General features: G+C 58.9%; 44 protein-coding genes (2 of these 44 cut by a window edge). 17 read left to right on the plus strand and 27 right to left on the minus strand.

Annotation, left to right across the window (positions count from 1 at the left end):
• Positions 1-276, minus strand: partial view of an aldose epimerase family protein gene (locus VGU25_06330; GenBank protein ID HEV2576808.1) — the start only. 813 nt of this gene lie to the left of the window's left edge; the window shows 276 of its 1,089 coding nt (coding positions 1-276); the start codon lies at positions 274-276; its stop codon lies beyond the left edge, outside the window.
• Positions 277-500: 224 nt separating this feature from the next.
• Positions 501-2,381 (minus strand): CRTAC1 family protein, encoded by a 1,881-nt coding sequence (locus tag VGU25_06335; GenBank protein HEV2576809.1) that lies wholly within the window; start codon positions 2,379-2,381, stop codon positions 501-503.
• A gap of 104 nt (positions 2,382-2,485) precedes the next feature.
• Between VGU25_06335 and VGU25_06340 the strand changes: the two genes are divergently transcribed.
• A complete protein-coding gene (locus VGU25_06340) occupies positions 2,486-4,015 on the plus strand; it encodes a family 43 glycosylhydrolase (GenBank protein ID HEV2576810.1) in 1,530 nt (509 codons plus the stop codon).
• A gap of 1 nt (position 4,016) precedes the next feature.
• Here the strand turns inward: VGU25_06340 and VGU25_06345 are convergent, their stop codons facing one another.
• From VGU25_06345 to VGU25_06395, 11 genes are all read right to left on the minus strand, one after another.
• Positions 4,017-5,183, minus strand: a complete 1,167-nt coding sequence (locus tag VGU25_06345) for a tetratricopeptide repeat protein (protein ID HEV2576811.1) — start codon at positions 5,181-5,183, stop codon at positions 4,017-4,019.
• An 82-nt stretch (positions 5,184-5,265) separates the two neighbouring features.
• Positions 5,266-6,435 (minus strand): tetratricopeptide repeat protein, encoded by a 1,170-nt coding sequence (locus VGU25_06350; GenBank protein HEV2576812.1) that lies wholly within the window; start codon positions 6,433-6,435, stop codon positions 5,266-5,268.
• 106 nt (positions 6,436-6,541) lie between these two features.
• On the minus strand, positions 6,542-10,423 hold the full coding sequence (locus VGU25_06355) for a TonB-dependent receptor (protein HEV2576813.1): 3,882 nt from the start codon (positions 10,421-10,423) through the stop codon (positions 6,542-6,544).
• 190 nt (positions 10,424-10,613) lie between these two features.
• Positions 10,614-11,573: a tetratricopeptide repeat protein gene (locus VGU25_06360; GenBank protein ID HEV2576814.1), complete on the minus strand. Its 960-nt coding sequence runs from the start codon at positions 11,571-11,573 to the stop codon at positions 10,614-10,616.
• Entirely contained in the window at positions 11,570-13,270 is a 1,701-nt protein-coding gene (locus tag VGU25_06365) for a CRTAC1 family protein (protein HEV2576815.1), read from the minus strand. The genes VGU25_06360 and VGU25_06365 overlap by 4 nt, the downstream gene beginning before the upstream one ends.
• A 92-nt stretch (positions 13,271-13,362) precedes the next feature.
• A complete protein-coding gene (locus VGU25_06370) occupies positions 13,363-14,505 on the minus strand; it encodes a 1,4-beta-xylanase (GenBank protein ID HEV2576816.1) in 1,143 nt (380 codons plus the stop codon).
• Positions 14,506-14,609: 104 nt separating this feature from the next.
• Positions 14,610-15,644, minus strand: coding sequence for a LacI family DNA-binding transcriptional regulator (locus VGU25_06375; GenBank protein HEV2576817.1), 1,035 nt, complete (start codon positions 15,642-15,644; stop codon positions 14,610-14,612).
• Between the two features lie 51 nt (positions 15,645-15,695).
• A complete protein-coding gene (locus VGU25_06380) occupies positions 15,696-16,742 on the minus strand; it encodes an arabinan endo-1,5-alpha-L-arabinosidase (GenBank protein HEV2576818.1) in 1,047 nt (348 codons plus the stop codon).
• A gap of 53 nt (positions 16,743-16,795) precedes the next feature.
• Entirely contained in the window at positions 16,796-17,215 is a 420-nt protein-coding gene (locus VGU25_06385) for a cytochrome c (GenBank protein HEV2576819.1), read from the minus strand.
• Entirely contained in the window at positions 17,212-19,443 is a 2,232-nt protein-coding gene (locus VGU25_06390; GenBank protein HEV2576820.1) for a multiheme c-type cytochrome, read from the minus strand. Before VGU25_06390 ends, VGU25_06385 begins: the two co-directional genes overlap by 4 nt.
• A 34-nt stretch (positions 19,444-19,477) precedes the next feature.
• Positions 19,478-21,418 carry an alpha-L-arabinofuranosidase C-terminal domain-containing protein gene (locus tag VGU25_06395; protein ID HEV2576821.1) on the minus strand — a complete coding sequence of 647 codons (1,941 nt, stop codon included), beginning with the start codon at positions 21,416-21,418 and terminating at the stop codon, positions 19,478-19,480.
• Between the two features lie 224 nt (positions 21,419-21,642).
• Between VGU25_06395 and VGU25_06400 the strand changes: the two genes are divergently transcribed.
• Positions 21,643-23,178, plus strand: a complete 1,536-nt coding sequence (locus VGU25_06400) for a family 43 glycosylhydrolase (protein ID HEV2576822.1) — start codon at positions 21,643-21,645, stop codon at positions 23,176-23,178.
• Between the two features lie 76 nt (positions 23,179-23,254).
• On the opposite strand, the gene VGU25_06405 is transcribed toward VGU25_06400, so the two are convergent.
• Genes VGU25_06405 through VGU25_06415 form a run of 3 tightly spaced genes read right to left on the minus strand, consistent with a single transcriptional unit; the run spans position 23,255 to position 27,344 of the window.
• Positions 23,255-23,767: a hypothetical protein gene (locus VGU25_06405; GenBank protein HEV2576823.1), complete on the minus strand. Its 513-nt coding sequence runs from the start codon at positions 23,765-23,767 to the stop codon at positions 23,255-23,257.
• A gap of 11 nt (positions 23,768-23,778) precedes the next feature.
• On the minus strand, positions 23,779-24,417 hold the full coding sequence (locus VGU25_06410) for a response regulator transcription factor (GenBank protein HEV2576824.1): 639 nt from the start codon (positions 24,415-24,417) through the stop codon (positions 23,779-23,781).
• Positions 24,414-27,344, minus strand: a complete 2,931-nt coding sequence (locus VGU25_06415; GenBank protein ID HEV2576825.1) for a two-component regulator propeller domain-containing protein — start codon at positions 27,342-27,344, stop codon at positions 24,414-24,416. Before VGU25_06415 ends, VGU25_06410 begins: the two co-directional genes overlap by 4 nt.
• Before the next feature lie 218 nt (positions 27,345-27,562).
• Here VGU25_06415 and VGU25_06420 point away from each other — a divergent pair, with 218 nt between their 5' ends.
• Together VGU25_06420 and VGU25_06425 are read left to right on the plus strand one after the other, a co-directional pair.
• Positions 27,563-29,521, plus strand: a complete 1,959-nt coding sequence (locus VGU25_06420; GenBank protein ID HEV2576826.1) for an enterotoxin — start codon at positions 27,563-27,565, stop codon at positions 29,519-29,521.
• 14 nt (positions 29,522-29,535) lie between these two features.
• Positions 29,536-30,639, plus strand: a complete 1,104-nt coding sequence (locus VGU25_06425) for an amidohydrolase family protein (GenBank protein HEV2576827.1) — start codon at positions 29,536-29,538, stop codon at positions 30,637-30,639.
• 12 nt (positions 30,640-30,651) lie between these two features.
• On the opposite strand, the gene VGU25_06430 is transcribed toward VGU25_06425, so the two are convergent.
• The 3 genes from VGU25_06430 to VGU25_06440 all read right to left on the minus strand — a co-directional run bounded on the left by VGU25_06430 (position 30,652) and on the right by VGU25_06440 (position 34,961).
• Positions 30,652-31,224, minus strand: coding sequence for a hypothetical protein (locus tag VGU25_06430; protein HEV2576828.1), 573 nt, complete (start codon positions 31,222-31,224; stop codon positions 30,652-30,654).
• A gap of 136 nt (positions 31,225-31,360) precedes the next feature.
• Positions 31,361-33,727 (minus strand): TIM-barrel domain-containing protein, encoded by a 2,367-nt coding sequence (locus tag VGU25_06435; protein HEV2576829.1) that lies wholly within the window; start codon positions 33,725-33,727, stop codon positions 31,361-31,363.
• Between the two features lie 52 nt (positions 33,728-33,779).
• Positions 33,780-34,961: a VWA domain-containing protein gene (locus tag VGU25_06440; GenBank protein ID HEV2576830.1), complete on the minus strand. Its 1,182-nt coding sequence runs from the start codon at positions 34,959-34,961 to the stop codon at positions 33,780-33,782.
• Positions 34,962-35,588: 627 nt separating this feature from the next.
• Here VGU25_06440 and VGU25_06445 point away from each other — a divergent pair.
• Positions 35,589-36,596, plus strand: coding sequence for an NAD(P)-dependent alcohol dehydrogenase (locus tag VGU25_06445; GenBank protein HEV2576831.1), 1,008 nt, complete (start codon positions 35,589-35,591; stop codon positions 36,594-36,596).
• 70 nt (positions 36,597-36,666) lie between these two features.
• On the opposite strand, the gene VGU25_06450 is transcribed toward VGU25_06445, so the two are convergent.
• Positions 36,667-36,927 (minus strand): hypothetical protein, encoded by a 261-nt coding sequence (locus tag VGU25_06450; GenBank protein HEV2576832.1) that lies wholly within the window; start codon positions 36,925-36,927, stop codon positions 36,667-36,669.
• A 130-nt stretch (positions 36,928-37,057) separates the two neighbouring features.
• Complete coding sequence (locus VGU25_06455) at positions 37,058-37,885, minus strand: hypothetical protein (protein ID HEV2576833.1); 828 nt, start codon at positions 37,883-37,885, stop codon at positions 37,058-37,060.
• Between the two features lie 226 nt (positions 37,886-38,111).
• Between VGU25_06455 and VGU25_06460 the strand changes: the two genes are divergently transcribed.
• From VGU25_06460 to VGU25_06470, 3 genes are read left to right on the plus strand one after another with little or no spacing between them, the layout of a single operon-like run.
• A complete protein-coding gene (locus VGU25_06460; protein ID HEV2576834.1) occupies positions 38,112-39,350 on the plus strand; it encodes an ABC transporter permease in 1,239 nt (412 codons plus the stop codon).
• 28 nt (positions 39,351-39,378) lie between these two features.
• A complete protein-coding gene (locus VGU25_06465) occupies positions 39,379-39,873 on the plus strand; it encodes a carboxymuconolactone decarboxylase family protein (protein ID HEV2576835.1) in 495 nt (164 codons plus the stop codon).
• A gap of 4 nt (positions 39,874-39,877) precedes the next feature.
• Complete coding sequence (locus VGU25_06470; GenBank protein HEV2576836.1) at positions 39,878-40,576, plus strand: ABC transporter ATP-binding protein; 699 nt, start codon at positions 39,878-39,880, stop codon at positions 40,574-40,576.
• On the opposite strand, the gene VGU25_06475 is transcribed toward VGU25_06470, so the two are convergent.
• Positions 40,545-41,693 carry a hypothetical protein gene (locus VGU25_06475; GenBank protein HEV2576837.1) on the minus strand — a complete coding sequence of 383 codons (1,149 nt, stop codon included), beginning with the start codon at positions 41,691-41,693 and terminating at the stop codon, positions 40,545-40,547. The genes VGU25_06470 and VGU25_06475 overlap by 32 nt on opposite strands.
• 355 nt (positions 41,694-42,048) lie before the next feature.
• Here VGU25_06475 and VGU25_06480 point away from each other — a divergent pair, with 355 nt between their 5' ends.
• A complete protein-coding gene (locus VGU25_06480) occupies positions 42,049-44,520 on the plus strand; it encodes an ATP-dependent Clp protease ATP-binding subunit (protein HEV2576838.1) in 2,472 nt (823 codons plus the stop codon).
• Positions 44,521-44,612: 92 nt separating this feature from the next.
• Here the strand turns inward: VGU25_06480 and VGU25_06485 are convergent, their stop codons facing one another.
• The 4 genes from VGU25_06485 to VGU25_06500 all read right to left on the minus strand — a co-directional run bounded on the left by VGU25_06485 (position 44,613) and on the right by VGU25_06500 (position 47,680).
• Entirely contained in the window at positions 44,613-45,503 is an 891-nt protein-coding gene (locus tag VGU25_06485) for a hypothetical protein (protein HEV2576839.1), read from the minus strand.
• Between the two features lie 168 nt (positions 45,504-45,671).
• Positions 45,672-46,304 carry a hypothetical protein gene (locus VGU25_06490; GenBank protein ID HEV2576840.1) on the minus strand — a complete coding sequence of 211 codons (633 nt, stop codon included), beginning with the start codon at positions 46,302-46,304 and terminating at the stop codon, positions 45,672-45,674.
• A 263-nt stretch (positions 46,305-46,567) separates the two neighbouring features.
• A complete protein-coding gene (locus tag VGU25_06495) occupies positions 46,568-46,873 on the minus strand; it encodes a YtxH domain-containing protein (protein HEV2576841.1) in 306 nt (101 codons plus the stop codon).
• 66 nt (positions 46,874-46,939) lie between these two features.
• On the minus strand, positions 46,940-47,680 hold the full coding sequence (locus VGU25_06500; protein HEV2576842.1) for a uracil-DNA glycosylase: 741 nt from the start codon (positions 47,678-47,680) through the stop codon (positions 46,940-46,942).
• A 58-nt stretch (positions 47,681-47,738) separates the two neighbouring features.
• On the opposite strand from VGU25_06500, the gene VGU25_06505 reads away from it, so the two are divergent.
• The 6 genes from VGU25_06505 to lon all read left to right on the plus strand — a co-directional run bounded on the left by VGU25_06505 (position 47,739) and on the right by lon (position 56,346).
• Positions 47,739-49,070 (plus strand): hypothetical protein, encoded by a 1,332-nt coding sequence (locus VGU25_06505; protein ID HEV2576843.1) that lies wholly within the window; start codon positions 47,739-47,741, stop codon positions 49,068-49,070.
• Positions 49,071-49,223: 153 nt separating this feature from the next.
• Positions 49,224-50,660 (plus strand): trigger factor, encoded by a 1,437-nt coding sequence (tig, locus tag VGU25_06510; GenBank protein HEV2576844.1) that lies wholly within the window; start codon positions 49,224-49,226, stop codon positions 50,658-50,660.
• Positions 50,661-50,793: 133 nt separating this feature from the next.
• Entirely contained in the window at positions 50,794-51,384 is a 591-nt protein-coding gene (clpP, locus tag VGU25_06515; GenBank protein ID HEV2576845.1) for an ATP-dependent Clp endopeptidase proteolytic subunit ClpP, read from the plus strand.
• Between the two features lie 160 nt (positions 51,385-51,544).
• Positions 51,545-52,162 (plus strand): NAD(P)H-dependent oxidoreductase, encoded by a 618-nt coding sequence (locus VGU25_06520; GenBank protein HEV2576846.1) that lies wholly within the window; start codon positions 51,545-51,547, stop codon positions 52,160-52,162.
• A gap of 242 nt (positions 52,163-52,404) precedes the next feature.
• Positions 52,405-53,691 (plus strand): ATP-dependent Clp protease ATP-binding subunit ClpX, encoded by a 1,287-nt coding sequence (gene clpX, locus VGU25_06525; GenBank protein HEV2576847.1) that lies wholly within the window; start codon positions 52,405-52,407, stop codon positions 53,689-53,691.
• Positions 53,692-53,919: 228 nt separating this feature from the next.
• On the plus strand, positions 53,920-56,346 hold the full coding sequence (gene lon, locus VGU25_06530) for an endopeptidase La (GenBank protein ID HEV2576848.1): 2,427 nt from the start codon (positions 53,920-53,922) through the stop codon (positions 56,344-56,346).
• A gap of 67 nt (positions 56,347-56,413) precedes the next feature.
• On the opposite strand, the gene VGU25_06535 is transcribed toward lon, so the two are convergent.
• Positions 56,414-56,560 (minus strand): DUF5670 family protein, encoded by a 147-nt coding sequence (locus VGU25_06535; protein ID HEV2576849.1) that lies wholly within the window; start codon positions 56,558-56,560, stop codon positions 56,414-56,416.
• A 191-nt stretch (positions 56,561-56,751) separates the two neighbouring features.
• Here VGU25_06535 and VGU25_06540 point away from each other — a divergent pair, with 191 nt between their 5' ends.
• Together VGU25_06540 and VGU25_06545 are read left to right on the plus strand one after the other, a co-directional pair.
• Positions 56,752-56,901 carry a DUF3309 family protein gene (locus VGU25_06540; GenBank protein ID HEV2576850.1) on the plus strand — a complete coding sequence of 50 codons (150 nt, stop codon included), beginning with the start codon at positions 56,752-56,754 and terminating at the stop codon, positions 56,899-56,901.
• A 72-nt stretch (positions 56,902-56,973) separates the two neighbouring features.
• Positions 56,974-57,671: the 5' portion of an aminotransferase class I/II-fold pyridoxal phosphate-dependent enzyme gene (locus tag VGU25_06545; protein ID HEV2576851.1), read on the plus strand. Its footprint extends 502 nt past the window's final position; only the first 698 of its 1,200 coding nucleotides appear in the window; its start codon is at positions 56,974-56,976; its stop codon lies beyond the right edge, outside the window.

Consider the following 57,671-nt stretch of genomic DNA (forward strand, 5'->3'; position numbering starts at 1 on the left):
ATATCGCCCAACTATCGCGCCGAAATAGGTTCCCTTGTCCTTCTCGTAGCCCGCGAGGTCCTTGTACCCAAGCACCACATCTGCCTTCACACCGTTCCGATCCGGTGCATCGAGGCTCACAATTCTTGCTCCGAACGTAGTGATCTTCACCGTCAAATCGGAGTCGGTCAGCGTGTAGATTGAAACCGGACGCCCCTGCGCTGTAGCTCCCCAGGACGCTTCCTTAACCGCCGTCTGCGCCGAGGCGCAAGAAGGCACGGTCAATGCCCCCGCAATCACCACCAGTGCTGCCTTTGTCGACCAGTCTCGCGTCACGCTTTGCTCCTCGAAGATCACTAACTAACGGCGAAAGGGCCATGAAACCGCTTTCATGCCCTGCCCGAAGACTAGGGGTTCAACCTCACCCCAGTCAACCTTTTCCTTCCACCCAATGGATTCGTTTTTCGGCCCGTCACCACCGCCTCGAACAGCAGCCTCTCGCGTGACTGGACGAACTTCATTCAATACTTCATTGGGACGATGCCCTTACCTTCGGTAATTACGTAGAACCGATCCAGGTCCGGCGGCGGCGGAATCTGTTGCACCTTGCCGCTAGGCCAGTGCACCTCAATTTTGTCGATTTTGTTTGCGATACCCAATCCGAAGTGCGGGCGCTGATCCGAACTCGAGGCGAAACTGCCACCCGCAAGCACGTCCTGGCGCTGTGAGAAACCATCTGCAGTCACAAAGACAGAGGCACCGACCGCATCCCGCGGACTTCCACGCTTGCCCTGCTCGGTCGCCGGAGCCCCGATCAGTTTGAACGAGATCCAGTGGTTATCGTTTTTCACCACGTTGCGGAACAACGACGGCGGCCCGTCCAGATTGTTCACGACGACATCTATGTGCCCATCATTGAACAAATCCCCATAAGCCATCCCACGTGACGTCGCAAGTTTGGCAAGTCCAGTTCCCTCGACCGCCGGCACCAGCGTGAGCTTGCCTTTATCACTGTGGAAGAGCAATGGCCTTTGCTGCCAGGTTGTGCCCCAGTTCTGCGCATCCACTTGCGGATACACGTGCCCATTCACGAGGAAAAGGTCTAACCAGCCGTCGTTGTCGTAATCAAAGAACCCCGTTCCCCACCCGAGAAATGGAACCGTTGGCTCTGCGATGCCATCCTGATAGGCCGTATCCGTAAAGTTCCCGGAGCCGTCGTTTCTGTAGAGCGGGTTGTAATCATCCGAAAAGGTTGTGTTGTAAAGATCGACGGTTCCTCGATGCATGAGATCGCCTGCGGCAATTCCCATCGAGGCAGTCTCGCGGCCACTCTCATTGAGCGCGTAGCCGCTTGCAAAGCTGTCGTCCTCGAAGGTGCCGTCGCCTTTGTTGATGTAGAGATAGTTTGGCGTCGAATCGTCCGCCACTAGCAGATCCGGTTTGCCGTCACCGTTCACATCGACAAACAACGAAGCCAGTCCGTAGTAGCGGTTCGCGTCCGCAACTCCAGCGTGTTCGCTGACATCCGTAAAGGTTCCGTCGCCGTTATTGTGAAACAGATGATCGGGTTCGCCGTGCAGTCCCCTCGGTCCGCACATCACCTTGACGCCACGGAACTGACAAAAGCTGAACGACTTGGGCTGATTTTGCATGTCGTAGTGCACATATCCGGGCACGAAGAGATCCAGCAGCCCGTCGCCGTCATAGTCACCCCATGTGGCGCCGGTAGACCAGTTGCCCAGATCCACCCCGGCCTTCTCAGCTACGTCAGTAAATGTCCCGTCGTGGTTGTTATGGTAGAGCCGGTTCTTACCGAAGTTCGTGACATAGATATCCGGCCATCCATCGTTATCGAAATCGCCGACAACCGCGCCTATGCCCCACCGATCATTCGCGACGCCTGCTTTCTCAGTCACGTCAGTAAACGTGCCGTCGTGGTTGTTGTGGAAGAGCGCAGCGTGTGGTGGCGTTGCTTTGCCTGTCATCGCGTCATAGGTCGAGCCGTTCACCAGGTAGATATCAAGCCATCCATCGTTGTCATAATCAAGCAGCGCAACTCCCGAGCCCACGGTCTCGATGATGTAGTTCTTCTCCGGTGCTCCCATGCGATGGGTCCAGGTTGTCAGCCCTGCAGCCTTGGCAACATCCATAAAGATCACCGGGCCTGACTTGACGAAGCCTCCGGCCGTGATCGGCCGATGCTGAGCGTCCAGAACCACCGTATGCGCTCCGCCCGTTGATACTCCGCCGCTTGCCGCAGGCTGAGATCCTTCCACCGGCTTCTGCGCCTCGTGCTCGAGAGGAGTCGGGTTCTGCGCAATGCACAGCCCCTGAATTAGAAAGGAGAGCCCGCATGCCAATAAGACACGGTTAAACCGTTGCACAATTTCACGGCATTTCATTGGAAGCCATCATCATAGAAATCCCTTTTCCCTGTAAAGGGCGTGAACAATGGCGGGCTATCATTAACAGCCATGAGCGACCGCTTTCACGTCGAGCCGATATTGTGAAATATCTCTCCTCTGCCATCGCATCGTGCCTCCTTTTGATGGGCCTCTTCGGCATCCTGCCTGGCGTTGCCGCGCACGCTCAAACAACGTCAAGCAACCCGATCATCCCCGGTGATCACCCTGACCCAACAATCATTCGCGTTGGAAGTACCTACTGGACAGCCAGCACCTCGGGTGACTGGGCTCCCGAATTTCCGCTGTTTCACTCCAGCGATCTCCATCACTGGACGGCCTCCGGCGCGATCTTCCCTGAGCCACCCGCCTGGGCCGGCGGCAGCTTCTGGGCACCAGAGCTTGTAAACGACCGCGGTCACATCCTGGTTTACTACGTCGGCCGTAAACGCGGCGGCCCTCTTTGTGTAGGCGTGTCAACAGCTCCCCGTCCGGATGGGCCCTACACCGATCGTGGTCCGCTTGTCTGCCAATCGGACGGCTCTCTCGATCCGGCCATGACGCGGGACGAACAGGGTCGCCCCTTCCTTATCTGGAAGGAAGATGGAAATTCCATCGGAAAACCCACTCCCATCTGGGCCCAACCGCTCACGGATGACCTCATTCACCTCACCGGAATCCCAACGCAGCTTATCGTCAACGATCGCTCAACCTGGGAGGGGGGCGTTGTAGAAGCGCCCTACATCCTGCGGCGTGGGAAATACTTCTATCTCTTCTATGCCGGCAACGCTTGCTGCGGAACCGCATGCCGTTATGCTGAAGGCGTTGCGCGTGCCGAGCATCTGCTCGGGCCGTGGACGAAAGATCCTGCGAATCCGATTATTCGTCCCAACGCCAACTGGAAATGCCCGGGTCATGGAACGGCTGTTGAAACACCATCAGGCCAGGACTATTTCATTTATCACGCCTATCCTGCTGCAGGGACGGTGTATCTCGGGCGCGAATCGGTGCTTGACCGGATCGCATGGTCCAGCGATGGATGGCCCATCATCAACGGCGGCGCCGGGCCAAGCGGGGGAGGCGCTGACGCCAGCACGAAACAGCCAGCATTCACGGATAACTTCAGCAAGCCCCGTCTGGACGCAGGCTGGCAATGGCCGGTTCGCAGGATCCCGCAATGGCAGCTTAGTCACGGCTCGCTCACGCTTGAACCATCAGGTGACAGCACGCCGGTCTTCATCGCCCGTTCGCTTGTGGCTCCCATCTATACCGCCGTGGCCGGTGTCAGAGATGCGGGAGGTCTGGGAGTTATCGGCGGCTCACACAACCAGATCGTGTTGAATCGGCAAGGAGATCATCTCGAACTCTGGGAGCTGCGCGATCAAGGCCGCCAGGTGCTTTGGAAGTCCGAAATTCCGAGTTCAGCGGCAGTCTGGTTTCGCTCCGCTTCGGCCGGTCTATCGAATACGAGCTTTAGTTACAGCCTCGACCATAAGCACTGGATAGCGGCAGGTCCTGTGTTGAGCGTCACCGAACTGTTGCCGTGGGACCAGGGTTTGCGAGTCGGACTTGTGAACGCTGGGGCGTCGCCGGCTCACTTCACGGAGTTCTCGCTAACCGCCGGAACTCCGTAGGCTATCTCGGAGGTGCATCTTTCTTCCCGTTTTCTGAAACTCCATTCAGAGCGCCGGGCGCACCCTGCTGCTCACGGTCCATCGCAGCGGCGGTTTGCAGTTCACGCTGCGACTCATCCTTCTGTCCGAGCCGGGCCAACGCCAATCCGCGATAGTAGTGCGCCGGCTGGTAGTTTGGGGCGGCCTTCTCCGCGTGGGCAAGATATTGATCAGCCTGCGCGTAGTTCTTGCCGCGAAAAGCGATGATCCCCATCCCGGTCAATGCGCCTCCGTGGTCAGCATCGCGTGCGAGCACCTTCTCGAAGAGCGGCGCGGCCTGCGCATCATGCTGTACTTCGAGCTCAATCTGTCCCAGCTCGTAGTAAGACTCCGTCTGCGCCGGCTGGAGTTGAATCGAGCGCTCGAACTCCGCTTTTGCCTCCGCAGTTCGTTGGCCTGCCTCCATCACCTTTCCCAGACCGAAGTGCGCCGACGCATCCTCGGGACGCTTCGCGAGATAGGCACGAAGATCTGTCTCGGCAGCCTGCAGATGCTGCTCCTGCATCTCCAGGCGGCCGAGTGCATACACGATGTCCGGGTCACTCGGATCCAGCTTTCGGGCGGCTTGTAACGAGTCGGATGCCTCGGGCAGCAAGCCCATCTCTGTCGCCTGAATACCGAGATCAAGCAGCAGCTTTGGGTCGTCCGGGAGTTTGCTGCGTGCGTGTTCCAACACCTTCAGCGCAGCATCTTGATGGTTGTCCCGTCTTGCAGACATCGCGAGCTCTGTGGCCGCAGACAACTCACCCTGCCGCGCCTCTCTGTCTCTCAAATCGATGTCCAGCACTGTCTCGAACCGATCCATCGCCTCAGGATCGCGATGTTGTTCGAGCATCAGCTTGCCGAGCGTAATATTCGCAGCGGGAGAATTGGGACTCGCTGCCAGTGCTTTCGTCAGAAGCTCCTTCGCCGTCGAACGGTCTCCTTGCTCTACATGTATCTGCGCGAGCAGCGTCAAGGCATCGGCATCCTCCGCGTGCGTCGAAAGAAAGGAGTCCAAAACACGCGCCGCCTCTTCCGGCTGATGCTTTGCCACCAGCAGCCTGGCCTGACGAAGAACTCCGGAACTGTCTGTCTCGTAATCCTGAGCGACTCCATGCCATGCGGGCGCAGCTAGCGCGAAGGCCAATAGCAAGAAGCACAACCTTACGCCACGCTGTTCACTTCGAATCACGGAAGAACCAATCATATGACCTACGTGATCGTCGCCTTTATCGAGGCGAGGTCTCCTCACTCACTGTCTCATGCGCTCCGGTCATGTTTTCGGCGGCCTTCGCCTTGAGTTTCTTTAGTTGATCGAGCGCACGGTCTGCATCTGCCTTCCTGTTCAATTTTTGATAGACGCGAGCCAACTGATAGTAAGTGCTCTGTTCGATGAATGGGGATGGAGAGCTCTGCAAAGCAAGCTCCAGCCAATGAGCCGCCTCCTCATTCTGCCCGAGTTCGGCAAGCCCCAACCCCAGATAGAAGTCTGTGGGAGCGGGCATGGCATGCGCTTCCACAGCGCGGCGCAACAGTGGCACACCCGTCGCTGCTCGCCCGGTCTTAACCTGAATCATGCCGAGGTTGTACAAAGCGATGGCGCTGTTGGGATGCAGCTCGAGTTCCTGTTCGTACGCCTTTGTGGCGGGTTCCAGACGGCCGATCTTCTGATTCTCTTCTCCGAGCGATTCATAAAGATCGGGATCCTTCGGGTCCTTGCGAATCGCCGCCTCATATTCCTCGATAGCCTTCTCTGGCTGTTGCGCATCGGCAAAGGTCTCCGCCAGAGCACGATGCGCGAAGCTCGAATCAGGATCAAGTGCGTACAGCTTCTTATAATCAGCCTCGGCCACCAGACGATGCGCCCGCACAGAGTAGTACAAAGCCTCCGGGCTCTTGGGATCGAGCGCAACCGCTTGGTCGAGCGCCGAGACCGCCTCCTCCGGATGGCCCATGTTCAGTTGGATAATTCCCTGCCAGATTAGCGCTTCAAGATTGCTGGGCTCCAGCCCAAGCTCCGTCTGCAGGGATTGCAATGCCTCCTCCGGCTTGCCCAGTTGATACTCTGCGATTCCGAGAAAAAGATGGACTCCGGGAAGCTGCGGATTGAGTTTGCCCGCATGTTCCAGCGCACGGCTGGCATCCTCTGGTTTCCCCTCTCGTAACCGAGCCATGCCAAGTCCAAGATATCCGTCGGCAAGCGTAGGAGCCGCGGCAATGGCCTGCTGAAAGTCCGACTCCGCAGCAGCCACATCCCCCCTCTGCAGTGCCTCCGCACCTGCCTGGAGTTGGTGTTTTAGCGCATTTGGCTGTGCAGTCGTTTGCGCTTCACCCCTACTCGGCGCCATCGCGAGCACGGGCATCAGGAAGAACGTCAGAGCACAACAGGTGCAGTTCATAATGTGCTTGAGGTTACACCGCTGCCAAACCGAAAGAGGGAGCTCGAGGCTCCCTCTTCTTGGCTTTGCATTCAGTGATGGCACAGGAGGTCCCTGCTTGTTTGGGTCAGAAGGTAATCCTTCCGGTGACCTGCATATTGCGAGGTCCATAGTCGGTGCCCGTCGGAATACCGAAGCCGTTCACGTTGTTGGACGAGTCGGCCGGTTGAAGATCCGGCAAGCCCATGCGGTGACGATTGAATACGTCAAACGCCTCGCCCTTCAACTCGAACTGGACTCGCTCGGTGAGGTGGAAGTCCTTCAGCAAGCTGACGTCTTCCGCCTTGTACATTGGACCGGTGATTGCTTCGGTTACGCGCACGATGTTTCCGAATGAAAACGGAGCAAACGAGCACGGCTGAGCAGCAGTTCCGCAACCGGGAGATATTGCCCGAGGCCAATTCAGCCCTTCCCGGTTCTGATCCACAAACGCAGCCTGGGATATCGGAACGCCGGGATCACCTGCTCCGTTTGTGCCGGGAGCACGGTACGCAGGCTTGAACCATGTTTGATGGTTGAAGGTGCTTGGACCGTTCTTGTTGGCCTGGTAGGCCGCACTCGCAAAGCTCGTGGCGTTATAAGAAGCCGGCCCGGCTGTGTACGTAATACAGTTCTGGTAATACGGTATTCCACTCGCACAACCGAAATCTATCGGCTGACCGCTGGAGTATCGCTGGATCGCGCCCACCTGCCAACCGCCGATGAGCAAATCCAACCCGCGGCTGTTATTCAACCAATGCCGGCCTTTGCCGAATGGAAGCTGATAGAGATAGCTGAGAGAGAACTGATTGGTCAGGTCCTGAACGCTGACTGCTTTGTCCTGCTTCAGGTTGGTGGAGTTCGCCGCCTGTTCACGCTGATTGTTGCTTGTGTAGCTGAAGGGGATCGCCGAATCGGCGTCCGTGAGGGTCTTCGACCACGTGTAAGAAGCTTGCAGATTCAGCCCATTGCGGAATCGGCGCGCCAGCGAGACGAGCATCGCGTTATAGGACGAGTGCCCCAGGTTCTCAAGACAGCAGTCGTCAGCAATGTAGTCATATTGCGGGAATGGACGAAGTGCCTGTCCCAGCGCGCCCGTGAAGGTCGAGTAAGGCGCGTTTACCCCGGAGTTCGAACCTCCAAGCGGGATCAAGTAGGCCGCGTTATTCAGCTTGTCACCCAGACTGAAATACTTGGGATCGATATTGTTGAAGTTGGAGAGGAAGCCGGAACGAAGATTCTGTGCCACCTGGCCGATATAGCCCATGGTGAAAATCAAGTCCTTCGCGAGTTCGTCCTGAATCTGGAGACTCCAGTTGCTGGTCATCGAGGGGCGCCCGTCTCCGGGCAGGATCAGTTCTCCGCCAACCGCGTCGAAGCTACCCGGTCCATTCGGAGCCGTAAGTTGAGTCGGGTCGAGGTTCGGAGCGAAGCTCACATTTGGATAGCCAACCGTTGAGTTGGTTGGGTCAGCCGCCGAGCTGGAGTCCAGACGAAAAGCGGGGGTGAATGCGCCGCCGGTTGTCGCCGTCTGGCCAAGGAAGAAGTCGCGCGACTGGTTGTAACCCAGCGACATCGACCCGCCGAAATCGTTGTACTGCAGTGGGCCGTAGAGGATTGCCCCGCCGCCACGAAGGACTGCCTTGTTGTTTGTGCCGGGAAGGACGTAAGCAAACCCTAAACGAGGTGCGATGTCCTTATACCAGGTGTTGGCCCATGCCGTGTTGCAGTTGCAGGTGGTACCGAAGACGAGCGCACCGGGCAAGCCGCCCGCGGCTGCGTCCGGCGCCGTCAAGCTGAAGTCGGATGTCCGATTGAGCGCTTCATGACGAGGCGCATCGATGTCGTAGCGCAGCCCCACATTTACCGTCAGGTTGCTGCTGAACTTGATATCGTCCTCGACAAAGACGCCGATGTAATGAGAGTTCCAGCGAGGATTGTCGTTATAAACATTCTGACTGCCGTTCCCCACTTCTCCCAGCAGGAAGCTCGCGAACGGATTTCCCGATCCGCAGCAGGAGTTGCTCACGCCCGCCGTCTGGTCGCGATAGAAGTTCAGCGTGTCAACGTTGTACTGGATGACCGAGTACTGCTGGTAGCGGAAATCAACGCCAAACTTGAAGCTCTGCCGGCCCTTTTCCCAGCTCACGCTGTCTTCTACGCGCGATCCGTTGTCGATATTGTCCCCGTTCTGCTGTTGTCCAAGCGTTGAAGGAGCATCCGGGCTTGGAAAAATGAGCAGTGGATAGAAGACCGAGTGATCGTTTGCCACGCCCGCCGAGGTGGCAGTCAGGCTGGAGTTCAGGTTGTTACCAAGATTGACGCTGTTGGTCCGGTTGTAACCGAGATTGAGATGGTTCAACAGAGTCGGTGTAAAGGTGAAGTCCCAGCCCACCCGGGTGTAATGAGTCGTGAAAGTCTGGATATACCCCGAGTTATTGAACGGCTCAGGCATATCGGGAGCGGCCGTAAGCTTGAAGTTCTGCCGCGTGCTGTAGCTTCCAAAGATCTTGCTCTTGTCCCCCAAGTTCTGATCGATGCGGACCGTATACGTAGTATTTGTGTTCGGCGCGACCGCAGAATACGAGTAATTGTTGACGTAACCGAACTGATCCGTGCTCGTGGGTGCCTGGTTCGGCAGGGGAAGTCCCTGAATCAGTTTCTGTGCCGCGGCGCTGAACAATGAGGTCGGAATCTGATTACCCGAGAACGGCAGTCGGCAGAAGACTCCTGGGCTGATCTGCTGTGACGTGCGCGGATCGAAGATCTGGTTGTAGAGAACAGGCTGACCCGTGCACGGATTCAGCAGAACGTCATAGCTGATACCCGGGTACGGCGAATTGCCTGGTACAGGAGAAGACGCGGGGCCAAGGATATCGCTGAAATTGCCGTTCCGCTCTGCCGCGGTTGGCAAGGTGGATTGGATCACGCTGCCGAGGTGCAGCTGGTACTTCTCCCACGCAAAGAGAAAGAACGTGCGGTTCCTTCCGTTGTAGAGCTTAGGAATCCAGACAGGACCATCGAATATCCCGCCATAATCGAATTTGCTGTCCTGCGGCTTACTGTAATTGCACTGAATCTCGGACACGCCCACGCAGTTTTCTGCTTTATATCCGTTGTTGAACCAGTTGTTGGCATCGAAGACGCGGTTCTTCACGATCGCATACCCAATACCGTGAAAATCGTTCGTTCCGGACTTCGTCGAAAAGCTCTCGATACCTGAGGTCGTACGACCAAACTCCGCTGACGGAGTCGACGTTGTAACTTTGAACTCCTGCAGCGCCTCGATCGACGGCGAGGTCTCATCAAAGGACGAGCCGTTTTCACTGCGCTGAATGCTGGCGCCGTCCAGCAACACCTCGGCGCCATAGGCTTGGCCGCCGCTAAGCCTGGAGAAAAAGACACCGTTCCCCGTGTTTCCCGAAGTACCACTCCCGGGTCCGGTCGTACCGGGCAGCAGAAAGACGAACGTCTCTGGCGAACGCAGTCCGCCGACACCCGATGCAAGCGAAAGCGGAAGATCCTCAATCTGCCTATTCGATACGACCCCGCTTATATCCGAGCTTTCGGTCTGCAGCAGATTGCCGCTGGCGTCGACCGTAATCACGTCACTTACCGATCCCGAGGCGAGCGAGATGTTCAGAGGAGTTGTGCTGTTGACCTGGACCAGAACCCCGGTGCTGGTCTTCGTCGCAAAGCCTGGCGCCGTCGCCGTCACGGTGTATGTACCGATGGGCAGATCAGGAAAGTGAAAGACGCCTGCGCCCGTCGAATGGGTAATGTTCTTTCCGCCCGTCCCCTGGTTCGTAGCCGTAACCGTCGCATTCGGGATCAGGGCTCCGGTCGGGTCGGTTACGCTTCCGCTGATGGCGCCGCGCACGGACTGGGCAAGGGCCGGGACTGCGACGCAAATTGTCAGAAGGAAAAACCATACAGCGAAGAAGAGGCGCTTAGCGAATGGCGTTGACATGCAGGCTCTCCAAAAAGGAACTGTAGAACTATGGCCTGGTCGATTTTTCGGCTCTGTTGCAAGCGGTTACATGCGGCTTTGTAATCGGTTTCTTCCGTCCAAAACGCTAACTTCCCCAGTGGCTCGTGTCAACAGGAAAGTGACAAAAGGTTCAGTTTCATATCCACCTAATGGATGACATCAAACTCGCTCATTGGACGGAGGGATTGGCGAGTCGTGCCGAAAGAGTAAACTCCGCCTTGGCCTCCTCCAGCTTTCCCAGATGCCGATATGCCTGGCCGAGAAGAAAGTGCAGGCTGGAGTTCTTCGGATCAAGCTCGCAAGCTTGCTGCAGCTCATGTTCCGCCGCTGCATAGTCGGCCTTTTGCATGTAAAGCTGACCCAGATGTTCGCGGATTCGTGAATCTTTGGGTGCCAGAGCCGCAGCCTGCGTAAGAAGAGGCTGCGCTCCGGCGAGATCCCCCTTGTGCAGCAACACAATCCCCAGGTTCAGCAGCGGCTCTTCGCTTAGCTGTTCGCGCGGCCCTTGATCCTGCCACTCTATCGCCTGCCGATACGCCTCCACCGCCGCGTCCGTCTGGTTCAGAGCCTCGTATGTCAGGCCCAGGTTGTTCTCCGCCTTCACGCTCTTCGGTGCGAGCTTCAGTGCCCGCTGAAAGCAAGACAGTGCGTCGCTGAATCGCTGCTCGCTATACCGTATGCGCCCCAGGCTGTACCACGCATCGGCATTCGTGGGATCCATCTGTACCGCGCGTAGTGTCCACTTGTCCGCCTCCGGCCAATCGGCCAGCAACACGTAGTCCTGTCCCACACGCTCCAGCATCTGCGCCGAAGGTTTCTCAATCTCCGCGGCTCGTGTGTACTCCTTTAGAGAGTCCGCGGGCCTGTTCTCCCGCAGCAACGCGTAAGCCAGCATTGCGTGGCCGGCCGCAGAACGGTCGTTGTCTCTCAGGTAGACCCTTAGTGCTCCCTCGGCCTCGTGAAACTTACCCGCGTCGAGCAGCGCCTGCACCTGCGCCAGCGTCCCGGCATCCACGGATGCGGCCGGGGGCGGATCGGACAACACCGGTTGCTGAGCGCACAACAATGAATTCCCGAGAGTCAGGATCGCAATCGACGCCAACATCCCCGTCCATCGCAAAAGATTCACTTCGCTGCTGCCGCCTGTGAGGAATTCGGCTCGTCAATGCGGACAACACGATCGCCCGCCACATTCGTCAAGGTCTGGTGAATCCCGCTCGGCCATGCGATCTCGATGCTTCGTGCCATCGTATCCGCCCCCAGCCCAAAGTGCGCCCGCTTGTCGTTAGAGGAGAGATAGCTTCCTGTCGTCGATACCGTCCAGTACTGGTCGCCATGCGCAGTCGTTACCTTGACCACAGCTCCAATCGCATCCCGGTTGCTCTTGTGTCCCACCAGCAGTAGCGATAGCCAATGGTTCGACGTGGGGGTCTCATTGCGCAAAAGATACGCTGGCCCGCCGTTCGTCGTCACGACGGCATCGAGCAAGCCATCGTTATCAAAATCCCCGACAGCCATTCCCCTTCCCACCCAGCGCTGCTTGAACACATCGCCGGACTCCGCCGACACATCGACAAACGTCCCATTGCCCATGTTTCTGGCCAGCAACATCGGTTCTTTGTAGTGCACTTGCGGATAGTTCAGTTCAACCGTATCCAGGTCATGACCCTGCGTCACCAGCAGATCCTTGTAGCCGTCGTTGTCATAATCCAGAAAGAAAATTCCCCACCCGGAATGCAACAGGGTCATCGATGCGAGGCTTGTTGCATAGGTGTCGTAGGTGAACGACCCATCCCCGCTGTTGCGATACAACGCATACTTCTGGTTCGCGAGGTTCGTGATGGCAAGGTCAGGCCAGCCGTCGTTATTGAAGTCCTGAAAGGCAATGCCCATCCCTGCATAAGTTCTGCCTTCGCCATCTACGGCTATCTCCGCCGTAAACCCCGTCTCCTCGAAGGTGCCGTCGCCCTTGTTGTGAAACAGAAACTCGGGCATCGAGTCGTTCGCAACCGCGATGTCGATCTTCCCGTCCCGGTCATAGTCGGCAATCGCAATGCCTAATCCTTTTCCAGGAATCGCCATCCCAACCTTCGTCGTCACATCGGTAAAGGTGCCATCGCCGTTGTTGTGATAGACGACCGGCGCAATCGCCGGGAACAGGTCCGGGTGGCAGTACGCCCGATAGCCTTCCCGATGCTCGCCGCACCAAACGTCATCAAAGTCCCACTTCACATACCGCAGCACCACCAGATCGAGCAGCCCATCGTTGTCCAGATCCACCCACGCGGCGCTTGTATACCAAGCCTTTCCGGGCGTGTGATCGCCTCCAGTGCCCGACCGTTCTGTGACGTCCGTGAAGGTTCCGTCGCCATTGTTGTGATACAGATGATTCCCGCCGTACCCCGTGACATACAGATCCTCATTCCCATCGTTGTCGTAGTCACCCACGGCGACTCCCATGTCATACCCAGTGCCCTTCAGGCCTGCCTTCTCCGTAACGTCCTCGAATGTTCCGTCCTTGCGCTGGTGATACAGCCGGTTCCAATCCTTTGGTGATCGCTTCTGCGGAACCGCTCCTTTCTGCATGGGATCATCCAGAGGCGCTCCGTTCACGAAGAACAGATCCAGGCGGCCGTCGTTGTCGTAATCAAAGAGCGCGACTCCAGACCCCATCGTTTCGAGCAGATACTTGTGGCTCGTATGCGAAGCAACGGCAGTAAAGTTCACACCTTTCGCTGCGGTCACGTCCACAAACTTGCCCGGCGTCGCTGGCGGAGGTGCAGTCGAGGAAGAACTCTGTGCGTGACCGGCAATGGACCCAAACATCAACCCGGCTCCGACACAAGCCGACAGAAGAAGCTTGCGCCCTCCCGACCCTCGTTGCTGCTCCGGGCCTGTGCACGCCAAAGATTTGCCCTTCACTGCGCCGCCGCTGCCTCCTTCGGCTCCGGTGTTCCACGTCCGGTCAACTCTCGAATCAGATCGACCTCACGCTCTCTGTACGGCGTTCCATCCGGATGGAACACATCATGGAACCAGATCGGCGGCTGAACTGTCACGTACGGCCGCTGCCAGGAGTCCCAGGGAAGATACGTCTGCGTCTTTCCCGCAACCAGCCCCCAGTTAATCGCCGCGACGCGATAACGCTTAGCAACCGGAAGCACAGTGTCAAAGGTGCTGCCATTCCCGCGCGCCATGTATTCCGTGCAGATCAGCGGCCGATGATATCGCTCGAGCTCTTTTACCCTCGCCTCGAATATCTCTGGCCAGTCGTAGTTATGAAACGAGATCACATCCGACTCCGCCAGTTGAATCTTCGTCGTCTCGCTCTCCTTGTTCGGGTCGACCCAGTCCCCTCTCCACACTCCGCTCGTAAGCGGTTGCGAAGGACGCATGGCGCGCGCCCACGCGAACGCTTTAGGCAGCAGATCATCCACACGCTTCACCTTCGCTGCAACATCCTCTTCACTGTCAAGGCCGCGGTTGTCGGGCTCATTCCACACATCCCACCCGAGCACACGGTCATCGTTGGCAAACGCTCCGACCACACCTTCCACGTACGCCTTCAACTGCGGCTCAACCGCCGGATCCAGCAGCCGCTTCTTTCCAGGGCTCTGCACCCATCCCGAATTGTGCACCCCCGGTATCGGCGGATGCTGAGGCCCGAGATGCGGGTCGGTCTCCCAGCATGAATCAAACAGCACCAACAGCGGCCGGATGTGATGCTTTGCCGCGATCCCGAGGAACACATCCAGCCGATGCTTGAACCCCTCCGGATCCTGTTCCCATAACTGGTCCTGCAGAAACACTCGCATCGTGTTCATGCCGATTGACTCTGCCCATCCCAACTCGCGATCGTTCTGCGCAGGATCAAACGTCGCCGCCTGGAACATCTCCAGTTGATTGATCGCATCCGACGGCACGAAGTTCGCACCCACCAGCCACGGCTGTTTTGCATACCAGGCATTGGCCTTCGACTCCGGCCATCGCCCCGCTGCATCCTGAGCAATCCCCGCAGTCGACAGCGCGAGGGCCAACCCGACAATCCAAAGTCTCTTCACTTCAACTCCTTTTACCGTCGTCCAGCATGCCCGACTCCCGCATCCGCTTGCAATCGGTTACATGCAGCGATCGTCTTTTCGCTGGTTAACGCTCTTTCTCAGGCTCAGATCTGCGAGCCGCCTTTGCGATTCGCTGGTGCCGGTCCTGTCGATCCTCGCACCACCAGCTTCGTCGTGATCACATGCGTCCGCTGGCGGACGCGTTTTGCAGGAGACGCTTCGCGTCCGCGAAAGAGCGAACGAAACGCGGTCGATGCCATCTCGCGCCGCGGAACACGAAGCGTCGTCAGCGACGGCAGCGTATACGCACTCAGCTCGATGTCATCGAAGCCGATCACCGAGATGTCGCCTGGTATGTCCAATCCTCTCTCGTGAATCGCCCCCATCGCTCCGATCGCCGTTAGATCGTTTGACCCGAGCACCGCCGTCGGCAGGATCCCCGAATCCAGAATCCGCTTCATCGCATGATGGCCACCCTCCACGCGATGGTCCCCTTCCTGCATCCATTCCGGGCGCATTTTCACGCCGTGCTCTCGCAACGCCGCCTGAAAGGCCTCTGCCCGGGCGCGCGCCGACCCCAGGGCGAGCGGTCCGCTAATAAAAGCAATCTCCTTATGCCCCAGCTCAAACAGGTATCTCATGGCCTCCATGACTCCGCCGGTGTAGTCGACATTCACGGTACTCGCCCCACGACCTGTGGTCGTCGTATCCATGAAGATTGTCGGAATCTGCCGTTGGCCCAGAGTGCGGATCAGCCGGTCTTCCATCTCCGAGGTCATGATCGCGACGCCGTCCACCTTGCGTTGCAGCATGCGGACCACGCACATCTCCATCCGCTTCGGGTCATAGTCTGTGTTCGCGATCAGCACATCCTGCCCATGCTCTACCGCGATATCTTCAAAGGCCTTCACCAATTCAGGAAAGTACGGGTTCGTGATGTCGGAGATAATCAGACCATACAAGCCGCTCCGTCCCGAACCCAGCGCACGCGCGTTGACGTCCGGATAAAAATCCAGGGCCTCCACCGCATCGCGCACGCGCTCCGCCGTCTCCGGGCTCACGTTGGCGGTTCCATTCATCACGCGCGACACCGTCGCTGTGGAAACGCCAGCTCTCTTCGCCACTGCAGTGATGTTCATCTAAGCTGTCGTGCTCCTGAGTTTGCAGGCACGTACCTCAGTCGTTCGAGTCTATTCTGTGTCATCGCCCAACGCCGCTTCCGGCCATCCCTCATGCCAGACGATCGTGGAAATCTGCAGCGCCGGCCTTCCCGTCACCGCATCATACGCGTGAAAGACGATCAGATCGCTCCCATCCTCCTGGTGCAGAATCGACTCCCCGCCAGGCCCGAGCCACCGCCGGTTCGGCCCCAGCAGAAGCGAGCCACCACCTTTCAGCATCGGCGTTCCATCCTTGTCCAAGTACGGTCCCGTGATCTCCCGTGAGCGCCCCACCATCGTCCGGTAGGTGCTTCTCGTTCCCCGGCAGCACAGATCGAACGAGACGAAAAGATAGTAATAGCCTCCGTGCGGCACAATGAACGGCGCTTCGATCGCCTCCCAGTCCGGAGGGAGCGTCGGATGCTCGGGATCAAACTTCTGCGGCGCAGGATGTTCCGGTTTTACGCGGCTGGCCAGCGAATAAAGCTTCTTGTCCTTGTCAGAAGCCATCCCCGTGTCCGCATTCAAGGCGCGCATCTTGATTCCGGTCCAGAAGCTGCCGAACGACAGCCACGCGTGATGCTTCGTATCTTCAACATAGTTCGGATCGATCGCGTTGAAGTCGTCACTCTCCTTCGACTCCAGCACCAACCCTTTGTCCACCCATTTGTAGTCCGGGCTCTTAGGGTCCAGCGTCTTGTTCACAGCCAAAGCAATCCCCGAAAGGTTTCTCCCAAACAGCGAGTACGCATAATACAACCGGTATTCACCGTGCGTGTGCGAGATGTCCGGTGCCCACAGTTCCTTCGTCCCCGGGCTCCGCTGCTGAATCCACTGCGGAATCTCGTCGAACACATGCCCGCACATCCGCCAGTGCACCAGGTCCTCTGAGCAGCGCACCGGCAATTGCCCGCCTCCCGGCGCCTTTCCGGTGGCGAAGATATAGTACGTTCCGCCGTCCTTCGCGATCGAAGGATCGTGCGTAAACCAATAGTCTCCCTGGAGCGCATATGCATGCGGCTGTTGCGCAAACACCGTGGCTGCACTGAAAAGCAGAAGTGCACATAGTCCCACCACCACACGGTCTCCGCGACATCGTCTGAAATTCTGCCTCGCGTTGCTCTCGCGCATCAGCTCGTCCTCGGTGCTTCCTTAGCCGGCTTTTTCTTGTGCACAAGATAATCTACAAGCTCTTTCGTCTCCTCTGGGCTGAGCACATCACCGAACGCCGGCATTTGTTTACCGCCCGCCTTGATCTGCTGCTCAATCTGAGCCTTGGAAAGATGCTTTCCCACAGTACTCAGGCTCGGTGCGCGCTCTGTTCCCACACCGTCAACGCCGTGGCAATGCTCGCATCCCTTCTCCCGGAATAGAACCTCCGCTTTCGCACGGTCCTTGCGCGAGAAAGCGTGCACCGTCTGCACCGGTACCCATGCGCCCAGCACAGCCATCGCCAGCGACCCCGCCAACAAGGCGTGACCGGCCGGCACGCGCCACCATCCGGCGGTACCCACCTTGCCCGCCAGAATTTGGCCCCAGTCAAATCTCATCGTGAGTGCGCCGCACCCTCGGCCGGCAGCGGCTCTATGTCCAGCTCATGCGTATGCCACGGTACGCTCTCATTCGCTAGCTCTGTATGGTTCCTCAAGAACTCCAACGCATACGTATTCGCCGTCGGATCATCCTTCTGGTCCGCAAACGTAGCCGCCTCGCGTGCCGCCTTGTCCTTCATCCCCAGCCGTCGGTACAGAATCGCCAGATTGTAGTGCGCCGCCAAATCATCCGGGCTGTTTGCCTGCAGCGCCTCATACTCTTTGAGCGCCTGCGGATACTTGTGCTGCTGATAAAACGTGAAGCCCAACTCACGCATCGCATCGCGCGAATCTGGATAGTCGTGTACGACGCTCTCAAGGTCCGCCACCGTCATATTCAGCTTGCCCTCGTTCCGCTCCACCAGAGCCCTGTAATACAGTGCCCGCGCATTCCCAGGCGAAAGCTGCAATGCTTTTTCCAGATTGGGACGCGCGTCGTTATAACGCTCCCACTGGATATCAACGATGGCCATGTTCGTATAAGCATCCGCGTAATCAGGCCGCAGTTCCGCCACACGCTTGAACGCCGCATACGAGGCCGCATACTGCTGCGCATCCATCAGGCCGATCCCGTAATTATTCCATCGCATCCACTCCGGGTTTGCGGCCCTGTCCGGCTCACCGGTAGTGTTGTCTCCTACGCGAATCACCCGGCTTGTCGAAACCATATCGACCAACGGCTCTTCGTAATGCTGCTTGGCCATTCCGAAGTCCATGAAGTGCTGGTCAAAGCGGTGATACTTCACCGTCGCAGTCACCTTTACTGCATTGGTTTCACCCGAAGGCATCGTAAAGCTGTATCGCACCACCTGCGACCGTCCGGACTGGATTGTGTTGTTGTATGCCACCACGCGGGTATCCCACACCTGGTGCAGATCGTTCAAACCGCCCTTCGCGTTGATCAGCCGGTTCGTGAAGCTGTGCGCCTGTGGATCGAGATCCCCATTCGATTTCAAAAATCCACTCTCGCACAGCACCTTCCCATTCGCATCCGTTACCGTGAAATCCACCCACGACTCGTACATATCACGCTGTTCCGGAACATGGCTATGCGCAATTCCCTTGTTCTGAATCACCACATCCAGCGTCACTCGCTCGCCCGAAGCAACACGGAAATTCACGAGTCCCAGCGGAGCGGCAATTTTGTCAGGTACGCCGTTCGCATCTCCATGTTCCAGCGCAAACAGGTCCACATTGAGCACGTTGTTCTGCAAAAACTGCACCGTCTTCCGCTCCTGCTCGGCATAGCCGTAGTACTGCGGAATTAACGTGTTTGCTCCCAGCCATCTATGCGATGCCAGCTTGCCCTGCTTCGCTCCCTGGTCGCGCGTCTCCAACGGCTCTCTCGGCATGTGGCACGTCTGGCAGGTCGAGACCGAATCCTTTACGTAAAACGGCAACGGCGATTGCTTCGCAAACGAAGAGGCTTGCCACTCGTCATAGAGCGAGATTGCTCTCTGCCACTTGTAATCGTTCAGTTGTCGTGGCAGCGCCGCTTCATGGCACGCCGAGCAAAATTGCGACGTGCGATAGAAAGGCTTCATCACCGCCTGGCTGTGACGGTCCAGGTGCGCCAGTATCTCAGCATCGCTCACTGGGCGCGTAACCGGCTTGCCGTTCTCGTCCACCAGCGCGGCCGGAGTGCCCATCACATAGCTTCCCGTTCCGCGCGTCGTCACCTTCTGAATCGAGTGGCACACGCTGCACGTAACGCCCTCATCGTCATACCACTTGCGGCCCGGTCCTCCTTCGGTGAGCGCTCCGCTCAGCAGCGCGATCGGGTCATGACACCCTTCGCAGTGTCGCGAGTACTCAACACCCTTCTCAGAATCCATCAGCTGTACATTCCGCAGATACCACGGCGGACGGTTCGAGTTCGAATGCGCCGACTCGCGCCATTGCTCGTGCGCCTCCTCATGGCAATGCCCGCAGTACTTCGCACTCGGAAAGCTCTTCGGATCCATGAACTCTCCGTTATCGCTCTCCGCATTCGACGGCAAAAAATATTCCGTCGCTCCAAACCGTTTGTTATAGGTTGCCGCGACCTTCTTGCTATAGGTCTGCTGGGCCTCGGCCGCAGCATCAGCCTCGCTTCCGGCGCGAACCGCCTGCACGCTGAATCCAGCCGCCGCCGCAAGCAGAGCAATCACCAGCGCACCAGGGACCCATCGAGCTTTCGCGCGCATCTGCATCTTCCACCGGAACGGCACACCCAATTTATCAGTCCATCGGGATGTCGATCACCTCGATTGTGAGGCCTGGAATCGCGTGCTTCCACGTCTCCATCGAAAGTTTGAGTGTCGACTCCACCGGATGAATGAACTCCGGATCGGAGATAGTATTCGTTGCCTCGTAGCTCGCCGCATGCAGCGTGTATAGCCTCGCCGTGTGCCCACCCTTCACACCATCCAGCTTGATCGTCAGCGGCTGCTCCTCGTTCGAAGCGTTCACAAATTTCAAATGCAGCACATGATCCTTCGACCCCACGGAAGCCGAATAGTAGAACCGCTTCCCGCCTCCGCTAATCGTGGTCTTTGGCGTGCCACCGCCCAAATGTCCCGCGAACAACGCCTGCGCGTAGTAACTAGGCGATACGTAGGTGGTCACGCCGTTGAACCCGATCAGGTTTGTTCCCCATTGTCCGCCGTTCACGTTGACGAGCAGCGGAGCATACGCCGCCATGATGATCAAATCGCTATTTCGCTCCATCGCGGTCATCCAGGCCGCATCCGCCAGGGCGCCGCCAAAGTTCGGCGTTGGAGTCCCGGAAAGCGTCGCCCACTCACCTACAAATATCTTCGGCCCCGTGCGCGGCGCATCGTCATAGTGCTTCGTGAAGTCCAGCATCTCGCCCCACGGCTTGTAGTAGTGATCGTCCTGCACATCCGGCTGCTCGTCCGCATTCGACTCTTTCACCGGCGTCGTCGAAATCAGTTTGTACTCTGGGTACTTCTTGTGAAGCGCACGCGCAAACTGCGCAAACCGCGCATCGTAGCTCCCTGAGCGGTCAAAGAAGTCTTCATTGCCTATCTCGATGTAGTGCAGCGGAAATGGCGCCGGATGGCCATCCTTCGCGCGCTCCGCTCCCCACTTGGTGCTCGTGTCGCCGGTCACATATTCCACCTCATCCAGCGCAGCCTGCACGTACGGCTCCAGGTCCTTGCCCGGATTCACATGCTGCTGTCGCAGCGAATAGCCCGCGTACACCGCGAGCACGGGCTCAATCTTCAGGTCCTCGCACCACTCCAGAAACTCCAGCAGTCCTAGCCCGTCCGTCGACCAGTAGGTCCACGGTGCCTGGTGTCCAGGCCGATCCACCAGCGGCCCGATCGTCTCCTTCCAGTTGTACCAATCGCGCAGCGTGTCGCCTTCCAGATAGTTGCCTCCCGGCAGCCGCAGAAACGTTGGATGCAACCCTGCCATGCGTTCCATCAGGTCCGCACGATTCCCATTCGGACGGTCATGAAACGTCGGCTGCATCAATGACGCGAGCTGTAGTCGCAGCGTCCCCGGATGCGCCACCGTGAGCTCGAGGTGATTCTGCATCGAAACCGGAATCGCTCCAGTCGTCAACGTGTACGTGTACTGCGACCAGTCGCCGGCATGCACCGGCACGGTCGTCTCCGCCACCACTGTTCCCGTCTTGTCGCTGATCAGCCTGGCGTGCACCGGCCCTACCGAATCATCGTCCGCTTTCGCATAAAACGATCCGCGATATATCGCATGCGGCTTCAACGCGACGCCCCAATATCCGGAGTTCACCAGACCTGCCTGTTCACCCTCCGTCGCCGCACTCACGGTGAGCTTCATGCTGTATGGCAGTGCCTTGCGCGGACCGCTGCCCTTATCGATCTCTATCGCCGCCTGCGAGTCGCCATGCCGCACCAGGTCCCAGTGCTCCACGCCCTCCCAGCTCGCCCGAAACGTCCGGTTCTGCAGCAGCTCCGCATACAATCCGCCGTCATAGGAATGATTGATCTCCTCTGTCATCATCCCGTAAAGCATCGGGCTAACAGGTGTCACAATCGTTGCAGTGTCTACGGTCAACTGCGCCGGTGGCAGTTCCGCTGCGCGCGTCTGTGCCCCACACATAAGCGCCGGCAACAGCGGCGTCACTCCCAGGACCACCAACGAAATCGTTCTGCAAGCCACAAAGCGCATAAAGTAAAAACCTCCTCCGGAGCAGCGAATTGCGCACCCTACTTGAAATCGGTTACATTTTCGGACAAATGTGGCCCTTGCAGCCACGCAGATTGTAGACCACCCAGCAACACATTTGAAGTGAGCCACTGAGTCGGCACGGGAACTGCCCGTCAGCCTGGTTTTCTTTAGCCTCGCCAGTCCTCCAGTTCACCGATTCGACCTCTTCCCGAACAGAGGCCTGCATGCAGAAGTCATCTTCAAGCCTGGCGCTCCTCCTCGCAGTGCTCGCTGTCCTTGCCGCAGGCTGCTCGAGCAACAACTCCGGTGGCTCGACCACACCCCAAAACCCCACGACTCCCGACATGGGCACCATCAGCACCGTCGGTGACAGTACGCAGTTTCAGATCAAGAGCGCCTCGAACAGCGAGTTCCTTGGCATTGCCTCACAGAACCAGACCGCTGGTGCTAGCCTGACCCTCGCATCCACCGACAGCGCGAGCGATCAGCTTTGGCATTTCATGCCCATGGGCAACAGCGAATTCAATGTCGAGAATCTGCTAACCCACCAGGTCATAGGCATCGCCAACGCTTCCACTGCGGGCGGAGCGCAGGCGCTCCAATGGGCCGACAACGGAACCAATGATCACCTCTGGTCCTTCTACATCCTCACCGACGGCAACTATCTCATCAAAAACATCAACAGCGGACTCTATCTCCAGCTCGATACGTCGGCCTCACCCAGCATCATCGACCAGGGCGCCCGAGCCACCACCGGCACCGGCTGCAGGTGCCAGGAGTGGACACTCACCGACACATTCAACAACGTCTACCCTGCCCCGCTCGCCATCTCTGGCTCCGGCATTTACGTCCACGACCCCAACATGATCCAGGACGCCAGCGGCACCTTCTGGCTCTATGGCACGCACAACACGCTCGCCAGTTCCACCGACATGTCCACCTTCACCGCCGTCACCAGCGGCGACATCAACCCGGACTTCAGCTGGTGGGCCTCTGAAAACACCACCGGCACCAACGGCCGCACCGACATCTGGGCCCCTGACGTCCTCCATGCCAACGGCGTCTACTATCAGTACTACTCGATTCCCATCTACAACAACCCCGCCGTCGCCGGCACCAACAGCGGCCCCCAAGCCGTCATCGCCCTCGCCACCAGCACCAGCCCCAGCGGCCCGTGGACCGACGCCGGCAAGATCATCGCTTCATGCGGCACCACTACCGGATGCACCACCGGCTTCAATGCCATCGACCCCGCTCTCTTCATCGATAGCGCCGGCAACTGGTGGCTCTCCTTCGGCTCCTGGAACGACGGCATTCACATCCTCCAGCTCGACCCCGCCACCGGGCTCCGCCTGGCTTCCAACACCACCCTCGCCAACATCGCCGCTCGCACCAATGGCGAAGAGGGCTCCTTCATCTACCCCTACGTCTTCAACGGAACGCAGTACTTCTACTACTTCGCCTCGATCAACGTCTGCTGCAGCGGAACCTCCAGCACCTATCGCATCATCGTCGGCCGCTCCACCATCCCCACCGGCCCGTACGTCGATCGCGGTGGCATCGGTCTCTCTCAAGGCGGAGGCACCATCCTTCTCAGCTCTCACTCCAACATCTACGGCCCTGGCGGCCAGAGCGTCATGACTGTCAATAACAAACCGCTGCTCGTCTACCACTACTACGACGGCAACAACAACGGCACGCCTACCCTGGGCCTCAACTATCTCGTCTTCGACTCCTCAGGCTGGCCATCCGTTCAGTAACTCGCTCGCTAGAACGAAATGCGCGCACTTAACTGGATCTTCATGCGACGCCGCTTCTGTGCATGCCAAAACGTACTCAAGGGAGCGAATAAGGCAGAAAGAATCGGCCAATCTGGATATCTTTGTGCTCGCTGGGTGGCCAGATGTGGAAGCTTTCCACGCGGGTTCCAGGCTCAGGACGTGCGATCCCAACTCCGCGCTCCGTACCTGTCGCGCTATCAAAAAAGTGCACCTCGAGCCCCTCATCTGAGCGGCGCCAACCCACAACATACGAACCCGGCTTCAGCGTGAGACGCCCATCCAGCACCAGGGGCGACTGAACAAGGAGAAAGTGCGAGTATTTTCCATCGGCTTGATACCCGGCCGTAATCAACACCACCGCTGCGATCATCTGGTTGTGCGAGTTGATGATGCCGTTCGCAGTGCGCATCTCCGTCTCGATATGTTCCTTCTCCACCGCAGCACGGGCCGGCAGCGCGGCCTCAAGTTCGGCGGCCGTCGCCGCTCGCCATCGCTCGCTGCGGGTCGTCTGCGCGGTTGCAGCGAGGGCCAGCGCACCCAAAAGCAAAATCCAACATATGCGTCGCATAGCCGATTTCCTCATTGTGGCAGGTGTACGATCCCGCGTTGCAGCGCAAGAACAGCGGCCTGAGTCCTGTCGGACGCGCCGAGTTTGCTTAGAAGGCTGTTCACGTGAGACTTCACCGTCGCCTCAGAGATATGCAGATCCGTAGCGATCTCCTTATTCGCCCGTCCAGCCACAATGCGCTCAAGCACCTCCACCTCGCGCGAACTCAGTTCCTCGCTGCCCACTCGTTGCGCAAGCTTTTCGGCGATCACCGATGGAATTCGGCCGCGGCCGGCATGTACCGCTCGAATCGCTTCGACCAGTTCTTCCATATCCACGCCCTTAAGTAGATACGCCCTCGCTCCAGCCTGCATCGCACGATAGATATCTTCGTCTCCGTCAAATGTCGTGAGAACGATAAAGCGCGCTGTCGGCACCCCCCGCCGGATCTGCTGAATGGCCTCCACGCCTGGCATTCCCGGCATCTGGAGATCCATCAGCGTGACATCGGGCATAAGAGAGTCATAGCGGCTCACGGCCTCTCGACCATCTTTTGCAAATCCCACCACCTCAATCTCCGGCGCGGACGACAACAGCGCAATCAGCCCTTGCCGCACCACGGCATGATCTTCAACGACAAAAACGCGAATACGTTCGGTAGCGGCCATCATGCTCTCTCCGTCGGTAGAGGAACTATAAGTGTAACTGTCGCACCTTGCCCCACAGCGCTCTCAACTGTCAGATGTCCTTGGAGCAGAGCAGCACGTTCCTCCAGGCCCCTGAGACCAAAGTGATCTGCCATCTCGCGCGCAGATGTGTAATCAAAGCCGCATCCGTTGTCTCGAATCTGAAGTCGCAGACTTTCCGCACCATAGGCAAGGTCCACTCTTATCTCTGTGGCGCCTGAATGCCGTTCAGCATTTGAGATCGCCTCAGTCGCAATTCGCAGTATCTCCTTCTCTGTCGCCTCGGCTGCACTGCGGTACTCGCCGGAGATGCGAAGATGCGACGTTACATTCGTCTCGCGAAGAGCTTCCACTCGAGCCGACAACCGGGCCGGCAGACTTTCCTCCGATAGGTTGGCGCGCAAATTCCATATGCTCTGCCGAGCGGACTCGAGCGCCTGCCGCACGAGCAGCCGCGTTCGCGTCAATTGCTCCGTCACCTCCACTAGTCGTCCTGCCTTCGCGTGCTGCGCAGCTAGCTCCACCTGTAAAGACACGCTCACAAGGTCCTGCGCCAATGTGTCGTGCACTTCACGGGCTACACGCGTACGCTCCTGCAACACCAGGTCAAACCGACGCCTTTCGGCTCGCACCCTCAGCTGAACAAACGCGAAAACTGTAAGTGCTGCTAAGCAGAGCCCCAGCAAATAAGCCCACACACTCCGATACCACGGCATCAGGACGCGGAAGCGAAAGTTGGCTTCGTCCTTGCTCCAAACTCCATCGCTGTTGGCGCACAACACCTTGAAGGTGTACTGCCGCGCAGGCAGATTCGTGTAATACGCCGCTCGCCGAGTACCCGCGTCCACCCATCCGCGATCGAAGCCGTCGAGCATATACCGGCAATGCGTACCTGCCGGATTATTCAAGCTCAGCGCGTTGTACTCGAAACTGTATTGACGATGCCCTGGGCTTATTTCGGCGCTCGCACCGACGGGCAACTCCACTCCGTCCACATGCGCTTGCGTAATAACGACTCCGGGAGGCACACCATTCGTCAGCAGATGTTTAGCATCAGTGACAGCGATTCCGCGCCGCGTCGCAAACCATATTTCCCCGTTCGATCCTTTGGCTGCAGAGGGGATACCCTCACCGGCGAGCTCATCGCTTTGCATCCCGTCACTGCGCCCGTAAGCATCTACTTTCAGGCTGCTGCATGCCGATGGATTCAACACGCACGCTCGCAGGTCACTAATTTTGATGCGATGCAAACCGCGTGCTGAGCGAAGCCACAGATACCCAAGGTCGTCTGTAATCATTCCAACGATCTCTGTTGGAATGGCGGAGCTGGACACCGAAACGACACGATCCTCTTTCACCACACCTAAGCCGTGGCCATGCAAAGCCACCCACACATCACCCTCCCCATCGGCAGCGAGTGCGGTGATGATGCTGCCGTTCGCCTGATACGCCGAGGACAGGCATTCAAGCTTGCGCGTGGTCCACCGGCACAAACCGGCAGAGGTGCCTATCCAGAGCTCACTCACCCCGGCCTCGTCGGATCTCACCTCGAGCAGCGGTCCAATGGAGTTGCTCGACAAACCGTCTGCTGTCGTAAAGGTTTGCGCACCCTTGCCATCGATATGCACCAGGCCAAATCTTGTGCCCGCCCAAACAGTCTTATCCGCGGCAACCAGCACGCTGCGCACAAAGTTGTCAGGCAATCCCTCAGCGATCGTCCAGTGATGCACCTCTGTTCCGACGATGTGGTTCAGGCCATCAGGAGTGCCTGCCCAAACATCTCCCTCCGGCCCCGCTGCCAATGAGAGGATCACCGGGCTCGTCAGCTTCTTAGGGTCAACCGGTTCCGCAGCGCCGTCAGTTCGAAAGATCCCGTCGTCCCGCGTCCCGAAGTACATCACTCCTCGGCTGTCACGCACGACTGTTGTCACGGCCTCCGAAGTAGAGCCCGGGAGAATGGCGAACTTACGCGGCTGCAGGGCATGCAGACCCGATGCTTCCGTTCCCACCCACACGTCTCCTTCGCGATCGACACAAACGGAAAGAACCGACTCTCCTCGCACAACGTCAAAATCGCGGAGAGCGTAGCCCGCCGATGGCTCAATGGAGACGAGCCCACGATTGGTTCCTATCCATGCCTTCCCTTGCCGATCTACATGGAGGGCCTGCACCCGGTTACCCGGCAACTCGACGCCCGTCCGCCATATTCTCTTTTGAGAAGCTGAAGAGAATTGAACAAAATCCAAGCCAAACGTCCAGACCGCTTGTCTGTCACTAATTGCAGCGCCGAGCACAACCGGTTGGCCTTCTGCTGCCGAAGCAACAGCAATGAGTCGCCCTTGATTCCATCGGTAAACGTCGCCCTTCTTTGAAACGAGAACCACTCCTTCCGGCGTCGCAGTTATTCCGTTTATGACTGCGTTGGTTCCGATTCGTTCAAAGTGGTCACGCCGCCAGACCGCAACCCCGCCCGTCGTCAGGACCAGCAGATCGCTAGAATCCGTAGCGAGTGCTACAACCTCATTCGACGGCAGTCCATCCCGTTCTGAGAAGCGTCGATAACTCTCGCCATGCTTTCTAACAAGCCCATCCGAAGTGCCGAACCAGACATCGCCTTCGTGATCCTCGGCCAGACAACTCACATCGTCACTGGCGAAGGCCGGTATCGTCAGATGGTTCAGTACACGGAAGCTCTGCCCGTCAAAGCGCGCTGCTCCATCCTCTGTCGCGATCCACAGATATCCCTGATGGCTCTGCAGAAGGGCGTTAACAGTCGCCTGCGGCAGACCGTCTTCGGTCGACCCCACCTGGTGATGAAAGTAATCCGGCGCTTGTTGCTGAACAGCACGCGCATCGATGCTCACAAGGAGCATGACCACCATGCACCAACCCAGCGACCCGAGCCGACGCATGGTGCCTGCAACGCGACAACAGCCTCTCCGATGGGCTGCCGCACACCAGCCGGCTAGCACGGCTTTCCCGAATCTACGCTACGCTGGATGACCACATCGTGAATATAAACAAATCGCTTTTGTATTGCGTCCCGATTTCGCCGATAGTTACGCGCCGTGCTCCCGAAGCCTTCAGGAAGGATCGAGAAACAGTGTTCAAATGCACATCCCTGATAGCATTGGCTCTCATTTGTGGTCGCGCGACCGCCCAGATTGACGCTGGCAAAGCTGCCGGAACAGTGCAGCGCGCACATTATTCTCTGGCCAATCAAGTGATCTCCGCGCAATGGGATCTCTCGTCGCACCACCTCTCCCATCTTTCCATCGCAGACCGGCTGCACGGCGCCGTGCAGCATTTCCCCGAACCGTTCAAGGTCCTGCTCAAGGACGGCTCAATTCTTAACGCCGATAATCTGCAAACAGACGGCCCAGTGCGCGAGAGGCATCTGAATCCAACTCCCAACGCATCGCGGTATTCAGATCGCCTCCCGGGCGACGAGTTCGACGTTCCCCTCATAAGCGCCGATCGCAACCTTCACCTCGTCTGGTCAGTAGTGTTACGCGATGGCTCGAACTATATCCGCGAGTTGCTCGCCCTCGAAGCCCGCAACCACGACATTCCGATCACCCGCGTTCAGCTTCTCGATACCGCGCTGCCTACCGCTCACGTCGTAGGCTCCGTGCCGGGCTCGCCCATTGTTGCAGACAATCTCTTCCTCGGATTTGAGCACCCGCTATCGAATAGCAATGTCACCAATCAACGCGCAACCGCGTACATCGACCGCGAGCTCCCTTTGCGTGCCGGTCAGTCCATCACCTACTCGTTCGTCATTGGCGTCGCCCGCACCGGACAGATGCGTCGCGATTTTCTTCGTTACATTGAGCGCGAACGTGCGCACGCGTACCGCACCTTCCTGCACTACAACTCCTGGTACGACCTCGGCTACTTCAACCCATATGACGAAGCCGATGCACTCGACCGCATCCACAACTTCGGCCGCGAATTACACGATAAACGCGGCGTCACACTCGACTCCTTCCTCTTCGATGATGGCTGGGACAACCACGCCTCTTTATGGAACTTCAACTCTGGCTTTCCCAACGGCTTCAGCAACGTTCGCAAAGCAGCGGAAAACTATGGCGCCGATCCCGGCGTGTGGATGTCGCCCTGGGGAGGATATTCTGCACCCAAGAAAGAACGCGTCGAATACGGCCGGCAGCAGGGCTTTGAAATCGTCAACAACGGCTTTGCCCTTTCCGGCCCCAAGTACTACGCACGCTTCCGCGACGTCTGCATGGGCATGATTCATAACTATGGCGTCAATCAATTCAAGTTCGACGGCACCGGAAATGCAGATTCTGTTTTCAAGGGCAGCGCGTTCGACAGCGACTTCGACGCCGCGATTCATCTCATCGGTGAGATACGCCAGGAAAAACCCGACATCTACATTAATCTCACCACCGGCACTTACCCATCGCCCTTCTGGCTCATGTATGCAGACTCGATCTGGCGTGGCGGCGACGACGACAACGTCGCCGGTGTCGGCCCCTACCGCGAGCGCTGGATCACCTATCGCGATGCCGCAACTTACGACGGCGTCGTGAAGACCGGCCCGCTCTATCCGCTGAACTCGCTCATGCTTCACGGCCTCATCTACGCGCAGAAGCACAAGGACCTCAACAAAGATCCCGACAACGATTTCCGAAACGAGATTCGTTCGTACTTCGGCACGGGCACACAATTACAGGAGATGTACATCACTCCATCCCTGCTGACCGACAACAACTGGGATGATTTAGCAGAAGCCGCGAAGTGGTCTCGCGCAAACGCCGAGGTGCTCAAAGACACGCATTGGATCGGCGGCGACCCGGCATGGCTTGAGGTATACGGGTGGGCGTCATGGACGCCAAAGAAAGCGATACTCACCTTGCGCAACCCGAGCGACAAGCCACAGCCCGTCACCGTCGATCCGCAAACCGCGTTCGAACTCCCCGCTGGCGCCGCGCGAAACTTCACCGCGCACAGCCCATGGAAGGAAGATGCAGGCCAGCCATCGATCCATCTGCGCGCAGGCACCGCTCACGTATTTCAACTCGCTCCATTCCAGGTATTGACGTTGGACGTCCTGCCCGATTAGACGACAATCGAAACATGAGTACGCACTCTAAAGCCGCGTCAGCTCCGCCAGACACTAGCGATAAGTTCGTCGCGATGGTCACCGCAAAACGTGATGTCAGCCTGCCGCTCAGCGACTTCCATCCAAAATCGATGCTCAAAACGCCGGTGCACGAGATACTGAGGCCGCGCTTTCCCGTGATCGACTACCACAATCACCTCGATGCACAGGATCCGGAAAACGTCCTCCGCATCATGGACGATTGCGGTATCGAGCGCATCGTGAACATCACCATGAAAGTCGGCGATGATGCTCTGCGCACGATCAGAAAATTCAACAATGCCGATCCTCAACGATTCTCAACCATCGGATGGATGGACTGGACCGGCATCGAACTCGACAACTTCATTCCCCTGAGCCTCGAACGTCTCGAAAGACTCGCAGACGCAGGAATTGTCGGCTTCAAAATCTGGAAGGACCTCGGACTCACGGTTCGTGACCGCACCGGCTCGCTGCTGCAGGTAGATGATCAGCGCCTTGCGCCAATATTCGATCGATGCGGCGAGCTTGGGTTGCCGGTGATGATGCACATCGGCGATCCGGAAGCCTTCTTTCTGCCGATTGACGCGCACAACGAGCGCCTCGAAGAGCTGTCCGCGCATCCCGACTGGAGTTTCTACGGAGCCACATTCGGCAAATACGAATTACTCGCACAGCGCGACCGCGTGTTCAAGCGCCATCCCGGAACGACCTTCGTCGCAGCTCACATCGCGGAGAACAGCGAAAACCTCGAGAACGTTACAGCGATGCTGGACGCGAATCCCAACGTCCTCGTCGACATCAGCGCCCGCGCCTCTGAGCTCGGCCGTCAGCCTTACTCCGCGCGCCGATTCTTCCTCCGATTCGCCGATCGCATTCTCTTCGGCTCCGACCTCGTTCCCGACGTCGAAATGTACCGACTCTACTATCGCTTTCTCGAAACCGAAGACGAGTACTTCGAATATCCAAGCCACGCTTCACGGCAGGGCCGCTGGAATATTTACGGAATCAACCTTCCCGACGATGTCCTGCAAAAGGTCTATCGCGACAACGCGCTGAAGCTACTCGCAATGCCGAAAAGACACAGACCAGGCGCGTAAGAACTCCGCACGCTACTGCCGCGACCGCACGAACACTGCCGTGTTCTTATCAGCCGCCTTGGTATAGGTCACTCGCACCTGCCATCCCTTGTGCGGGTCATAGCCGCGGCCCGCCGCGACACTCACGCCGGTATCCACCACCAGGTGATCGCCCAGCGCGAACGACTCCGACTTCCCGGCATCATCCTTCACCGTCATCGTGCGCGCGTGCTTGTCATAGCTCACCACCGTACCCTCGATCTTCTCGAAGGGTCCGGCCCCAAGGTCCTTCACCGCCACAGCCGTCTGGTTGTCGTCATAGCCGTAGTAGTACACGACGACGTAATCGCCAACATGCTGAAACTTGTCCGCATTCACCGAGTCCGACTGCAGCGCCTTGTCGAAATCCAGCGTGACCTTCGCGCCGTTGGGCAGCTTGAACTGACTCGTATCACCGCTGTCGACTGTCAGCTGCATCGTGTTCGTGTGAGGATCGACCGCCTTCACAACCCCACTCACCGCGTGCACCACCATCTGTGCGCCCGCGCTGGCGCTCAGCATCGTTAATGCAACCGCCGTCAATGCCAAACCATGTTTGCGTTTCATAAGAACACCTCCTCCTTCGAAGAAGGCTGGCGAGGCTCAGGCAGCCGATTGCGCAGCAGCATGAGGATCGCTATATATCGGTGTCCGACATAATACACCTTTCGAACTATGTTGCAACAGCACAGTAGTCACCTCGTCACCGAATGACCTTCACCACCTGCGCATCCGGCCCGCTCCACACCGCCGCGCCCCTATGCGTTAGCCTGCCGCTCGCATCATCCCACTTCAGGCGCGTGATCTCGTCTTTGCCCTGCTCATACGCATACGTCTTGCCGTCATCGTTATAGAGCGTGAACTCCCCATTCGCGCCCGGATAAACCCGCACCTCTGTAATCGCCTGCTTCTCATCCGTGCTCAGCACCGGCGCTCCCATCGGCACAATCGACCCGGCCCGCACGAACACCGGAATCGTATCGATCGGCGCATTCACTCGCAGCGTCTGTCCGCCATGCACGCGCTCATTCGTCCAGAAGTTGTACCAGTCCGTTCCCGCTGGCAGATACACCTCACGGCTCGTGCTTCCCTGCTCTGTTACAGGAGCAATCAGCAGCGCCGGACCGAACATATACTCATCGCCAACTCCAGCCACCTTCGGATCGCTCCCAAAATCCATGAACAATCCGCGCATAAACGGCGCGCCCGACTCATGCGAGTACCACCCGAGCGAGTAGATGTACGGCATCAACTGATACCGCAGCCTCAGATACTTTTCGAGTATTGGCTCCGCCTGCTTGCCGTAACTCCAAACCTCATTCTCTTTGCGGCTCCCGTGCGCACGCATCGTCGGCTGAAACGTCCCATACTCAAACCACCGCACATACAGTTCCGCGTAGTCCTCGTAGTTCCCGACATTCTCCTTCGCATCGCTCGCGTCAATTAACACCGGCCGCTCGGCCTTATGCGAACCCGGCAGATACTGCCACCCACCAATATCCGTGCTCCAATACGGCATCCCCGACGCCACAAAACCCAACCCCGTCGGCACCGACCGCCGCAGCGTATCCCACGTGGGATAAATATCCGACGACCAGAAGATCGTCCCGTTATGCTGCGCTCCAAGATACGCATCGCGCGCCAGGATCAGCGCCCTCCGATCGGGCAGGTCCGCGCGAAATCCGTCATAGATCGCCTTTGTATGAAAGTACGGATACACATTGAAGTACTCCGTGCCCGGCCCGACATGCAGATAGCTTCCATTCGGCGGCAGATCCGGCTCCGTCTCATCCGCCCAGAAGCCGTCGAATCCCTTCGCCACAAAATTCTCGTTGATCCTGTCCCAGAACCACTTCGCCGCATCCGGATTCGTCGTATCAATATCCGACCCCGCGCGATCGTACGGCAGCCCATTCGTCGGCGTCCCATCCGCCAGGTGCTCGAACCACCCATTCTTCAGAATCGTCGCGTAGTACCTGTCCTCGGGAACATATCGCGGCCACACGCTGATCATCGAATGAAACCCCATCCGATGCAGATCATCATTCATCGCCTTCGGATTCGGCCAGTACCGCGGATCCATATCCATCTGGCCCATCTTCGTGAAGTAAAACCAATCCACCACCATCACATCGGCCGGCAGCTTCCGCTCGCGATATCCCCGCGCCACGTCCAGCAGCTCCTTCTGCGTCGTGTACCTCTGCTTGCACTGGATGTACCCATACGCCGACTTCGGCAGCATCGGCACATCGCCCGTCAGCAACCGATATCCCTCATACAGCTTGTCGTACGTGTCGCCCACAATCACAAAGAACGACACCCGCTGCCCCACCTGCGACTTCCACTTCGTCCGCTCGTTGAACGCAAAATCCACCCGCGTCTTCGACGGGTTATCCCACACAATCGCGTATCCCTTATTCGTCACCACAAACGGCACGCACACACTCGGCCCCGCCGCCGCATCGTAGTCATGCGCACACTCGATCGATCTTCCGCGCAGATCCAACCCGCCCTGCTGGTTCAGCCCCAGACCGTAGTAGTGCTCATCATTCGGCGCCGCAAACGTCGCGCCCACCCTGTAGAACGGATCATCGCCCGGCCTGCGGTCTTCGAGAATCTGCGCGTCGCCATCCTTATGGTTCGGCACAGACATCTCCCAGCCATCCATCTTCAACACCGGCTGGCCATCTGTGCGGTCAATCTCAAACCCAAACCCCGGCGTCGACCCCACAAAGTACTTCGCAATGTCCGCACCTGTGCCCGTCGGCACCCAGTGGTGATATGCCCCCACCTTCACCACCATCTCTGCCGATCGATACTCATCCCCCGCGTCAGAGCTCGAATGCGTCCACCCGCTCGCCGCCGGCTGCGCAACAATCCCGACACCCGGCCCCTTCTCCGCAGCCGCTGCACCATCCAGGCTCCCCGTATTTTGGCTCATAGATACGCGCACCACACCCGGCGCATATCCTTCCAACACCACCGTAGCGTTATCGCGCTCGAGCACCACACGCTGAGCTCGCGCCGCTCCCCATCCGCACAACACAAGCACAACTGCAACGAATCGCACGCGCAAATATGCCAGCCTCCACCGGCATACTCACCCTACAACATCGTGGTGCTTATTCCACCGGCAGCTTCGCCTTGTATCCGTCGCGTGCAATCACCGAGTACTTCACAGCCTTGCCCTTCTCATCCTGCATCTTCAGCGGCTTGCCTTCCTGATCCACCAGGTACACCTTCACCTTGCGGTAGCTGCCGTCATTCGCCGTGTTCGTCGGTCTGTAGGTCACCACATACTGGTTCCGTATCGACTCATTGATCTGCGAAAAAACATCCGGCAGCGCTCCCTGGAAGACCGGCTGAAACCACATTCCGCCCGTCATCTCCGCGAACGTGCGCATCTCGTTATCGGCCTGCAGATAATCCATATGCCGCGCCGCGCCGCCCATTCCCATGCCGCCGCCCGACATCTCCCGCACCATTCCGCCCGTGCTGATCGTAAAGATCGTCACATTCGGCGTCGCCTTGATCTTCGCCAGCATCTTGTCCAGCGTGATATGTGACATCGTGTCCCGGCCGGTCGAGATTAGGATGATGTACTTCCGCCCCTCCACCCTGCTCAGCCGGTCCAGCATCTCGTACAGCGCGTCGAACTCATTCGTCTCGCTGAATCCCGGAATCACCAGGCTCTGCAGCGCCTCCGCGATCGTCGACTGGTTGTTCGTAAAGTCGCACAGGATATGCGTGCGCATGTCGTACGTCGCAACCGCGATGTAATCCTCCGGCTGCAGCGTCCTGAAGAACGCCACCGCCGCATTCTGCATATCGTTGATGAACCAGTACGAGTTCGACGCAAACTCCAGCAGCATCACCGCCGTAATCGGAGTCTTCGTCAGCCGCACCGACTGCACCTTCTGCTCGACCCCATCCTCCACCACCAGGAAGTTGTCCGGCTTCAGCCCCGGCACAAACTGATGCGTCTTATCCAGCAGCACGTTCACGTCCAGGTTCACAATCGGCACGTCCACGCGCATCGAGAACGTCTCATTGTTCGGGTTCTTGACCTTCTCTTCCGCAGGAGCCGGCGGGGGCGCTTCGTCCGTGTTCTTCTTCGGCAGCACGATGCCATCCGTGCCCGTATCCGGCCCCGCGCTGTCATCCGTCGTCGCCGGAGGTGTCGGCTTCTGCTGCTGCTGCTGTGCAGGAGAACTCGCCGGCGCGCTCTGCCCCCACACCGGGGCCGCACCCGTTGCCGCCAGACTCACCACCAGACCGACCGCCCAAACCCAACCCGTCTTCATACCACGTGCTCCCTACGCCCATCGGGGACCCGAAATCTACCTTCAGTTCTACGCCTTATCTACCCCTTAAGACGAGCTTCGCGTCCCTCCGTTTCGCCTCGCCCTCCTCAGAACCGTCATCCTGAGCGAAGGCCCACAGGGCCGCAGTCGAGGGACCCCGATACCCTTCGTCCAACAACGAACGCTGAACCCATTTCCCCCTCATACTGCACTTCGTTAAGAGCAGCCTTCCAAGCCTGTCCCAAGCGAACCCCAACGATGCCGCGCACGCCCTTCAAAGCTGTCCCAAGCGAACCCCAAGGATGCCGTGCGTGTGTCCCCGTCTCGTTAAGGGCACGGCTTCAGCCGTGCCGTACGTGCGGCCCAACACGCGGGGCTTTAGCCCCTGAGGTAACGTCGTCTTACAGACGCACGAAGGGCCGCCGGGGGGTGCCAGCGGCCCATTCGCGTACATCTCGCGCCTCCTATCAAGGGAACAATCGGTGGGGGATCGTCCCGACCAGAGGCGCAGATCGATTATCACACATCTCGCTTGCACGGCCAAAGCCTCTCCACACATCGCTCTGGTATAACCTTGCAGTCACTCGCTAGAGTTATCACCGGATCGTCTTTGGAGATGTGTCTGCTATGTCGGATATCCAGGGATTCGCGGCCCACGCCGCCGGAGCCCAACTACTCCCTTTCCGCTACTCTCCCGGCGAGCTCGGGCCCTATGACGTCGAAGTCCGCGTCTCACACTGCGGCGTCTGCCACTCCGACGTCCACCTGATCGACAACGACTGGGGCATCTCCCGCTTCCCGCTCGTCCCCGGCCACGAGATCATCGGCACTGTCACCGCGCTCGGCTCCGCCGTCCACGGCCCTACCGTCGGGCAGCGCGTCGGCATTGGCTGGCAGGCAGACTCCTGCGGTATCTGCGAGTGGTGCCGCTCCGGCGAAGAGCATCTCTGCCCCAAGGCCCAACCCACCTGCGTCGGCCGCCACGGCGGCTTCGCCTCCTCCGTTCGCGCCAACAGCCGCTTCGCCATCCCCGTCCCAGAGGCACTCGACAGCGTCAATGCCGCCCCGCTCCTCTGTGGCGGAGTCACCGTCTATGCCCCGCTCCGCAATCACGGAGCCCGCCCCGCCTCACGCGTCGGCGTCATCGGCATCGGCGGCCTCGGCCATCTCGCCATCCAGTTCGCCCGCGCCTTCGGTTCCGAGGTCGTCGCCTTCTCTTCTTCCAAAGACAAGGAAGCCGAAGCCCATTCCCTCGGCGCCCACGCCTTCGTCAACACTCGCGAGACCTCAGCGGTCAAAAAGCACGCCCGCTCCCTCGACCTCATCCTCTCCACAGTCTCGGGCGACCAGGACCTCCATTACTTCATCGAAGCCCTCCGCCCCAAAGGCACGCTCGTCATCCTCGGAGCCGGCCCCTCGCCGCTTCAGGTCCCCGGCGCCGGCCTCATCAGCAACAATCTCACGGTCGCCGGCTCCAGCATCGGCAGCCCCCGCGACCTCCGCGAGATGCTCGAAGTCGCCGCCCGCCACAACATCCAGGCCGTCACCGAGCGCTTCCCCATGAAGGACGCCAACACGGCCGTCTCCCGCGTCAAGAAAAACCAGGTCCGCTACCGCGCGGTCCTCACCCCGTAGATCCTAATCTCTGGACACCCCGTAGATCCTCATCTCTGGATTCTTACGCCACAGATCCTCACCGTCTGGATCAACGAATCACCGTCATCCTGAGCGAAGTCGCGCTTGTGCGACGAAGTCGAAGGATCCCGAGCGTGATCGCACGCCCCATGCCGCTTGCACCTTCTTCCGATAGCACGCAGGTCTTAACTCGCAACTCAAAACTGAAAACTCGAAACTGAACCAGACCCGCCTTTGCTTTTGCTCTTGCCGTTGCCTTTGCCGTTGCTTTTGCTCTTGCCGTTGCCTTTGCCGTTGCTTTCGCTCTTGCCGTTGCTTTTCTTTCTGTCATCCCCGAAGGGGATCTGCTTTTGTTCTTGTATTGGCTTCCAGGTACCCCGAGCCTTCAGGCTCGGGTATCTTAGCCAACACCCAAAAGGGGGCTTTAGCCCCTGAGGTATGCTGCCCGCATCCCGTGACTCTCACCGCGCGTCCACATCCGACAAGATCCGCGACTTCACTTCCAGCCTGTGATAATTCCGATACTCCGCCCGAAAAGACCACATGGTCCATCCGCTCGTATCGCGCGAATCAATCGTCGACGGCATCCAGAACGTATCTCCATCCAGCACCACAGGCGCATAGTCCACCGTGAGCTCCCGCCTCCCAATGACCGGCGAATCATCCCATGTTCCCTGAACGATGAGGTGTCGCGGCGTGGTCAACTCCAGGTGCGTGATCTCCATCGATGCAGGATCGACGAACACCAGCCCCTTGCTCTTCTCTTGCAAAAGACAATCGCCAGGGTTCGGAGGATCGCGAACCGTAGCAAACCGGATAACGTAAAGCTGGTTCGCGCCCTTCTCCTTGCTCCGTTCCAACGTGTACTTCATGCACTGCCGTTGTTCGACCGAAACAACCGCGAGCCCACCCTCAAACACCCCGCTCAGCATCGAGGGGCCCTTCATCGCCTGCGAAGTCGCCGGCTTCCCATTGACGCTCTTAATCTCACGCGACTCCACAAGACTCATCGAATGGTTAGCGTCCGCAACGCGCTTCAAGCGAAAGGTGGAATCAGTGACGGTGGCCTGACCGTGCGAACCCGCCCCGGCCTGCGAGACCACATGCTCATCGCAGAAGAGGCTGGGAACACCAGCGTCATACCGCTTCAAATTCACTTCCAGCCGCCCGAGAATCTCATCCAGCGTCGGCGTCTTCTTCTGTTGCGCACCCATCCCACCCGAAAATCCCAGAACTGCAATCAACGATATAGCTGGCGTTAACCCTCGAATCTTCAGGCGTCGAGCCACTTGACAAACCCCTGTCCAGAATAGCGGTATTAGTTTTGGTCCCGTCCGCCGAACTCTGAACCCGACCCAGCCAACTCCTTTGAATCCAAGACTTTACATCTATCTGCCCTCCTAAGTCATTACAAATCAAGACTTTGCAAAATGGACGACAAATAAAGTCCAAGCCTAAGTTCCCTGTTCTGAAGACTTTGCGCAAAATACCGGGGGAGGGGCTATCCTGCCTCAGATGCGTTTCGAACTCTTCATCGCGGCCCGTTATCTCCGAGCTCGCCGCCGTCAGGCAGTGGTCGGATTAGTCACCGCGATATCGGTCCTGGGCATAGCCGCCGGAGTCGCCGCACTGATCATCGCCCTGGCAATCACCAACGGCATGCGCCGCGACCTCCAGCAGCGCCTGGTAGGCGCCCTCGCCCACGTGGAGCTCATGCGGTCCGCCGGCGACGGCATCCGCGACTGGCGCCCCCTCATGCAGCGTCTCTCCACCCAGCCCCACGTCACCGCCGTAGCCCCCGGCATCTACGGTCAGGTGCTCATCTCCCGTGGCGCCCGCTCCGGCGGCGCCCTCATCAAAGGAATTTTGCCGCAGGACGAACTCCGCGTCGGCAACCTCCTCCAGGCCGTGAAGCAAGGCTCCTACTCCGACCTGAATCCAGTCGCGAGTCCAGATGCGGTGCCCCCGCCGGTCGTCCTTGGAAATGAACTCGCCCTCACCCTCGGCGCCGGCGTCGGTGACACAGTGTTGGTTACCAGTCCGCAGGGCGAGCTCACGCCTCTTGGTCTGGTGCCGCGATATGAGCGATTTCGTGTCGCCGGGATCTTTGACTCAGGCTTTTATCAGTACGACTCCGCGTACGCCTTCATGAGACTTGCCGATGCGCAGCACCTGTTCTCAGAGCCGGATCTGATCTCGGTGCTGAGTTTCAAACTGGATGACCTCTATCGCGCGCCGGAGGTTGCAAAAGACCTCGAGTTCGCGGCAGGGCCCGGATTTCAAGCGACCACATGGATCGATCAGAATCGCGAATTGTTCCGCGCGTTGAAGCTCGAGCAGGTGGTGACATTCATCATCCTCGCGCTGATCGTCGTCATCGCCGCGCTGAACATCCTCATCGCACTCACCATGATGGTGATGGAGAAATCCCGTGACATCGCGGTGCTCATGAGCTTCGGTGTATCCAGCGCGCAGGTGCGGCGAATTTTCCTGCTCGAAGGGCTGCTCATCTCCGTGATAGGCAGCCTGCTCGGATTGGCCGTCGGTTACACCGGAAGCCTGCTTGGAGCGCACTACAGATTCATTCCGCTCGATCCGAGCGTGTATTCGATCAGCTATCTTCCGTTCGCTCCTCGTATGACCGATGCCCTGATTGTCCTTGCCGTTTCGCTTGGTCTCTCGCTCCTTGCAACACTGTATCCCTCGCACACGGCCGCGAGTATTCTTCCGGCCGAAGCGTTGCGTTACGAGTAAGAAGTATTCTGGCTGTCAGAGGTCTTCTATGCCGCGTCTTCCCTATCCCAAGCTCGCGCCTGAAGCGTATCGCTCGCTTGTATCTCTCGGACATTACCTGCGCACGGCGACATCACTTGACGCTGGACTACTGGGATTAGTTGACCTCCGCGCATCGCAACTGAATCGCTGTGGCTTCTGCATCGGTATGCACACGCAGGAGCTGAAGCATGCCAACGAGCCGGACTCCCGGATCAACGCCGTGGCAAACTGGCGCGAGTCGGATGCGTTTACTCCGCGGGAGCGCGCGGCCCTGGCGTGGACCGAGGAGATAACGAATATTCAGGATGGACACGCATCCGACGAGGCCTACGCGGCAGTCAGCGAGTACTTCAAGGACAAGGACCTCGTAGACCTGACGTTCGCCATCGCGACGATGAATGCATGGAATCGGCTTGGCATTGCGTTCGGGGCGGAGTGGAACCCAGCGATACGGCCGGGCGGGGACCAGCCGCAGGAGCCTGTAGCAGCGAACTCTCTGTGACGCCATGAAAAATTGCGACGAGTTGCTGTGCGCCTTCGGGCTGAGGAAGACATATCCATCTGTCGAACCTGGGACGCCGGATCTCGAGCTCTTCCGCGATCTCAACCTGCAGGTGGAGGCGGGTGAGATGGTGGCGATCATCGGCGAGTCGGGCGCGGGAAAGAGCACGTTGTTGCACATTCTGGCGGCACTCGACACTCCAACTGCGGGCGAGGTTTGGTGCGGTTTCACGCATGTGACGGGACTGTCGAAGGCAGAGGCCTCCGCCTTCCGTAACCGGGAGATTGGGTACGTCTGGCAGTTTCACTACTTACTGCCGGAGTTCACTGCGGTTGAGAACGTCGCGCTGCCGCTGCTTGCGAGAGGTGTGCCTCAGGCGGAAGCGATGCAGCTGGCGGCAAGCTGGCTGGAACGTGTGGGGCTGAGCGGGCGCTCCGCGAACCGGTCTGGAGAGTTGTCCGGCGGCGAACAGCAGAGGGTGTCGATCGCGCGCGCCCTGGTGACGCAGCCGAAGGTGCTGCTTGCGGATGAGCCGACTGGAGATCTGGACGCCGGCACAGCGGACCGGGTATTCGCCCTGGTTCAACAATTGCATCGCGAACACGGGCTGACGAGCGTGATCGTCACGCACAATACAGAGTTCGCCCGCCGTTGTGACCGCGTGATGAAACTCAGCGCGGGAACACTGATCGCTCTCCCGTAATTTTCAGCCGTTCAGGTGCAGCACCCGAGGGCGCGAAATCCAGCTCATTCATAGGATTAGGTTCCCCGATCGCCGCGATCAGCTTTTCCGAAACGACCGCTTCGGCGATGAGGACGGTGCAGCAGGCGAGATAGGGGATGAGTTCTCCGTAGATACGAATCTCGATGATGACGCCGAAGATCATCATGAACACGAACCAGACGGCGAGGCCCCAAAGCCATGTCCGAAGCAGTCTGTCCGTCAGATATCTGCGGTAAAGGACAATGACCGGGATCATGAATGCGCCCGTAGACGCAAGTTGCGGCCAGCTCAGAGGGGACAAGAGCAGAAAGACGTTGTTCTTCCATCGCGCCATGGACGCTGTCGGGTTATGGGCGAAGTGGCGGGTGATAAATACGTGCCAGGCGCCCCAGGCAACTGCCATCGCCACAATCGTTGTGATGTCTACCAGCAGCCTGCGTTTGGATGTGTATCGCCCGGAGTAGTCCAGTATGAGCCTAAGTGCATAAAAAACCAATAACATCAGGCTGGTTTCACGGTTAACTGTCGCAATCAGGAAGATTGCGCAGAAGGCGAGGACATTGCTTCTCCTATAGAGGAGCAGCAGCCCCGCTCCGAACAGTGCCACACTCGGCAGATCGTAGAAGTACCGCACGTGATAGGTGAATGAGAGCCCGTACGTTGCAAGGATCATCACCAGCGTGAGGGGGTAAACGGCAAAACGGAATATTCCCCTCGGCGATGCGAGATCATAGAGCTTTCTCGCGATAAGTCCAATGCACACAACGCTACAGACATCGATCGCGGCCTGGACGATCCCCTCAGCACTAATACCTCTGTCAAACCAGACGGCAGTTTTCCCCGTACTGAGCCACTCGGCGAACCTGTTCAGCCCTTGGCTCTGATGTGCCCAGCGCAGCGGAAACATCATCAGTACGCGAGTCTGGTAGGGTGTCTGCTCTAATCCGGCCTCATACCGGCTGGGTATAAGCGACGAATGTACCCAAATGAGGTAGAACCATACGAACTGAACCGTAGCCAGCCCATTCAGGGCAATCTCCACCAGAGAGCCGAGCCCGCGGAAACGCGATCGCACATCAGGTTGAATGTCGTGCATGCTATGAAACGTCTCCGAATAAGCGAGGGGTAGAAAATACAACTGGCGCAGTATAACGGACCCTTCAGGCCGGTCCAGGCTGGAACGCGAACTAGTTCTGGACGGCCGTCGTCACAAAGAGCACAATTCCGGTTTGCGACGGTTTTCCCACAGAGGCATCAAACGGGTAGCTCTTTTTGTACGTTTGTGGGGTGGCACTGGACCGCACTTCTACAGATACACTAGGGGCACTTCAACCACCCTGGCTGCCTTCGAGGCACTCAGTTCTTTTGCCGCAGAGTAACGCGGCGTCGGCCACGGTCCAGAGGCGCTCCGGCGCTCACCCGAGAACCGGAGCGTAGTTCGAAGGGGGAGCATGTTCGAACGCTACACAGAAAAGGCGCGGCGCGTGATTTTCTTTGCGCGCTACGAGGCCAGCCAGTTCGGCTCGCCGTACATTGAGACTGAACATCTCCTGCTGGGCCTGCTGCGCGAAGACAAGGCGCTAACCAACCGCTTCCTTCGCTCGCATGCCTCTGTTGAATCGATTCGCAAGCAGATTGAGCAACATACAACTGTTCGCGAAAAGGTATCGACGTCGGTTGATCTTCCACTTTCCAACGAATGCAAGCACGTGCTCGCCTATGCGGCCGAAGAGGCTGAGCGGCTGAGCCACAAGCACATCGGGACAGAGCATCTGCTGCTCGGACTCTTGCGTGAAGAGAAGTGCTTCGCGGCCGAGATTCTGATGGAGCGCGGGCTGCGGCTGCCGGCCATCCGCGAGGAATTGCAGCGGACTACACAAGAGAAACCGGCAGCAGCCACCGGCAAGCAGGCGCGCCAGCAACAGGAGCAGTCGATGCTGGCGGAGTTCTCGCGCGACCTGACACAGGCGGCGAGCGAGCAAACACTGGACCCGCTGGTCGGGCGCGATCACGAGGTGGAGCGCGTCATTCAGATTCTCTGCCGCCGGACGAAGAACAACCCGGTGCTGATTGGCGAACCGGGCGTCGGCAAGACTGCAATCGTTGAAGGACTGGCGCAGAAGATTGCCGACGGCGAGGTTCCGAGCTTCCTTGCGGACAAGCGCGTGCTTTCGCTGGATCTTTCGCTGATTGTTGCGGGGACCAAGTACCGCGGCCAGTTCGAGGAGCGGCTGAAGACCATCATGAAGGAGTTGATGGAGTCGCAGAACTCGATCGTTTTCATCGACGAGTTGCACACGCTGGTCGGCGCGGGATCGGCAGAAGGCTCGCTGGATGCAGCGAACATTCTGAAGCCCGCGCTAAGCCGTGGCGAGATCCAATGCATTGGAGCGACGACACCGGCGGAGTATCGCAAATCGATCGAGAAGGACCGCTCGCTGGAGCGTCGCTTCCAGGCCGTGAAGGTGCCGCCTCCGAATGAAGAGGATGCGATCAAGATCATCATGGGCATCAAGGAGCGTTACGAGAAGTTTCACGCCGTCAGCTACACGGACGACGCGATCACCTTCTCCGTCTCGCACTCGAACCGCTACATCCCGGACCGCTTCCTGCCGGACAAGGCGATTGATCTGATCGATGAGGCGGGCGCGCGTGTGAAGCTGCGGCAGACCACGCTGCCCGAAGAGCTGACCGAGGTCCAGAAGCGCATCAAGTTCATCGTGCACCGCATGGAGAACGCGATTGCGAATCACGAGTTCGAGAAGGCGAGGTTCTACTCGGACGAGGAGCGCAAGGAGCGCGACAACCTGCGCGCGCTGCGTGATAAGTATCACCTCGATGAGTCAAGCTCGGGCATTGTGACGCGCGAGGACATCGAAGACGTGGTCTCGCGGTGGACGGGTGTTCCGATTACGTCGATCAAGGAAGAAGAGACGCAGAAGCTGCTGCGCGTCGAAGAAGAGCTGCACAAGCGGGTGATCGCGCAGGATAAGGCGATCTCGGCGCTGGCGCGGTCGATCCGGCGCTCGCGGGCAGGTCTGAAGAATCCGAACCGGCCGATTGGCAGCTTCCTGTTCCTGGGACCTACGGGCGTCGGCAAGACAGAGGTTGCGCGCACGCTGGCGCAGTTCCTGTTTGGCTCGGAGAAGTCGCTGATCCGCTTCGATATGTCGGAGTTTATGGAGAAGCACTCGGTGTCGAAGCTGATCGGTTCGCCTCCGGGCTACGTGGGCTACGAGGAGGGCGGCCAGCTCACCGAGCGTGTGAAGCGTTCGCCTTATTCGGTAGTGCTGCTCGATGAGGTCGAGAAGGCGCATCCGGATGTCTTCAACCTGCTGCTGCAGGTGTTTGAAGACGGGCAGCTCACGGACGGGCTCGGCAACACGGTCGATTTCAAAAACACGATCCTCATCATGACTTCGAACATCGGGGCCAAGCACCTCATGAAGCGTGAGGGCCTGGGCTTCCAGTCGTCGAAGGACGAGGTGGTGCTCGAGAAGATGCAGGAGATGGTGATGTCCGAAGTCAAGCGGACATTCAATCCGGAGTTCTTGAATCGACTGGATGAGGTTATCGTCTTTACCTCGCTGGGCGACAACGAGTTGATGCAGATTCTCGAACTGCTTGTGCAGCAGTTGAACGTGAACCTTGTCCACAAGGCGATCACGATTAGCGTGCACGACGATGCAAAGCGCTGGATCCTGGAGAAGACGGTGACCGACCGCAACTACGGGGCGCGTCCACTGCGCCGCGCACTGCAGCGGTTCATCGAGGACCCGTTGTCCGAGGCGCTGATTGCGGGGCAGATTGCCGAGCGTCCAGCGTTCCTCGAGGTTTATCTCGAGAACAACAAGTTGTTCTATCGTCCAGTGTCGAGCGAGGGCGAAGAGAAGCTGGCGGGGCTGGCGCTGACGACGGTTTAGTTAAGCAACAGATCAAATCGAAACGCCTCGGTGATAAGCCGGGGCGTTTTGTTTGTTTTGCTGCTGTGACGTCTGGTGCGGGTGCTGGAGGCTTACTCGATGGCGCGGGTGATCTTCGGCTTGCGCGCGACCCATGTAATGCCGACGGAGGCCGTGTCGACATCCTGCCTGAGACTGCGCTCATACGTGCCAGTGAGCATGAAGTGAAGGCCGATCGGGAAGTCGAGTTCGGAGACGATGCCATTATCTTCGGCGGTGCCTGCGCCTTCGAGCACCTGCTGGGTGACCGTCTTTCCCTTGTTGTTTTTTCGCGTTACGGTGCCGTAGACGCTCTGGTTGCCAATCGGCAGTTCCTCATAGGCTTCGACGTCGAGGTTAAAGCTGAAAGGAAGGTCGATCGAGGAGCCGGCCTGGAAGTTCGCCAACGGACCGACGGCAACATACGGCTTCTTCACGGCGCGGTTTACGAGGCTCGACGAGTTCCCTTCACCGACTTCGATATCAGGATCGAAGGGGCCGATGCTGTAATCGAGATGATTGTTGATGTTATAGGTCTCGGTATTGGCGCTGAGTCCAAAACGAGAATTTCCTGTAGGGAATCCCACGGAGGCCGTCGCAAGATACGTCAAGCGATTGTGCGGAAGCTCATAAGTGCCGACGCCGACGGTGTCACCAAGAAGATCTTTGCCTGTAGCCAAGGGATAAGTTTTTACTCCGTTGACCGTCTTGGGCACAAATGCATTCACGGTGGGATACCAAGGCACAAGTGCACTCACGGAGAAATGCCTGTCAAAGCGAAAAGACAGGTCCGGAGTAACAATGTCAGCCCATCCTGTCGCCGAGTTGTGCTGTCCCGTCTGGTCGAGAATGAAATTGAAGCCGTTTACCGGAGCGACTAAGCCGGTAGCCACATGACCTGTGGACTCCGGTGCGATGCCGGCTGCAGAGGCCTGCGCTTCGCTGCGCTGTGTTGCGAGAAGCAAGCAACAGACACCCGAGAGCAGGATAAGCCTGGAGAAAATTGAATTTCGGCCGTTCATAGTTGCGTTCCTGGCGAATGCCTGAGGCGGCATGCTCTGTAGGCATGCTTGCGGTTTTGTAGCTTGAAGAGGAAAGACCCCAGGCATCGCCTGGGGTCCTTGAGAAGAACGTTACTTGTGCTCGGTACGGCGCTCGTCGCGGTTGATGCGGCGTGACTCCTGGTTAAGCTCTTTGTTGAGCAGCTTCTTATCCTGAGCAGTCAGTTTGCCGTTGTCCTGCGCGCGCATGCCAGCTTCTTCTTTCGCGACGCCGGCTTCCTGCGTCTCGAGCTTCGCGACCTGGCCGTCGGTCAGCTTGTCAGAGTTGACCCCGCTCGCAATGCGGTCCTGCTGGTTTTCGAGTCGCTTATTGACTTCTCCCTTGACCGGCGGCTGTGTGGCGCTGTTGTGTTTGTCGGCGTAGATGTCTTTGGACTCGGTATTGAGTTGAGACTTCAGAGTGGCCTTGTCCTGCGCGGTGAGATGGCCGTTGTCCTGCTGACGCATGCCACGCTCTTCTTTATTGATGCCAGCCTCCTGCGATTCCAGCGTGGCGGACTCGCTGGCCGTTAGTTCACCGCTCTTGACGCCCTGAGCGATCCGGTCCTGCTGGTTTTCCTTACGCTGATGGATGGTGGCGCCGGTCGTGGTGCTGGTTGCCGATGTGCTGGCGGTAGTGGTTGAAGTCGCCGTAACACTCTGCGCGGAGACGGCACCAGAGACCGCGAGAAAGGCCGCGGCAATCGAGAGACAGAGATTCTTCATCTTGTAAGCCCCTTGCGAGAAATTTTTGCTGCTGCACTGCGACTTTTCGCCACCTTATCGCGTCGTGCACGCTCATCCTGACACACAGGGTCGTGAGGTGTTGCGGTTTTGCACGAAAATAAGTGCACGCTGGTAACGTGAACATGTCGTAGCGTGAGGTAAGTTCGCAAGGAAAAAAGCAAAGGAAAGGGCGCGCCACGGTGGCGCGCCCTGTTTGTTTTCTGCCCTGTTTGGCTTCCAGCTCAAGCCCGTGGATGGACCTGTTACATAAGCTTGGTGACGGATTGTGCGGCCTTGCTGGCGTTCTTAACGTAACCGGTGGCTGTGTCGACAACGCTGCCGAACTGCTCCTTGCCGGTGTTGATGAGCTTCTGCGCTTCCTTGGTGAGGCGGTCGGCCTGGTCCTTCAGGTAGTCGCCTGCGTCCTGCAGGTTGTCGCTGAGGTCCTCCATACTGCGGCGGAGCTTGCGCCGGGTCACCTCGCCGGATTGTGGGGCCATGAGAATAGCGGTGACACCGCCGACGACGAGACCCAATCCAAACGCAATCCAAAATGTTCGCTGACGCATTTTTACCTCCGTACCCTACATCTGGTTGGATTCGGTCGGGTTGCATGAGGTTGGTCTGTGGAGATGTCAGTCGAGGCCGGCCAGTGCGCGGGCGCGGACGAACACGCGCAGGAGCATCGCGCGATTGAGCTTCCCGGTGTTCGTGTTGCGGAGCGACGGATGGTAGCTGCCGAGCAGCGTGATGCCGTTGGACAGCTTGTACTCGGCACCATGTCCAAAGGCGAAGGCAGCCCGGCGCTCGATGATTCCCTCGCGGAGAAGGTGTGCAAGGTAGCCGTCCCAGGCGACCTTGCCGAGGCAGACGACAACCTTGACACGCGGCAAAAGGGAGAGCTCCTGCGATAGGTGTGCAGCGCAGTTGCGGATCTCTTCCGGTGTGGGCTTGTCGCCGGGAGGCGCGCAGCGAACGACGGCGCTGATCCACATGCCACGCAGGCGTAGACCGTCGCGAATCGCGGTGGACGTGGGTTGGTTGGCGAAGCCGGCATCATGCAGGACGGGATAGAGGAAGTCGCCGGAGCCGTCGCCGGTGAAGATGCGGCCGGTGCGGTTGCCGCCATGGGCTCCTGGCGCGAGACCGAGCGTCAGGACGCGGGCGCGCGGGTCGCCAAAGCCCGGAACGGGCCGTGCCCAGTAGGTTTGGTCAAGGTAGGCGCGCCGTTTACGCTCGCCGATGCCCTTGCAATAGTCGCGAAGCCTTGGGCAGCGTTCACATCCGGCGATTTGTTCATGGAGCGCTGTCAGGGTTATAAGAGGCGGCGGGGCGGACTTCCCTGCTCGAACCGCATCTGATTCCCGTCTAAGCAACAGTGACCCCTGAGACGATAGTATCGTTGAGGCCGCACTGCACGAGAAAGAGAGAAGAATGAACCTGGGAAATCGGCAGACGAGCGAAGCAGAAGCACCGTCGCCTCTGCACCGATTCTCCAAATCGGGATACCTGACGCCCACCCTGATAGGGCTTCTCTGCGTGATTCTGCTCATCGCGGCTCATGAGAGCGGTCACGGCAACTATCACAAGCTGAAGCAGCGAGTTATCCCGGTAACCACGGAACCGAACACGGAGACCGGGCCGGGGGGACAGGCTGCCGTGACACTGCGTCGCTCGCCAAGTGCGATCAGCGGAGAACCGGAGTTTTTGTCCGCGCTCCTGCTTCCCGGCCGGGGAATGAATCTGCTGCAGATTACCGCCAGCGTGCCGGGCAAGGGCGAGGTTCCGATTCTGCTTTCACCGTCGCTGACGGATGCCGCGCGGGTGCTGACGGGCGCCGGTGAGGACGCAAACGGCAGCGTAAGTACCAGCTTTGGAGCGGCTGTTCTGGCTCCGTGGGCCGGCCGTCTCACGGGATCTCCAACATCGAGCTCGTCGACGCTGGAGAGCGTTTGGCAGGGAGAGCGGATCACGTTTCCGCCCATGCGGCCGGGCAGCACGTTCTCCACGATGGGTCTGATCCTCGACCGCCCGGCGGACAACATCAGCACGGACACCATCCCGGACGGCCAGGCGGCCACGGCCATCTACCATGCGGGGTCGTTCTCCGGGCAGTGGCCGTCGATGATGGACATCACGGTTCGTGTGGAGCTCGCGGAGAGAACTCTGGACCTCACGGTGACGGAACAGAATACGGGCCAGGTACCCACGCCTGCGGGCGTAGGCTGGCATCCGGTCTTTGCACTCGCGGGGGACCGCTCTGATGTCCGCATAGTAATCCCATCGATCACCAAGATTGAGATCGACCGCAGGACAGGCCTGCCTACGAGCAAAACCGTCATGACGAGCGGGACAACAGCGGACCTGATTCGCGCTCGAGGAACGCGGCTGGACGATGTGAGCCTTAACGACACATACACCAACCTGCAGAGCGGATTGCTGGGCGATGGCCCGATTGCCGAGATTCGCGATCCAGCCGCGGGGTACGGCCTTCGGGTGATCCCGCTGACTGCGACGGTCAAGTTCATGCGGGTGGTCGCCCCTGCGGGCGAACGGTGGATCTCGATTGAGCCGGACACGAATGTCGATGATCCGTTCGGTCATGAGTGGCCGAATCCGGACGACACCGGCATCGTGAGCCTGCAGCCGGGCGAAAGCCTGCAGTGGCATGTGCGGCTGGAAATCTTCTCGCTGGCGACGGCTCCGTTGCCGCCAACGGCAAATAATCCGACGACAACGGTAACGAACACCGGTACGCCGCATTAGCTGCCGTTTGACCCTGCACGGCAGCGGCTCGTATCCTTTCTAAGGACCATCGGAGCTGCGACCCGCGCGAGCCCTTGCGCATCTGAATATCGCGGCTTCTCCAAATTTTCGTACGCAATTCCGCGTAATTTCCTAAACACTGAGAGACAAGCTTTGAGCCCCACAGAGACAACAAACGAAGAGACCTTTTCTGCCACCCCGGATGCCGTAACCGCGGAGGCTCAGCACGACCACGATCATGACCACGACCACGCCGGTCACGAGCATCATCACCACGAGCCTGCTCCGACGCTGAACCCTGAGCTGACGCGCTCGATCGAAGTTGACGCGCCGGCCGCCGACGTCGAGAAGGCGTTCCGGCAGGTCACGCGCCGGTATGCAAAGATGGCGCGCATTCCCGGATTCCGCGCCGGCAAGGTGCCGGAGTCGCTGATCAAGTCGCGCTTTGCGAAAGAGGTGCGGCAGGAGGTGCTGGAGTCGCTTGTGTCGAACAAGTTCCGCCAGGCGCTCGAGGCGCAGAAGCTGAATCCGATTTCGCAGCCGCAGGTCTCGGAGTTGCAGCTCGCCGAGGGCCAGCCACTTAAGTTCAAGGCGACTTTCGAGGTCCTGCCGGACATCAACGTCGATGGCTATGACACGATCTCCGTGCAGCGGCCCGATGCAACCCTGACCGATGAGGAGTACCAGGCAGAGCTCGACGCTGTGCTTGACCACCACGCGACGGTTGAGCCGGTCGAAGAGGACCGCGCCCTGGCCGACGGAGACTGGGCAGAGATCAGCTTCAAGGGCAACGTGCAGGATCTCGCGCAAACCGTGACCGAGGAAGGCGTCGAGAACAAGACGCAGCAGCCGGAGCTGACTGGCGAAGATGCGCTCATCGAAATCGGCGGCAAAAACACGGTGCAGGCATTCACAGATGCGTTGCGCGGAGCGAAGGTCGGCCAGGAGCTGACCTTTGAGGCGAGCTATCCGGCGGAGTTCGGCGATGAGCGCCTGGCGGGCAAGACCGTGAACTACGACGTGACCGTGAAAGCTATCAAGAAGAAGAACTATCCGGAACGCGACGAGGAGTTCGCCAAGCAGCTTGGCAATTATGAGAGCTGGAGCGACTTCGAGACGAAGCTGCGCGAGCGCGTAGCTTCACGCAAGAAGAATGCGCTGGAGACGCAGGCGCGCGACAAGATGCTCGATGAGCTGATTGCGAAGTTCCAGTTCCCTGTTCCCGAGACCTTTGTGCAGCAGCAGATCGACGCACGGTTGGAGCGCGGTTTGCGTGCGCTGGCACAGCAGGGCATGACTGCGGATGCCATGCGACAGCTCGACTTCGATCGCCTGCGTGCTGCGCAGCGTGACCAGGCTGTTTCCGAGGTGAAGGCTTCCCTTCTGCTCGACAAAATCGCAGAGCGTGAGAACGTCGCCGTATCGGATGAAGACATGGAGCGCGAGCTGTTGATGATGTCGCTGCAGCAGCGCGAGCCCATGGAGACACTGCGCAAGCGTCTCACCGACGACGGAACCCTGAACCGGATTCGCGAGCAGTTGCGCCGCGAGAAGACCGGTTCGGTGCTGTTCGACAAGCTCGCCGCATAACGCTTCGGCTGATCCCACCTTCACGGTCTCAAGCGACGCGAAGGTGGGTTGCCGAGGCAGCTACCGTACCGCACATCCTCAGCGCGTGGCTGTATTCTGAGCCTGCAATACCTAGAAAGAGAGAGCCAGAGCTATGGGACTGATACCGATGGTGCTCGAGCAGACGAGCCGGGGCGAACGCTCCTATGACATCTACAGCCGTCTGCTGCGCGACAACATCATCTTCCTCGGCACACCGATTGACGACAACGTTGCCAATCTCATCATCGCGCAATTGCTGTTTCTCTCGGGCGAGGACCCGGAGAAGGACATTCAGCTCTACATCAACTCGCCCGGCGGATCGATTTCCGCAGGCCTGGCGATCTACGACACGATGCAGTACATCAAGAACGACGTCGTAACGTTCTGCATTGGGCAGGCGGCATCGATGGGCGCATTCCTGCTGATGGCCGGCAAGAAGGGCAAACGGTTCACGCTGCCCAACTCACGCATCCTCATTCACCAGCCTTCCATGGGCGGGCTGCAGGGACAGGCGACGGACATCGACATTCATGCGCGCGAAATTCTGCGCATCCGCGAGCTGACGAACAAGCTGATGGCGCTGAATACGGGCCAGCCGCTGGATCGCATCGAGCGTGACGTGGAGCGCGATTTCATCATGACGCCGCAGCAGGCCAAGGAGTACGGCATTATTGACGACATCATCGATCGCCCGCGCACCTAACGGGTTGCAGGCGCATCACACAGGCGTCGGCTTCGGCCGGCGTCATTTTCTTGCCGTGTAATTCCCTTGCATCGCGGCGGGTCTCACGTTCATCTCATCCGGTAGACGGTTCGATGTATATCGAAGCATCGCGACACGTCGATCCCTTCAGGAGATTCTCATGCCTACACTGCTGCATCTCGACGTAAGCCCGCGCGGCGACTATTCCGTGTCTCGCCACCTCAGCAAAGCCGTTGCCGAGGAGTGGAAGAAGAAGAATCCGGGTGGCAAGGTGATCTACCGCGATCTGTCCGAGAAGCCGCTTCCATTTGTGGATTTACCGTGGATCGCCGCTGCATATTCAACACCCGACCAGCACACGCCGGAGCAGCAGCGCGCGATCGCCGTCTCAAATGAGCTGGTCGATGAGGTGCTCGCCGCCGACGAGATTCTCATCGGAAGCCCGATGTTCAACTTCAACATCCCCGCAGCGCTCAAAGGATGGGTGGATCACATCGTGCGCCTGGGCCGGACCTTCAATGAGAAGTACGAGGGCCTGGCGACCGGCAAGAAGGCGCGCATCGCAATGGCGAGCATGGGCACGTATACGCCCGGCGCCTACATGGAGAGTGCAAACTTCTTCGCGCCGTACATGAAGTTCATCCTGGGATTCATTGGAATCAAGGATGTGGATATTTATCTCGCGGGTGGGACAAGTGCGATCAACCAGGGACAGACGACGCTCGAGGCGTACCTCGCAGAGCACACGCCCAAGGCGGTCGCCGAGCTATCCAGGTAGTCCCCTTTAGTAATGTGGCGAACATAGCGATTTGAGGTTCGCGGCCTAATGCAGCTTTAGGTCGGCCCCGTGCCTCTTCGCCGCACCGCACTGCCACGTATCGGGCTAGACACCCGTACTCAAGTAACCTCCTTATGGCACCGACGTGACGTCTGTGCACCTTGCGCCGGTGTAGACTGTGGATGTTGGAATTGAGTGTCCGCGCTCTCCCCGGCAGCGGTGCTCCAAGGAGCTGCTTTCGCATGAAGACCTCTCGGGGCTCGGACGATTCACTTCGCTGCTCGTTCTGCCACAAATCGCAGGACGCCGTCGCGAAGCTCATCTCATCGCCTTCAGATTATCCGCGCGCCTATATCTGCGATGAGTGCGTCGGCGTCTGCAACTCCATTCTGGAAGACGATAAGAGCGAGGCGCAGCCTGGAACGGCTCCGGCCCATCTGCCCAAGCCCGCCGAAGTGAAAGCGTTCCTGGACGAATACATCATTGGTCAGGACACGACGAAAAAGAAGCTCGCCGTAGCGGTTTACAACCATTACAAACGGATCCAGATGAACCGCGCGCGCACGGGAGACGTCGAGCTCGCGAAGTCGAACATCCTGCTCGTAGGTCCCACGGGATCGGGCAAGACGCTGATGGCGCAGACGCTGGCCAAGATGTTGGACGTTCCGTTTGCGATCGTGGACGCAACAACGCTCACTGAGGCTGGTTACGTCGGTGAGGACGTCGAGAACATCATCCTGAAGTTGCTGCAGGCCGCAGACGGTGACGTCGCACGCGCGCAGAGCGGCATCATTTACATCGACGAGATCGACAAGATTGGGCGAAAGGACGAGAATCCTTCGATCACCCGTGATGTTTCGGGCGAAGGCGTGCAGCAGGCGCTCCTCAAGCTGCTGGAAGGCACAGTAGCCAACGTTCCCCCGCAGGGCGGACGCAAGCACCCGCACCAGGAGTTCACGGTTGTTGATACCACGAACATCCTGTTCATCTGCGGCGGCGCGTTCGTCGGACTCGAGAAGATCATCGCCCGCCGCATCGGCAAGAAGGCGCTTGGATTCAAGGCGATCTCCGATGGCGATCCCAACGCAGCCGAGGTAACGCCGATCCGCGCGCAACGTGACACCGAGATCCTGCGCCAGGCGGAGCCACAGGATCTGCTCAAGTACGGCCTGATTCCCGAATTTATTGGCCGCCTGCCGGTCCTCGGCATCCTCGATGAGCTGGACGAGGCGGCATTGATTGACATCCTCACCCGTCCGCGCAACGCAATCCTCAAGCAGTACGCGAAGCTGTTCGAGTATGAGGGTGTGAAGGTTACGTGGACGGACGAAGCTGCGCGGTCGATCGCACGCGAGGCGCTGCAACGCAAGGTGGGCGCGCGCGGTCTTCGGATGATCCTGGAGGAGCTGATGCTCGACCTGATGTATCACGTTCCGGGTAACAAGAAGGTCAAGGAACTGATCATCACCGACGAGATGGTCCGCAACCGGGACATCACCCTGCCGGTGGTTCTCGAGAAGGCTGGCTGATCGTCGGGAAGCAACAAATCGTGTGGGCGACCTACGGGTCGCCCACTTTCCTCTTTTGCCGAAACTCCCCAGCACGGATGGTGTTTGTAAATCCGTACCAGTCTTTGCACATCCCGAAGAAACTGCGACTCCTAAGCCATAGACGCTGCCCCTAAAGCGCGTACAATTCCCCCCAAAGACCCGGCCCGCATCGTTTCGTTCGCGGAGCACGTCTAATTCGGGAGACCCATGAACCAAGACGACAGAGACATTTTGAACGGTACCCAACGCAAGCTCCCGATGATGCCCATCCGCGAGATGGTGATCTTCCCGCACATGATGGCGCCCTTCGTGGTTGGCCGCGAGTCCTCTGTCCGGGCGCTCGAAGAAGCACTCAACGGAGACCGCAAGATCTTCCTTGCGACGCAACACGACGCATCGGTCGACGAGCCGACGGCGGACGACATCTATAACGTGGGCACGATTGGCAATATCGTGCAGTCGGTGCGTATGCCCGACGGCAATATCAAGGTTCTCGTGGAAGGCGTTGAGCGCGCCCGCGCCACCGAAGTGAATGACGACGACGGGTTCTTCGTGGCCACGGTGCGTACCTCACGCGCGGAGCTGCAGTCGACGCCCCAGACCGAGCAGATTGTCGGGCGTGTGCACCAGTTGTTTGAGCAGTACTCCAAGCTGCAGCAGTCACTCAACCAGGAGACGGCCGCGGCACTCCGCACGGACGAGCCCGCGAAGCTGGCTGACGTGATCGCCGCGAACATGCCGCTGACGATCGAGGAGAAGCAGCAGATCCTCGAGGTCTTCGACCCCGAGGTCAGGCTCTCGCGGATCGCCGATACGCTGGACATCGCAATCGAGAAGCTGAACGTCGACCGCACCATCCAGTCGCGCGTGAAGCGTCAGATGGAGCGCGCGCAGAAGGAGTACTACCTCAACGAGAAGATCAAGGCTATCCAGAAGGAGTTGGGCCGCGGCGAGAAGTCGGAGTTCGATGAGCTGAAGAAGCGGATCGAAGAGGCCGGCATGCCGGCCGAGGTCAAGGATAAGGCCATCCAGGAGCTGAAGAAGCTCGAGGCGATGCCGCCGATGTCGGCCGAGTCCACCGTCTCCAGAAACTATCTGGATTGGTTACTTGCAGTCCCATGGAAGAAGCGCTCCAAAGAGATTCGCTCGATCGATAACGCCGAGCAGGTGCTGAACGAGGACCATTACGGTCTCGAGAAGATCAAGGAGCGCATCCTTGAGTTTCTCGCCGTTCGGCAGCTAGTCAAGAATCCGAAGGGCTCGATTCTCTGCTTCGTTGGGCCTCCGGGTGTCGGTAAGACATCGCTGGGTATGTCCATCGCCAAGGCGACGGGGCGCAAGTTCGTCCGGCTCTCGCTCGGCGGCATTCGCGATGAAGCGGAGATTCGCGGACATCGGCGCACGTATATCGGCGCGCTGCCCGGACAGATCATTCAGTCGATGAAGAAGGCGGGCACGAAGAACCCGGTCATCATGCTCGATGAAATCGACAAGATGGCCTCTGACTTCCGCGGCGATCCGGCGAGTGCCTTGCTCGAGGTCCTCGACCCGGAGCAGAACAACACGTTCCAGGATCATTACCTCGACGTTGAATACGATCTATCGCAGGTACTGTTCATTGCCACCGCGAATGTGCTGCACACGATTCCCGGCCCGCTGCAGGACCGCATGGAGATCCTGCGGCTGACTGGCTACACCGAGCTCGAGAAGCTCGAAATCGCGCGCCAGTATCTCGTCCGCAAGCAGCGTGAGGCGACCGGTCTCACTGAAGAGCAAGTCAGCTTCAACGACGATGCGCTGCGCGAGATTATCCGCCACTACACGCGTGAGTCCGGCGTTCGTAATCTTGAGCGCGAGATCGGCAATGTTTGCCGTAAGGTCACGCGGCGCGTCGTGAAGGAATCCACTCACGTGGAGACCGTAACGGCACCGTCGCTCGAGGACCTGCTCGGAATTCCGAAGTTCCGTGACTCGCAGGTGCACGAGAAGAATGAGATTGGCCTCGTCACCGGGCTTGCGTGGACGGAGATGGGCGGCTCGATCCTGCAGACCGAAGTGCAGGTGCTGGATGGCAAGGGCAAGATGACGGCAACCGGCCAGCTCGGCGATGTGATGCAGGAGTCCGCGCAGGCCGCGCTCACCTACATTCGCTCGCGCTCGCAGCATCTCGGGCTGCAACGTGACTTCTACCGGAACATCGATGTGCACATCCATGTGCCGGAGGGCGCGATCCCCAAGGATGGACCTTCCGCTGGCATCACACTCGCGACCGCTTTAGCTTCTGCGCTAACCAAGATTGAGGTGCGGCGTGACGTTGCCATGACCGGCGAGATCACGCTGCGCGGCAAGGTGCTGCCGATCGGCGGGCTGAAGGAGAAGCTGCTCGCAGCACACCGCGCGGGTATCTTCGAGGCAGTTCTGCCGGCGGAGAATAAGCGCGACCTGGCCGACCTTCCCGACCTGATCAAGACTTCCATGAAGCTCCACTGGGTGGAGACTATGGACGAGGTGCTGGAGGTTGCGCTTGCTGCGAAGCTTCCACGGCTTACGGAAGAGACGCCGGAGGCGCTGGCCGCAAAGGCTCCGTTGCCGCCGCCCGTGCAGCAGCCGGCGCGCAACGTTCCTCGTCAGTAAGCTTCCAACTGAACCCCAACAGCGGCTGCAGCCTGAGTGCTGCAGCCGTTGCCATTTGCGGTCGCGGTCAAGCCTTCCTGCCTGTAAACAGATGGGCGATGAGCGAAATCACCGCGAGAATGATGAGGATGTGGATGGCGAAACTGGTGATGTGAATCGCAAAGAACAGGACTACCCAAAGAATGGCCAGAATGATCGCAACTGCTAAGAACATCTTCCACCTGCTTTCTATGGCAGCTCGACCGGATGGAATCCCGGCACCTGCCGCTCCATGAGAGCAAATTCCGGGCCGCCGCGTTGCTCGCTCAATCGCGCAACTCTTCTTGCGTAACGAGATAACGGCCAGATGACGATTGGCATCTATCTGCCCCAGAGAGTTATCACAACTCCACCTGGAGGCACGACTTGATTCTCATCATCGTCATTCTGCTGATCCTGATGTTTGCGTCCTTCCCTGCCTATCCTTACTCGCGCAGTTGGGGATATTACCCGTCAGGCGGCCTGGGAACAATCCTGCTGATCATCGTGATTCTTTGGCTGCTTCATGTGATTTAGCGCAGCTGTCGGGACCCCGCTGGAGATCAACTTGAGTAGGATGGAAAGGCGTGCCTCGGCGCGCCCTTTCTTATGTCCGTGATTCCCGCCGCGCCATCCAGTCTTCGCCTCAGTGAGCTCGCGCCTGGCCTCGTGCAGTCCGAGATTCGCGCCATGACCGTAGCGTGCGCTGACGTGGGCGGCATCAACCTGGCACAAGGGGTCTGCGACACGGATCCGCCGCACCCGGTCGTCGAAGCTGGCATCCAGGCGATCCGCGATGGGCACAACATCTATGTTCGGCTGGACGGCATTGCGCTGCTGCGCGAGGCGATCGCACAGAAGCTCTCGTCATTCAACGGCATCGAAGCCGACCCGAATGCCAACGTGCTGGTGACCAGCGGAGCCACCGGAGCGCTGCATGCGGCGCTGATGGCGCTGCTGAATCCTGGGGACGAGTGCATCGTCTTCGAACCCTTCTACGGCTATCACACGGCCACGTTGAACGCGCAGCGGGTGAAGCCGGTGATCGTTCCGCTGAGCGAGCCTGATTGGACGCTGGATCTCGACCGCCTGAGAGCTGCGATTACGTCGCGCACCCGCGGGATCATCCTGAACACACCGGCGAATCCATCCGGCAAGGTCTTCAACCGCGAAGAGCTCGAGGCGATCGCAGAACTGGTGTTGGAGCACGATCTCTTCGTCTTTACGGATGAGATCTACGAATACTTCCTCTATGACGGCGAGCGGCACATCTCCATTGCCACGCTGCCTGGAATGGCGGAGCGCAC

Source organism: Acidobacteriaceae bacterium (assembly GCA_035944135.1).
GTDB lineage: Bacteria > Acidobacteriota > Terriglobia > Terriglobales > Acidobacteriaceae > Granulicella.

Coding starts and splice junctions, on each gene's coding strand:
- VGU25_06335 (HEV2576809.1), bottom strand. CDS start 2,381: ATGAAATGCCGTGAAATTGTGCAACGGTTTAACCGTGTCTTATTGGCA.
- VGU25_06355 (HEV2576813.1), bottom strand. CDS start 10,423: ATGTCAACGCCATTCGCTAAGCGCCTCTTCTTCGCTGTATGGTTTTTC.
- VGU25_06480 (HEV2576838.1), top strand. CDS start 42,049: ATGTTCGAACGCTACACAGAAAAGGCGCGGCGCGTGATTTTCTTTGCG.
- VGU25_06405 (HEV2576823.1), bottom strand. CDS start 23,767: ATGCGACGCATATGTTGGATTTTGCTTTTGGGTGCGCTGGCCCTCGCT.
- VGU25_06520 (HEV2576846.1), top strand. CDS start 51,545: ATGCCTACACTGCTGCATCTCGACGTAAGCCCGCGCGGCGACTATTCC.
- VGU25_06375 (HEV2576817.1), bottom strand. CDS start 15,644: ATGAACATCACTGCAGTGGCGAAGAGAGCTGGCGTTTCCACAGCGACG.
- VGU25_06460 (HEV2576834.1), top strand. CDS start 38,112: ATGCGTTTCGAACTCTTCATCGCGGCCCGTTATCTCCGAGCTCGCCGC.
- VGU25_06410 (HEV2576824.1), bottom strand. CDS start 24,417: ATGATGGCCGCTACCGAACGTATTCGCGTTTTTGTCGTTGAAGATCAT.
- VGU25_06535 (HEV2576849.1), bottom strand. CDS start 56,560: ATGTTCTTAGCAGTTGCGATCATTCTGGCCATTCTTTGGGTAGTCCTG.
- VGU25_06450 (HEV2576832.1), bottom strand. CDS start 36,927: ATGACAGAAAGAAAAGCAACGGCAAGAGCGAAAGCAACGGCAAAGGCA.
- VGU25_06400 (HEV2576822.1), top strand. CDS start 21,643: ATGCAGAAGTCATCTTCAAGCCTGGCGCTCCTCCTCGCAGTGCTCGCT.
- clpP (HEV2576845.1), top strand. CDS start 50,794: ATGGGACTGATACCGATGGTGCTCGAGCAGACGAGCCGGGGCGAACGC.
- VGU25_06475 (HEV2576837.1), bottom strand. CDS start 41,693: ATGCACGACATTCAACCTGATGTGCGATCGCGTTTCCGCGGGCTCGGC.
- VGU25_06425 (HEV2576827.1), top strand. CDS start 29,536: ATGAGTACGCACTCTAAAGCCGCGTCAGCTCCGCCAGACACTAGCGAT.
- VGU25_06470 (HEV2576836.1), top strand. CDS start 39,878: ATGAAAAATTGCGACGAGTTGCTGTGCGCCTTCGGGCTGAGGAAGACA.
- clpX (HEV2576847.1), top strand. CDS start 52,405: ATGAAGACCTCTCGGGGCTCGGACGATTCACTTCGCTGCTCGTTCTGC.
- VGU25_06395 (HEV2576821.1), bottom strand. CDS start 21,418: ATGCGCTTTGTGGCTTGCAGAACGATTTCGTTGGTGGTCCTGGGAGTG.
- lon (HEV2576848.1), top strand. CDS start 53,920: ATGAACCAAGACGACAGAGACATTTTGAACGGTACCCAACGCAAGCTC.
- VGU25_06440 (HEV2576830.1), bottom strand. CDS start 34,961: ATGAAGACGGGTTGGGTTTGGGCGGTCGGTCTGGTGGTGAGTCTGGCG.
- VGU25_06445 (HEV2576831.1), top strand. CDS start 35,589: ATGTCGGATATCCAGGGATTCGCGGCCCACGCCGCCGGAGCCCAACTA.
- VGU25_06465 (HEV2576835.1), top strand. CDS start 39,379: ATGCCGCGTCTTCCCTATCCCAAGCTCGCGCCTGAAGCGTATCGCTCG.
- VGU25_06505 (HEV2576843.1), top strand. CDS start 47,739: ATGAACCTGGGAAATCGGCAGACGAGCGAAGCAGAAGCACCGTCGCCT.
- VGU25_06365 (HEV2576815.1), bottom strand. CDS start 13,270: ATGTTTGGGTCCATTGCCGGTCACGCACAGAGTTCTTCCTCGACTGCA.
- VGU25_06385 (HEV2576819.1), bottom strand. CDS start 17,215: ATGAGATTTGACTGGGGCCAAATTCTGGCGGGCAAGGTGGGTACCGCC.
- VGU25_06415 (HEV2576825.1), bottom strand. CDS start 27,344: ATGCGTCGGCTCGGGTCGCTGGGTTGGTGCATGGTGGTCATGCTCCTT.
- VGU25_06350 (HEV2576812.1), bottom strand. CDS start 6,435: ATGAACTGCACCTGTTGTGCTCTGACGTTCTTCCTGATGCCCGTGCTC.
- VGU25_06430 (HEV2576828.1), bottom strand. CDS start 31,224: ATGAAACGCAAACATGGTTTGGCATTGACGGCGGTTGCATTAACGATG.
- VGU25_06490 (HEV2576840.1), bottom strand. CDS start 46,304: ATGAAGAATCTCTGTCTCTCGATTGCCGCGGCCTTTCTCGCGGTCTCT.
- VGU25_06495 (HEV2576841.1), bottom strand. CDS start 46,873: ATGCGTCAGCGAACATTTTGGATTGCGTTTGGATTGGGTCTCGTCGTC.
- VGU25_06390 (HEV2576820.1), bottom strand. CDS start 19,443: ATGCGCGCGAAAGCTCGATGGGTCCCTGGTGCGCTGGTGATTGCTCTG.